The 53906-nt window shown below is 50.7% G+C and carries 66 protein-coding genes, 1 pseudogene and 1 CRISPR repeat array (1 of these 68 running past the window's edge); of the genes and pseudogenes, 24 read left to right on the forward strand and 43 right to left on the reverse strand.

The genetic code is table 11. The features are described 5' to 3' along the window. Positions 1-237: hypothetical protein (locus NDI52_RS25000; protein WP_206754907.1), on the forward strand; the 237-nt coding region annotated here is incomplete at its 5' end. A gap of 597 nt (positions 238-834) precedes the next feature. Here the strand turns inward: NDI52_RS25000 and NDI52_RS25005 are convergent. From NDI52_RS25005 to NDI52_RS25070, 14 genes are all read right to left on the reverse strand, one after another. Then, positions 835-1401 (reverse strand): hypothetical protein, encoded by a 567-nt coding sequence (locus NDI52_RS25005; protein WP_190789262.1) that lies wholly within the window; start codon positions 1399-1401, stop codon positions 835-837. A gap of 132 nt (positions 1402-1533) precedes the next feature. Then, on the reverse strand, positions 1534-2466 hold the full coding sequence (locus NDI52_RS25010; RefSeq protein ID WP_190789273.1) for a hypothetical protein: 933 nt from the start codon (positions 2464-2466) through the stop codon (positions 1534-1536). Between the two features lie 93 nt (positions 2467-2559). Beyond that, positions 2560-3072 (reverse strand): hypothetical protein, encoded by a 513-nt coding sequence (locus NDI52_RS25015; RefSeq protein ID WP_190789263.1) that lies wholly within the window; start codon positions 3070-3072, stop codon positions 2560-2562. 44 nt (positions 3073-3116) lie between these two features. Next, positions 3117-3647: a hypothetical protein gene (locus NDI52_RS25020; RefSeq protein ID WP_190789264.1), complete on the reverse strand. Its 531-nt coding sequence runs from the start codon at positions 3645-3647 to the stop codon at positions 3117-3119. Between the two features lie 24 nt (positions 3648-3671). Then, positions 3672-3920: a hypothetical protein gene (locus NDI52_RS25025; protein WP_190789265.1), complete on the reverse strand. Its 249-nt coding sequence runs from the start codon at positions 3918-3920 to the stop codon at positions 3672-3674. Next, entirely contained in the window at positions 3917-4105 is a 189-nt protein-coding gene (locus NDI52_RS25030; RefSeq protein WP_190789266.1) for a mechanosensitive ion channel domain-containing protein, read from the reverse strand. Before NDI52_RS25030 ends, NDI52_RS25025 begins: the two co-directional genes overlap by 4 nt. After that, complete coding sequence (locus NDI52_RS25035; protein WP_190789267.1) at positions 4102-4281, reverse strand: hypothetical protein; 180 nt, start codon at positions 4279-4281, stop codon at positions 4102-4104. The genes NDI52_RS25030 and NDI52_RS25035 overlap by 4 nt, the downstream gene beginning before the upstream one ends. Beyond that, a complete protein-coding gene (locus tag NDI52_RS25040) occupies positions 4278-7904 on the reverse strand; it encodes a plasmid replication protein, CyRepA1 family (protein WP_348256539.1) in 3627 nt (1208 codons plus the stop codon). Before NDI52_RS25040 ends, NDI52_RS25035 begins: the two co-directional genes overlap by 4 nt. After that, on the reverse strand, positions 7901-8071 hold the full coding sequence (locus NDI52_RS25045) for a hypothetical protein (RefSeq protein ID WP_190789269.1): 171 nt from the start codon (positions 8069-8071) through the stop codon (positions 7901-7903). The genes NDI52_RS25040 and NDI52_RS25045 overlap by 4 nt, the downstream gene beginning before the upstream one ends. Continuing rightward, positions 8071-8325: a hypothetical protein gene (locus NDI52_RS25050; RefSeq protein WP_190789270.1), complete on the reverse strand. Its 255-nt coding sequence runs from the start codon at positions 8323-8325 to the stop codon at positions 8071-8073. Before NDI52_RS25050 ends, NDI52_RS25045 begins: the two co-directional genes overlap by 1 nt. A gap of 276 nt (positions 8326-8601) precedes the next feature. Then, the gene (locus tag NDI52_RS25055) at positions 8602-9438 is read right to left on the reverse strand and encodes a hypothetical protein (protein WP_190789271.1); all 837 of its coding nucleotides are present in this window, start codon (positions 9436-9438) and stop codon (positions 8602-8604) included. 65 nt (positions 9439-9503) lie between these two features. Next, on the reverse strand, positions 9504-9851 hold the full coding sequence (locus tag NDI52_RS25060) for a hypothetical protein (RefSeq protein ID WP_190789272.1): 348 nt from the start codon (positions 9849-9851) through the stop codon (positions 9504-9506). 53 nt (positions 9852-9904) lie between these two features. Continuing rightward, positions 9905-10483, reverse strand: a complete 579-nt coding sequence (locus NDI52_RS25065) for a hypothetical protein (RefSeq protein ID WP_190789367.1) — start codon at positions 10481-10483, stop codon at positions 9905-9907. Between the two features lie 11 nt (positions 10484-10494). Further along, complete coding sequence (locus tag NDI52_RS25070) at positions 10495-10674, reverse strand: hypothetical protein (protein WP_206754931.1); 180 nt, start codon at positions 10672-10674, stop codon at positions 10495-10497. A 185-nt stretch (positions 10675-10859) separates the two neighbouring features. Between NDI52_RS25070 and NDI52_RS25075 the strand changes: the two genes are divergently transcribed. After that, a complete protein-coding gene (locus NDI52_RS25075) occupies positions 10860-11078 on the forward strand; it encodes a hypothetical protein (RefSeq protein WP_348256540.1) in 219 nt (72 codons plus the stop codon). 192 nt (positions 11079-11270) lie between these two features. Here the strand turns inward: NDI52_RS25075 and NDI52_RS25080 are convergent, their stop codons facing one another. The 7 genes from NDI52_RS25080 to NDI52_RS25110 form a co-directional block, all read right to left on the reverse strand. Continuing rightward, a complete protein-coding gene (locus NDI52_RS25080) occupies positions 11271-11618 on the reverse strand; it encodes a hypothetical protein (RefSeq protein WP_190789363.1) in 348 nt (115 codons plus the stop codon). A 524-nt stretch (positions 11619-12142) separates the two neighbouring features. Continuing rightward, positions 12143-12346 carry a hypothetical protein gene (locus NDI52_RS25085; protein WP_190789364.1) on the reverse strand — a complete coding sequence of 68 codons (204 nt, stop codon included), beginning with the start codon at positions 12344-12346 and terminating at the stop codon, positions 12143-12145. A 54-nt stretch (positions 12347-12400) separates the two neighbouring features. Continuing rightward, on the reverse strand, positions 12401-12637 hold the full coding sequence (locus NDI52_RS25090; protein WP_190789365.1) for a hypothetical protein: 237 nt from the start codon (positions 12635-12637) through the stop codon (positions 12401-12403). 12 nt (positions 12638-12649) lie between these two features. After that, positions 12650-13438, reverse strand: a complete 789-nt coding sequence (locus NDI52_RS25095; RefSeq protein WP_348256541.1) for a hypothetical protein — start codon at positions 13436-13438, stop codon at positions 12650-12652. 237 nt (positions 13439-13675) lie between these two features. Beyond that, a complete protein-coding gene (locus tag NDI52_RS25100; RefSeq protein WP_348256542.1) occupies positions 13676-14194 on the reverse strand; it encodes a ParA family protein in 519 nt (172 codons plus the stop codon). 296 nt (positions 14195-14490) lie between these two features. Next, a complete protein-coding gene (locus NDI52_RS25105; protein ID WP_190789361.1) occupies positions 14491-14712 on the reverse strand; it encodes a hypothetical protein in 222 nt (73 codons plus the stop codon). Between the two features lie 440 nt (positions 14713-15152). Further along, positions 15153-15317 carry a hypothetical protein gene (locus NDI52_RS25110; RefSeq protein WP_190789362.1) on the reverse strand — a complete coding sequence of 55 codons (165 nt, stop codon included), beginning with the start codon at positions 15315-15317 and terminating at the stop codon, positions 15153-15155. Between the two features lie 348 nt (positions 15318-15665). Here NDI52_RS25110 and NDI52_RS25115 point away from each other — a divergent pair, with 348 nt between their 5' ends. After that, the gene (locus NDI52_RS25115; protein ID WP_190789329.1) at positions 15666-16196 is read left to right on the forward strand and encodes a hypothetical protein; all 531 of its coding nucleotides are present in this window, start codon (positions 15666-15668) and stop codon (positions 16194-16196) included. 111 nt (positions 16197-16307) lie between these two features. Continuing rightward, positions 16308-18231: a CRISPR direct-repeat array (repeat unit 37 nt; unit sequence GCTTCAACAGGGCCACACCCAAATAGTGTGGTGCAAT). Between the two features lie 233 nt (positions 18232-18464). Here NDI52_RS25115 and csb2 read toward each other — a convergent pair. Genes csb2 through cas3 form a run of 4 tightly spaced genes read right to left on the reverse strand, consistent with a single transcriptional unit; the run spans position 18465 to position 25640 of the window. After that, positions 18465-20153, reverse strand: a complete 1689-nt coding sequence (csb2, locus tag NDI52_RS25120) for a type I-U CRISPR-associated protein Csb2 (protein ID WP_190789330.1) — start codon at positions 20151-20153, stop codon at positions 18465-18467. Next, entirely contained in the window at positions 20150-21112 is a 963-nt protein-coding gene (cas7u, locus tag NDI52_RS25125) for a type I-U CRISPR-associated RAMP protein Csb1/Cas7u (RefSeq protein ID WP_190789368.1), read from the reverse strand. The genes csb2 and cas7u overlap by 4 nt, the downstream gene beginning before the upstream one ends. A gap of 3 nt (positions 21113-21115) precedes the next feature. Beyond that, positions 21116-23263, reverse strand: coding sequence for a type I-U CRISPR-associated protein Csx17 (gene csx17 / locus NDI52_RS25130; protein ID WP_190789331.1), 2148 nt, complete (start codon positions 23261-23263; stop codon positions 21116-21118). Then, on the reverse strand, positions 23256-25640 hold the full coding sequence (gene cas3 / locus NDI52_RS25135) for a CRISPR-associated helicase Cas3' (protein WP_348256543.1): 2385 nt from the start codon (positions 25638-25640) through the stop codon (positions 23256-23258). Before cas3 ends, csx17 begins: the two co-directional genes overlap by 8 nt. Positions 25641-26436: 796 nt before the next feature. Here cas3 and NDI52_RS25140 point away from each other — a divergent pair. Beyond that, entirely contained in the window at positions 26437-26634 is a 198-nt protein-coding gene (locus tag NDI52_RS25140; RefSeq protein WP_190789333.1) for a hypothetical protein, read from the forward strand. 67 nt (positions 26635-26701) lie between these two features. Next, on the forward strand, positions 26702-26995 hold the full coding sequence (locus NDI52_RS25145) for a hypothetical protein (RefSeq protein ID WP_190789334.1): 294 nt from the start codon (positions 26702-26704) through the stop codon (positions 26993-26995). An 83-nt stretch (positions 26996-27078) separates the two neighbouring features. Here the strand turns inward: NDI52_RS25145 and NDI52_RS25150 are convergent, their stop codons facing one another. The 8 genes from NDI52_RS25150 to NDI52_RS25185 form a co-directional block, all read right to left on the reverse strand. After that, entirely contained in the window at positions 27079-28341 is a 1263-nt protein-coding gene (locus tag NDI52_RS25150) for a peptidoglycan DD-metalloendopeptidase family protein (protein ID WP_242035752.1), read from the reverse strand. Positions 28342-28429: 88 nt separating this feature from the next. Continuing rightward, positions 28430-28639 carry a hypothetical protein gene (locus tag NDI52_RS25155; RefSeq protein WP_348256544.1) on the reverse strand — a complete coding sequence of 70 codons (210 nt, stop codon included), beginning with the start codon at positions 28637-28639 and terminating at the stop codon, positions 28430-28432. Positions 28640-28737: 98 nt separating this feature from the next. Next, positions 28738-30135, reverse strand: coding sequence for a hypothetical protein (locus NDI52_RS25160; RefSeq protein WP_348256545.1), 1398 nt, complete (start codon positions 30133-30135; stop codon positions 28738-28740). Further along, positions 30101-30634 carry a hypothetical protein gene (locus NDI52_RS25165; RefSeq protein WP_190789337.1) on the reverse strand — a complete coding sequence of 178 codons (534 nt, stop codon included), beginning with the start codon at positions 30632-30634 and terminating at the stop codon, positions 30101-30103. The genes NDI52_RS25160 and NDI52_RS25165 overlap by 35 nt, the downstream gene beginning before the upstream one ends. Continuing rightward, a complete protein-coding gene (locus NDI52_RS25170; RefSeq protein ID WP_190789338.1) occupies positions 30624-30992 on the reverse strand; it encodes a hypothetical protein in 369 nt (122 codons plus the stop codon). The genes NDI52_RS25165 and NDI52_RS25170 overlap by 11 nt, the downstream gene beginning before the upstream one ends. A gap of 73 nt (positions 30993-31065) precedes the next feature. Further along, a complete protein-coding gene (locus NDI52_RS25175) occupies positions 31066-31356 on the reverse strand; it encodes a hypothetical protein (RefSeq protein WP_190789339.1) in 291 nt (96 codons plus the stop codon). A 10-nt stretch (positions 31357-31366) separates the two neighbouring features. Further along, positions 31367-31567 carry a hypothetical protein gene (locus NDI52_RS25180; RefSeq protein WP_190789340.1) on the reverse strand — a complete coding sequence of 67 codons (201 nt, stop codon included), beginning with the start codon at positions 31565-31567 and terminating at the stop codon, positions 31367-31369. A gap of 84 nt (positions 31568-31651) precedes the next feature. Next, positions 31652-32242 carry a hypothetical protein gene (locus tag NDI52_RS25185; RefSeq protein ID WP_190789341.1) on the reverse strand — a complete coding sequence of 197 codons (591 nt, stop codon included), beginning with the start codon at positions 32240-32242 and terminating at the stop codon, positions 31652-31654. Positions 32243-32414: 172 nt separating this feature from the next. On the opposite strand from NDI52_RS25185, the gene NDI52_RS25190 reads away from it, so the two are divergent. The 13 genes from NDI52_RS25190 to NDI52_RS25250 all read left to right on the forward strand — a co-directional run bounded on the left by NDI52_RS25190 (position 32415) and on the right by NDI52_RS25250 (position 40627). Next, complete coding sequence (locus NDI52_RS25190; RefSeq protein WP_206754930.1) at positions 32415-32726, forward strand: hypothetical protein; 312 nt, start codon at positions 32415-32417, stop codon at positions 32724-32726. A gap of 3 nt (positions 32727-32729) precedes the next feature. Then, positions 32730-33089: a hypothetical protein gene (locus NDI52_RS25195; RefSeq protein ID WP_190789343.1), complete on the forward strand. Its 360-nt coding sequence runs from the start codon at positions 32730-32732 to the stop codon at positions 33087-33089. A gap of 70 nt (positions 33090-33159) precedes the next feature. Then, a complete protein-coding gene (locus NDI52_RS25200; RefSeq protein WP_190789344.1) occupies positions 33160-33903 on the forward strand; it encodes a hypothetical protein in 744 nt (247 codons plus the stop codon). Positions 33904-34198: 295 nt separating this feature from the next. Beyond that, complete coding sequence (locus NDI52_RS25205; RefSeq protein WP_190789345.1) at positions 34199-34450, forward strand: hypothetical protein; 252 nt, start codon at positions 34199-34201, stop codon at positions 34448-34450. Continuing rightward, positions 34451-34660 carry a hypothetical protein gene (locus NDI52_RS25210; protein ID WP_190789346.1) on the forward strand — a complete coding sequence of 70 codons (210 nt, stop codon included), beginning with the start codon at positions 34451-34453 and terminating at the stop codon, positions 34658-34660. Further along, positions 34657-37728 carry a DUF3854 domain-containing protein gene (locus NDI52_RS25215; RefSeq protein ID WP_190789347.1) on the forward strand — a complete coding sequence of 1024 codons (3072 nt, stop codon included), beginning with the start codon at positions 34657-34659 and terminating at the stop codon, positions 37726-37728. Before NDI52_RS25210 ends, NDI52_RS25215 begins: the two co-directional genes overlap by 4 nt. Further along, positions 37725-37898 carry a hypothetical protein gene (locus NDI52_RS25220; RefSeq protein WP_190789348.1) on the forward strand — a complete coding sequence of 58 codons (174 nt, stop codon included), beginning with the start codon at positions 37725-37727 and terminating at the stop codon, positions 37896-37898. Before NDI52_RS25215 ends, NDI52_RS25220 begins: the two co-directional genes overlap by 4 nt. Continuing rightward, positions 37895-38083, forward strand: coding sequence for a mechanosensitive ion channel domain-containing protein (locus NDI52_RS25225; protein ID WP_190789349.1), 189 nt, complete (start codon positions 37895-37897; stop codon positions 38081-38083). The genes NDI52_RS25220 and NDI52_RS25225 overlap by 4 nt, the downstream gene beginning before the upstream one ends. Continuing rightward, complete coding sequence (locus tag NDI52_RS25230) at positions 38080-38328, forward strand: hypothetical protein (RefSeq protein ID WP_190789350.1); 249 nt, start codon at positions 38080-38082, stop codon at positions 38326-38328. Before NDI52_RS25225 ends, NDI52_RS25230 begins: the two co-directional genes overlap by 4 nt. 21 nt (positions 38329-38349) lie before the next feature. Next, positions 38350-38862, forward strand: a complete 513-nt coding sequence (locus NDI52_RS25235; protein ID WP_190789351.1) for a hypothetical protein — start codon at positions 38350-38352, stop codon at positions 38860-38862. A 58-nt stretch (positions 38863-38920) separates the two neighbouring features. After that, on the forward strand, positions 38921-39217 hold the full coding sequence (locus tag NDI52_RS25240) for a hypothetical protein (RefSeq protein ID WP_190789352.1): 297 nt from the start codon (positions 38921-38923) through the stop codon (positions 39215-39217). Positions 39218-39295: 78 nt separating this feature from the next. Continuing rightward, positions 39296-40228, forward strand: coding sequence for a hypothetical protein (locus NDI52_RS25245; RefSeq protein WP_190789353.1), 933 nt, complete (start codon positions 39296-39298; stop codon positions 40226-40228). Positions 40229-40243: 15 nt separating this feature from the next. After that, on the forward strand, positions 40244-40627 hold the full coding sequence (locus tag NDI52_RS25250; protein WP_190789354.1) for a hypothetical protein: 384 nt from the start codon (positions 40244-40246) through the stop codon (positions 40625-40627). Here the strand turns inward: NDI52_RS25250 and NDI52_RS25255 are convergent. Then, on the reverse strand, positions 40601-40819 hold the full coding sequence (locus NDI52_RS25255; protein WP_190789355.1) for a hypothetical protein: 219 nt from the start codon (positions 40817-40819) through the stop codon (positions 40601-40603). The two genes, NDI52_RS25250 and NDI52_RS25255, sit on opposite strands and share 27 nt — an antisense overlap. Positions 40820-40960: 141 nt before the next feature. Further along, a complete protein-coding gene (locus NDI52_RS25260) occupies positions 40961-41446 on the reverse strand; it encodes a hypothetical protein (protein ID WP_190789356.1) in 486 nt (161 codons plus the stop codon). Positions 41447-41890: 444 nt separating this feature from the next. Here NDI52_RS25260 and NDI52_RS25265 point away from each other — a divergent pair, with 444 nt between their 5' ends. Together NDI52_RS25265 and NDI52_RS25270 are read left to right on the forward strand one after the other, a co-directional pair. After that, the gene (locus NDI52_RS25265) at positions 41891-42325 is read left to right on the forward strand and encodes a hypothetical protein (protein ID WP_190789357.1); all 435 of its coding nucleotides are present in this window, start codon (positions 41891-41893) and stop codon (positions 42323-42325) included. 252 nt (positions 42326-42577) lie between these two features. Further along, positions 42578-42832: a hypothetical protein gene (locus tag NDI52_RS25270; protein WP_190789358.1), complete on the forward strand. Its 255-nt coding sequence runs from the start codon at positions 42578-42580 to the stop codon at positions 42830-42832. Between the two features lie 151 nt (positions 42833-42983). Here the strand turns inward: NDI52_RS25270 and NDI52_RS25275 are convergent, their stop codons facing one another. Continuing rightward, entirely contained in the window at positions 42984-43139 is a 156-nt protein-coding gene (locus NDI52_RS25275) for a hypothetical protein (RefSeq protein WP_348256546.1), read from the reverse strand. Between the two features lie 1169 nt (positions 43140-44308). Here NDI52_RS25275 and NDI52_RS25280 point away from each other — a divergent pair. Continuing rightward, positions 44309-44575 (forward strand): hypothetical protein, encoded by a 267-nt coding sequence (locus tag NDI52_RS25280; protein ID WP_190772086.1) that lies wholly within the window; start codon positions 44309-44311, stop codon positions 44573-44575. Here NDI52_RS25280 and NDI52_RS25285 read toward each other — a convergent pair. Further along, entirely contained in the window at positions 44572-44718 is a 147-nt protein-coding gene (locus tag NDI52_RS25285) for a hypothetical protein (RefSeq protein WP_190772087.1), read from the reverse strand. The genes NDI52_RS25280 and NDI52_RS25285 overlap by 4 nt on opposite strands. An 8-nt stretch (positions 44719-44726) precedes the next feature. Here NDI52_RS25285 and NDI52_RS25290 point away from each other — a divergent pair, with 8 nt between their 5' ends. Next, positions 44727-44957 (forward strand): hypothetical protein, encoded by a 231-nt coding sequence (locus NDI52_RS25290; protein WP_190772088.1) that lies wholly within the window; start codon positions 44727-44729, stop codon positions 44955-44957. A gap of 57 nt (positions 44958-45014) precedes the next feature. Continuing rightward, positions 45015-45272 carry a hypothetical protein gene (locus NDI52_RS25295; RefSeq protein ID WP_190772089.1) on the forward strand — a complete coding sequence of 86 codons (258 nt, stop codon included), beginning with the start codon at positions 45015-45017 and terminating at the stop codon, positions 45270-45272. A gap of 599 nt (positions 45273-45871) precedes the next feature. Here the strand turns inward: NDI52_RS25295 and NDI52_RS25300 are convergent. The 3 genes from NDI52_RS25300 to NDI52_RS25310 form a co-directional block, all read right to left on the reverse strand. Then, a complete protein-coding gene (locus NDI52_RS25300) occupies positions 45872-46147 on the reverse strand; it encodes a hypothetical protein (protein WP_190772090.1) in 276 nt (91 codons plus the stop codon). A 1357-nt stretch (positions 46148-47504) separates the two neighbouring features. Continuing rightward, a complete protein-coding gene (locus tag NDI52_RS25305) occupies positions 47505-47663 on the reverse strand; it encodes a hypothetical protein (protein ID WP_190772091.1) in 159 nt (52 codons plus the stop codon). Between the two features lie 45 nt (positions 47664-47708). Continuing rightward, positions 47709-47876, reverse strand: a complete 168-nt coding sequence (locus tag NDI52_RS25310) for a hypothetical protein (RefSeq protein ID WP_190772092.1) — start codon at positions 47874-47876, stop codon at positions 47709-47711. 3070 nt (positions 47877-50946) lie between these two features. Here NDI52_RS25310 and NDI52_RS25315 point away from each other — a divergent pair. After that, on the forward strand, positions 50947-51093 hold the full coding sequence (locus NDI52_RS25315) for a hypothetical protein (protein ID WP_190772093.1): 147 nt from the start codon (positions 50947-50949) through the stop codon (positions 51091-51093). A 515-nt stretch (positions 51094-51608) separates the two neighbouring features. Here NDI52_RS25315 and NDI52_RS25320 read toward each other — a convergent pair. The 3 genes and pseudogenes from NDI52_RS25320 to NDI52_RS25330 all read right to left on the reverse strand — a co-directional run. Then, positions 51609-51989: an SLOG family protein gene (locus tag NDI52_RS25320; protein WP_190789168.1), complete on the reverse strand. Its 381-nt coding sequence runs from the start codon at positions 51987-51989 to the stop codon at positions 51609-51611. Positions 51990-52373: 384 nt separating this feature from the next. After that, positions 52374-53027 (reverse strand): DNA N-6-adenine-methyltransferase, encoded by a 654-nt coding sequence (locus tag NDI52_RS25325; protein WP_190789167.1) that lies wholly within the window; start codon positions 53025-53027, stop codon positions 52374-52376. Positions 53028-53255: 228 nt separating this feature from the next. Continuing rightward, positions 53256-53906: pseudogene (locus NDI52_RS25330) on the reverse strand (DUF389 domain-containing protein); its annotated part runs 390 nt beyond the window's last position; the annotation flags it as partial.

The following is a 53906-nucleotide window of genomic DNA, read 5'->3' on the forward strand; positions in this document are numbered from 1 at the left end:
GGCTTTGATACGATTGGGTCATTGTTGTTTCCTCCTACGGAGTTGGCTCATCAAGCCACCGTAGGAGTTACTTTACTGCCGCAACGCTCAAAACTCTTCGAGTCACACTGGTCGAACCAGTGGCTTACCTCAGTTGTTCAGTTACCAATCGAGATGAAGCTGACTCGGTCACGCACGGTGTTTTCGTTAGCAACAGCTTTTAGAAGCACGTGGTACCGGGGTCGGCTGAAAACTTGATAATCAGTCGCTCAGCAACTTTTATAGCGTTTGTTGCAGTACTAATTTCCAGCACTTGGTGAGAGCATTCGGCTATGTATTGGCTAAGTGACTCCCTTAACGGATCTACTAAAGCTTGGCATTCCTCTAATGCCTGTCGGGCTGCAACATCGTCTGAGTTCTCCCTCAATTTATCTACGGCAGTAGAGGTGCGTTCTTTGGTAGCGTGGGCGGTCCTGCCAATCTCTTCAATGCGAACAAGGGTATCTAAAAAAAGCGTACAATGCCACTTTAGAAGGGATTTTGACTCATCTACAGTTCTCTTTAAGCTTTCCAAGTCCTTGTTTAGATTAACGTCTTCCATACTCTTAACGGACGGTAGCAATCTTGTATTAATTCCGTAGCAAAAAAATAGCTTTTGTGGGAAATTATATAAGAACGTATAAAACTTATCGCCTGCCTTCTGGGGCAGGTTTTTGTTGGTTTAGTTCCAAGCTTAGCATTGTGAGAGTTGGCGATCGCAATCTAGCCTCTGAACTTGGCAACCTCCAACTCTCATCACAAACCTTATCTTGCTTGCGATCGCAGTTTTGTAACCTTGCTTTAGTGGCAACCAAATCAATCACTTTTGCTATCCTCCATACTCTTTTGCAATACCCTTTGCAAACCAGGAAGCGCTGCCGCTGCATGAGCGAACAGCTGTCTCAACACTGCTTGATGCGCTTCATCCAGTTCTTTAATGTGCCGCGCGTAGGTGGCTTTGCGCATTCCCTTTGGGCGTGGGGGCATAGCAAACCACGGGACCGTCCCCGGGGGATTGACCCGAATGGGCGATCGCATTGTTCGGTAGAAATTGGGTAACGTCACCTCAAAAAAGTATTTCCGCAGTTGCCCGCTGACCTGCTCGGAGTGGTAACCCAGGTCAGCACACTTGCGACACTCGATCACACCACCAACCCGGTAAAGCTTCCGCACCTTGCGATCGCACTGTTGGCAGATCCACCACGGACGCATTCCCCCATAATTGCAAGCGGTCCATGTGAGAGGCTGCCCACAATACTCACTCATGCCTGGGGTGATGAGCCCACCATGGGCAAGCGTTGCCACGTCCAACGATGGCACCTCGTCAACGGTCTGCCGTCGGTCAAATCGTGCGCTGTAGTTGCCAGAGAGGAGGCTACCCATGAGGTTTTGATTTTGCCTAAATCAATAGAGTTTCTGGGACTTTTTCCGAAAAATAGCTTTTGAAAATGGCCTTAAGTGTTTGCGTTGTGAGGGTTTCAGCTTTCTACATTCTTGCGGGGCACTGTGACAACCCTAGTTTTGACCAAACGAACCCATGGAACCCGCTCTGCGCCGTTCTTGAAGCATTGCTAAACGGTCGATCGCGGCCTCCATTGAGCGCATAATGTTGCGCTCATAGCGGGCCAATCGATCGGCATCCTGTGGGATAGCTTGAACTGCGATCGCGGCCTGTTGCCGTTCCTGTTCAATGCGGGCCAGGTCATCAAGTTGGGCTTGGACTTCCGCACGCCGCTCGTTCACCTCGGGCTCTATATCTCGGATTAAGTAGCGCAGGTTAGCACCTGGCTTGATAGCTTCAGATTCCGCTGTTGACTGCCAGGATATGAGTCTCATCCAAATATGGCTGTGCTCCATTCCCCGATCCACATCACGCGCCCTGGGGATGAACTCACGGGGATATTTTCTGATGGCTTCCCCAAGTAGCTCATGCAGCCTTGCCAGCAGTGCGATCGCTTCCTCACTGTCGTTCCACTTCCGTAAACCGCGCTTTGGTATCTCCCATTGAATCTGGTCGTCGATACCGTTAATCAATGAGGTGAGCACAATCAGCTCTACTTTTAGGATCACCTCTGGGCTATCGTCTCCACCCCCAAGTAGTTCTTCGTGTGTCCTGAGTTCTGGGGTTTTGGCCTCCTTCTCAAGCTTCAGTTGTTCCAACCGCGCGATCGCCGCTTCCGCACCCCACAACCGATGTAAGCGGAGGTGAGCCATTGCCAACTGTTGAACGAGCAGGAATTCAGTCGGGCCTTGCGGTTGGTGCTCGTCTACCAGGGATTGCACCACACCTCGAAACGTCTCCAGATCCTCACCCACAATCAGTGGGGGTGATGCTGCCAGTAGCCCATGCTTTGTGGCATTGAGACTGGCGATCGCCTTCCCTCGGGCCGTGCGGGGGCCAGTGGAGTGCTGTGCATTCTGCCGGTTTGCTTGAGGGTTGGCAACCATCGTTTTTTTATAGGTAAAACGTTGTAACACTTGGGGCGATCGCAGGTTTTTTTAGGGTGACAAATGCCGCCATCTGCCACCCATTGGACCTGTCTATGTTCCGGCAATCTTCCGTTTGGTAATTTGCGGTAAGACTTCCACCACTTCTGGGTATTGCCGCCTGTAGGTGTCAGCATCTTTCATCTGCACTTCTGAGATCGGAACCATCAAAATTCCATCCATGCCTTCTTTGAAAAGGGCAACGGGTAGTTTGTGAAGATGGTTCTCAAACTCATTCCAAACCTTTACCTTGGGCAAGTGCTGATAGGAGTCACGCAAGTTCTGGTAATGAGTGATGAGCATAGCAACACCGGCATTCAGTTGGGCTGCAATCTCACGGGTTGCCTTTAACTCTGCGCTGATCTTTTCCTCGCGGGCTTTAGCATCAGCATCTTCCTGGGCCTGTTGCAACTCCAAACGCGCGCGGGTTAATTCCGTTCTGGTGGTGCTCAACTTGGCTTTAAGGGCTTCGGCCTCTGTCTGGGTGTCGAGGGCTTCGGCTTCCAGCTTCTCTACCGTTGCCTGTAGCTGTGCGATCGGGTCTACTTGGGTATTTTTTGTGGGCATTTCAGGAGTCTCCAAAAGTGTTGGGTAAGTGCGATCGGACGGGCTTAGGCGGGAACGTTTTGAGGTTGGTTTTGGGGATGCAGAAATTTTTTGTGCTGCAGTTCCAGTTGGCTTGGTAAGTTGTAGGCCTGCTTCCAAATTTGAGACCCACATTGCCCGACATAAGCGGATCGAGTCTCACCCAACCCATTGCCCCACCGCTCTGGGAATTTTGCGACTACTAGACGGGCAATCTGTAGTGCAATTTCCTCTTGCAACAGTTCGCTCTCTTCCGTCTGTTGCATCGATCGCAGCACAGACAGATCCCACGTTCCGCGCACCCAATGAACGCGATCGGATTCCTGACTCAGGTCTGCTACTCGCAGGGCCCCGGCTTCAATGCGGGGGCGTACCACTGGGTGTGTTTGCATTTCTTTCCAAACAGAGTCAGGAATTTCGTTGCCGCCTGGAAAAATCGTGAACTTTCCACAAAAACCGAAAGAATTAAATTCTTCCGGTCCAAGAACGTGAGGCAGGAACAAAACTTGAACGGTATCGGGGGTCTGATTGGTGACGGTCTTTGATTTACTAACCATTTTCAGGAATCTCCATTAAGTAGGTCATTCGCGTAACAGATCTGTAACGGTGACGATCGGGGGAGGCTCCCCACGTTTGATAGGCGATCGTCTGTTGGGGGCACATGGAGGTTTGTAACCGTTGATTGTCCTCAAAGCATCCAACGCCGCTTTCAGTAACTTGAGGTTCAACCTTTTGCGCCGCATTACCTCAATAATTCCGTGCGCCTGGGCTACAAGGAGATCGGCTTCTTCCTGCTGCCGGGTCGTAGTGGGGTCGCGGTCGTGCTTCATGCTGCCACCTCCAATACTGTGATCAGTCGATTTGCGGCTCCTAACTCTGCGCCGTCGGGGTATCTGATGAGGCAGCGAGGGATGCCGACTTCCAGCACGGTGCCCAACTGCCAGGGCAAAGCCACAACATCACCAACCCTAATCGGGGTACCGTTGCGATCGCGGGCAATTTCGGGATGGGTCATGCAGCCGCCTCCTGTTCCAGCAGTTGCACTTCATCGGGGTGAAACGTGCCGTAGAACGTGAAAGAGTCCTCGTCGCCGTCGCCACGCACCACAGGTTCACTGTAGGGATTGATCCGCTGGATGGTGCCAGGTCCACAACGGGTGAGGACGCGATCGCCAACCTGGAAAGCGGTCATGATGCCACCTCCCGCAATGAATTGAGCACATCCAACAAAGCAAGCCGTCGATGGTCTGTGTCGCATTGCAGCCATGCAGCCCGGTACATTTCCACCTCATCCGGTGGCAACCCTGCCCAATCTGGCTCACCCCTTGTTCCAACCTCTATGGATACTGCACACGGCTGCACACATTGCACATCAAAAGCCTTAGATAGATCTATATGGCTTTTCGTGTGCAGCACTGGGGCTGAAACGCTTGATTCTTCGATCGCGGGCAATGCCTCGACGGGGGCCAAGGCGATCGCTGTACTCACACCCACTAGCACGGGGGCAGGGGCAGGCTGCACCTGAAGTTCATGCTGTACCCCTTCCTGCTTTGCCTTGTCCCGTGCAAGCCATGCGTCCATGACCTGTTGCCGCCCGTCGAATGGATGCCAGTATGGGGCATCTTCACCTGCTTTCTGGATCAACTCTGCTGTGGGATAGCGATAGATCCAAATCCGCTGCTTCATCGGCTTGCCTTTGTCATCAAACACTGGCCCACCATCTTTGCTAATCAGATAAACCGTGCGTTGTCCCGTGCGCATGAGACGGAAGCCTAGAATCTGACTGAAATACTCCTGCACCGTGGCGATCGCTGTGGGCTGCACCTCAACCCTTGTAAGTTGTTTGATACTTTGTCGGATGCCTTGCCGCCGCTTCTCTTCATCGGATGGCGACAGCTTTGGAAGGGGGCGATCGTCGCCCTTTAGATTGGCATTACCCAAAACTCGCTGAAAGAATAGCTGCACATCTAGATCGAGATCTGTCAGTTCATCGCCCGCCATCACCCGATGTAATAGATCCTTGAAGCCAATCCTCTCAAGGGCTTCCATCTTCCCGCTTAAGCAATGCTTGTTGATGTCTGGAACCCATGCAACACCATCAACCGCGATCGCCTGGAAACGTTCTCTGTCTCGGTTCTTCAGATGCTGTGCCCCATCCGTCAGGTAGTAATGATTTTTGAAGAAGCTGTGAGCACCTTCTGAGTCCCTTTTGACCAGATCAGCGGTGATGTCTACCAGATACTTTTGATTCAACTCCCAATGGCGACAAGACAGCCGTTCTGCTGCTGTTTTGCTCCGCTTCAGGTTGATGGCCTCATACTCTTCCTTGTTGGCTGGAATGGGTTGTTTAGGTACTGCCTCGCAGTAGGCTTGATGGCTTGCGTTCCTTACCTCTGCCATTTTCTGGGAAATGACCTTAGCATCTGCTTTGCTGAGCATTTCAACTTGGGAAACAGAGTGCCCTTCCATCTCCAGTCCTGCATGAATTGCTGCTTGGTATTGGTGCATTCCCTGGTTAATGCGAGCACCCATCTTTCCCCACGTCTCTAGAGCCGCTGGGTTACTAGATACATTCCCGTCCACGTCAATTGAGAAGGACGCATCCTTGATCAGATTTAAGTTGACGCTGCCGACCTTGTGAGTTGTCTCTAATAGCGCTTTAGGCCCATGCTCGCCACTGGCAACAAAAGCAAAGTTGCAGCCTCGCTCAGCCGCATATAGATGCCGTGGCACATCGTTATCACGTAGCCGCGCCATAAACTGGCGGACGCTATTTTCCGGAATTACTCCGGGGGCAATAGTCCAAACATTTTGGAAATATCCAAATAACTCAATAGAAACGCCGCTTTCCAGTACAGGGGTACAAATGACAATTTCGTATTGGGCTAGGGTTGCATTGATGTGGTCCACACACCCATAAGCGGGATGCTCTGGATCTGCGACCGTATCAGAATCAATCCGCAAGATGGAAGCACAGGGAAACAAGTCTTTTAGGTGCCTTTCAATGTTCTGGGATGACCACTTACTATCTGTTTTCTGGGCACAAGTCTCTATTAGCTGCCGCCCCCCTGTTGCGATCGCCTCTTCCATCGCAAGTACAAGAGCTTCCACTTGGGGGTAGCTGAGCACAGTCCAGCCCTTCCCCTCGCGCCATTCATTGCAGACGATATAAGGCTTCAAGTGAGGTTGCTCTGCCATCTTTAGAACAAAGTCTATCGACAGGTTTGACAAGTCAGCGTCAGCCAGTACAATCTGCCCTGATGAATGAGGGGATAGCGCACCCTTCATTAATCCTTGGATCTGTTGAAGAATTGCCCCGCGCCCGCCTTTTCCTTTCTGCTTCTTCTCGCTACAGGTTGAAGCATCTAGAACGTGCCAGCAGCCAGACTCAGATTCATCAATGATAATCAGGGCATTTGTCCAGTCAGCCCAATTGAACCGTGCTTCAGAGTCAGGGTGTGCAGAGTCAAAACAGATAACTAGACCCAGTTCGCGATCGCCCTCACTACTCTGAAGGCTCAATTCGTCTTTGTATGCAAGGCCGAAGCGGTTAGCTAATTGATGCCCTAGCTGCCGCCGGTGGGTTAGCACTAGCACCTGCTGACCTTTGGCCAGAGCATTTTCTACCATACGTTCTAGGAGCCAGGTTTTGCCGCACCCCTTGCGACCTTTGAGCCCAATAAGCTTTTGATCTCGGGGAATGGCAACGTCACCTAAATATTGGGAGTTCAGCAGGACTGCGATCGGATAGGTCAACTCATAAGTCGGCAATGGGATCGGATGTTGCCGCCCCTTGCCGCAGCGCTTGCCCTCCGGGAACTGATGACCCGCAGCCTTAGCTACAGCCAGAGCTGCATGATAAACAGCTTTGTCGCTGCACTCCGCATGGCATTTGAATGCGCCGGTTTCTAGATTGATATGCAGGGAGTTATCAGATTCCCCATTGTGAGCGGGACACTTACAAGTTGCCCACCCACGCTTACGCCCGTTCGGATTAAAGCCTTCCAGGTGATGAGCAAAGTTCCGAATATCCCACTGATCATCCCCTGCATTAGTGGGAATGCGATCGCCCCCCTGGTGGCTTTTCTTGCCCCATCGCTCGCTGTCCCATTCAGGCAGAACGAGATCGAACTGGGCCAGGGTAAAAACTGAATCAGTTGCCTGCGCGATTGTAACGGGGGTTGATACCAGTTCGGATGCTTCCTTATCCCACTTCCAATGGAGAAACCCTGGAAGTCGCATAAGCCGGGAAGGGTTCCAGATTGACGGGTCGCTATCCTGGCACTGGATCAGACGTTGCTGCATCCTCGTCCATTCTCCAGGAGCCAGAGGTGCTTCTAACGTGAAATAGCAATGCAGCGATTTAGCTGTGTCGGTAACATCGCTCGCCGGTTTCCCAAGTATTGTTTCCAGCCGTCGCAGCCGTGCCCACTGCTCATCCTTGCTGCAATCGTCGCACTCATAGAACAGGACTCGTCCGCTCGTAACCTGCTCGTCATATCGTCCGCCAGGGTTCACTACGTTGTAAATCCCGTATCCCTTGCGATTTTGACTGGACAGATACGATAAGCCGTCAGGATAGTGCTTTTCCCTGCCATCCCCATAGATGCGGGTGAAGGAAAAACTGCCGTCTATTAGCGTTAGATACCCGTCAATGGGGAGCCGTGCAATCTCCCCAGGCTTTGGCTCAAACGCCATTCTCTTCCGTAGTGCTACATCAAGGGGAATGTTTTTAGGCAGGAGCAACCGAGCATAGACACGATCGCCCGCCTGGTAGCCCAACAGACTCAACTGTTGAAGTGTGGGGTGGATCATCGCACCAGCCCCCCACGCTCAAAAATCCCCCAGGCTAATTCCTCAAAGGTCTTAGTCTGGAGTTCTTCCCAAAGTTTTGCCTTAGCCGGATCAGCAGCGATCGCCCGCTTGATAGATTCAGGGGCATCCACCACCGACCCGACGGTTTGCCGGGTGGTGGTCGTCATTATGCTGCTGCCTTTTGCTGTTCAGGGGTGGACTGTTGTTGCTGCTGCCGTTGGGCTGCTTCCCAGGCTTTGAACTTGGCAATCAATCTGCGCTCGCGCCGGTCTGGATGTCCGCCTCGCTTTGCCTTCTGAAGTGCCCGTTGTGCCTGCTTCTTCCAGCGGATTTGATAGCTAGCGTTCCGCGATCGAATGGGTGCTGTAGACCCACTATTTTTGGGGGGAGTGACGGATTGATCCTGTTTCGCTAAACTCATAGGTAAGTAGGTCACCCCTCTGGGGTGAGTGAAATGCTTGTTAGTTGATTCGCTGTCGGCTAACTAATGACCAAAATTCAAAAGCGATTCGATCCGGGGTGAGAGCTGGTGTCGAGTCGCTTTTTGATTTGTAAGGGTGGATCTTTCATGGTGCTCCTTTCTTTTTTTGGGGCAACCGCAGACTGCCGGGTTGTGAGAGCAGGTCAGTCCGCGGTTGCCTTAACTTAAGGCTATGAAAAATGTTCAGAGAAATCTAGAGCGTTTTTCGGCACAAACTTAATACCTTGTTTTTCGCCTACCTCCTTCTAAAACAACCAAATATTCGCCTTCAGAGTACTCACACTTCAGATCCTCTGGCGAATCATTTCGTAGATAAGACCCCCACCATCTAATGGCCTGACGGTATGCCTCAAAAGCGTCCCGGACCGCCTTTCTTTTACCCTTTATCAGTTGAGTTTCTTTCTCTGGGGTACGGCCCATGTCTCGGACCAAAATTAGCCAGCGATATTCTTTTTCTGAAAAGTCACTAGGGTCTATCCCGGAAGTAAAAAGCGTTTTGAGGTCTTTTGCTTTTTTGCATATCTCATCAGCAAGCTTCCTTTTCCCTGATTCTCTCCGAATATTTTGCATTGCTTCTGTCATACCTTCCTGGAATAGTGCAGCCCAGTGATAAATAAGTTTTTCGTATGGCAAGCAATCTGTTTCGTCTAATTTCTCGGCAAGCTCATAAAGCTTTTTAGTTAATTCGTAGGCAGTGTGCATAATCTCCCCTGGCCTCTCAAGCGCTTTAACGTCAAGCCTTTTGAAGAACGGTGTCTTGCTATAGCCGCTATTTAAACAGCCTTGCATTCCTAAAAACCAAAGGGCGATGTAGGTGAAATTTTGAGACTGACTGCTGATCTTTAAAGCATCACCTTTTGGTATTTCTATCAAGTACGGAGGCACGTTGGTTAAAGCATTAGAGTACTGCCGCTGTATCAATCCCAGTAAGGTTTCGATTAATTTCACTTTATCCAGATCTTTTGTCTCAACCGGAATACTGACGGTGAGATCATCGCCAGTAACAACATTTATTCCAACGAGGTTTGGCTTACTTGGCGCGATCGCTCCCATCCTTACATCACCTCCTGAATCCTGCCTCTACAGTAAACTTGTTCTAATTGGATTTGAAAGACTAGCTAAGCATCACCCCCTTCTTCCTCGCTTAGGAGGGCATGCATCTCAATGCCGTGTTCCTGGAGGAGTCTCTTCAAATCGTCATTTTCGCGAAATAACTCGTTATTTATGCGCTGCAGGTCTGCGATCATGCGAAACAGGTCTTTCATCTCCCCCTGCAATTTTTTCAAGCCAGGACCCAGCAGGTGTATTTCTGCAATTGTGTAGACAATGAACCAGGATGCGATAACCGCGCTAGTTACGCGTATATAAAGGGCTATTGCATCTGCAGCAGGGGCAAATAGCATTAGTCCTGCAAGGACGATGCCTAGCGTTAATGAAAAGAGTTTTACAGCTTTTTCGTAGTACATAGCGATCGCCATCACTCCACAAAGTTAACTGTGGGTAAACGTGGCCCACAAGACTAGTTATTCTCACCTCCTTCCTCTGTAGGCAGTTCGTATGGGCTGTACCCAGTTTCCTGAAACCACCGCTCATACTGTTCCAGCCGCCTCAAAAGCTCATCCTCCATCGCCATTCCCTCGCCGAGGTAGCGCAGCGCCCGCTCTAATTCAGCATTGCGCTCACTCAATCTCTGGTTTCGTTCATCCTCACTACGAGTAACGCCAAAGGCAGCGTCGAAGCGCCGTTCCAGAGTTTCACGCATAAGGGCCATGCATAAACTGCGGGCTTGCTGGTTTCCTCTAAAAGTCTGCTGCAACCAGAATGTGCTGACTATTTCTAGCGGCAATCCTCTGATCCGCCCCTGCCCTCGTCCCTGCTCTGGGTCACGCTCAATCTCAAAAGTGTCGGGCGTATAACCATCACCCAGCAAGGCTTTGATGGCCTTTGACTCTAAAAAGCGTCGGGCGTTAATTTCGTTCTCACCTATCAGGTGCGCTGCCTGAGTTTGGCTCATGACATAGGAGCCATCGGGCAACATAAACCCCTCAATGGTGACGCTACCAAGCGGAATTTCGGCGCGTTGGGCCTTATCACTCATGGCGATCGCCCTCACTTGCCCTTGTTCTTTTCAAGCCAGAGCTTAAGCGCCTCTTCCAGTGCTTCAGACTGACTTGTTTCGAGCATCGTGCATTGCGCTTTAAATTGCAGTGCGATCTCTTTGGCGACGTATCCACTGACCTGGGCAAAACCAGGATCAGCCCTTCGACTAGCGGCCATTGCATCTCTCATACGGGTTGCTCCCAATATTGGCACATTCATTCATGAGTGGATCCTTTTCAAGAATTCCATCTTTCCAGAATTCATGAATTCATGCTAGCATGACCGCAACTGACAAGGAACGGCAAAAGCTGCCAGATTCCTAAAAAGCTTTCAAAAATTCGCAAACCTAGAACTGACAAGGAGTTAAGCCCGATATGCCTACTCAAACCCCACAAGCTGCAACCCCTCGCACCCGGCAACGACTGACAGAGGATGCCACCCCTAACCAATCCCTACCAATCGGTTATGACATCGGCAACGGTGCCTCTAAGCTCTACTGCGGCTTGGGTATGGTGCTGCAAGAAAGCTATGTGCTCTATCTCCCAGAGCCCGCAACATTCGCCAATCAGGGCTATGTGGAATACCTGGCCTGATTGAAGCGACGCTGTCACCAAATGCAATTAGCCCTAATTCGGAGCCTGAAACAACATAAATTCGTTACTTGGCCGAGGCTAATGTGGAAAATGACGGCATTTTTTAGTACAAAACAACTGTGATGTAACCCTTATAGGATAAAGGTTACAGCCTAATTGCACTTTATGACAGCGTCGCTTCAATCAGGCCAGTTACTGCACCAAAAACTGAATCAGTGCGATCGCCCCATCTGAGTCAATGCCCTCAAGCAGTTCCAGCGCGGTCGCCATATCATCCGAGGTTTGATCCTCATCCTCGGAGATGGCCTGCTCTGCGGCTTCCCAGATGTCGATAGGCTTCTGGATGTGGTCGTGGTAAATCAACCGGGAAAGGATGAGGACCAGAGCTGTTTGGTCAGTGGGCGAAAGTTTGCCCAAGTCGCGGTCACCAAACTTCTCAGCCAGGGCCAAAGCCTGCCGTGAGTCGGTGAAATTGGCAATGGGCAGGAAATGACTGTTATCTGTGAGCGTTTCAGTCGGGACGGCATTTTGAGCCATCATGGGGGAGCTCCTTAAGCTGTGACGGTTTAAGGGGTGGACAGGGGGCGATCGTTTGCGGGCGGGAATCCGGGCGATCGCTCTCCTTATTGGTTACAAAACTTTCGATTCAAAGGTTCGAGTAACTTTCGCCGGATAACCAACGGTTTGCACTGGACAACAGCGGTTAGCTTGGCCAATGGTGCTAGGGCAGTACAGGCAAATTTGGGCATCATAGAAACAACCTGTAAAGCGGGAAACAAACAGGGTGCGATCGCTCGCCCCTCATCATCGAGCGGTCGCTTTTTTTACAAATACTGCGGGCAAACTTGGGCATCATAGAGAAGTCCTTCTAGACAAGGGACAGGGGGCGATCGCAGTACAACCACACACCACGCGGTCGCTCTTCCTCACTACACAGTTAGTAATTTTTGCGACCAACAACAAATGGATTAATCAGTGGAAACGCTGCATACTGGTAGAGTCCTTGCGAGCAAGAAAGGGCAATAGGAGACGGTTGCTGGGGGCAAACTAAGCGGTCGTCTCCCTCACAAAATTGCAGTAGGGTTTACGGTGTGGGCGTCTCCAGCCTCGGTGTAGCTAACGACCTTCGTGATCTCGATGTGCCACTGGCCCCCAACCTTTACGAGGCGATCGCCAAACTGTGGGCAGTAGTTCATTCCCTCGGGTGTGCTCCATCCATGCGGGGCATCAGGGTTATGAACTGCGGGGTAATAACGTGGGTGAGACATCTGCTGAAATCCTTATGAGGTAAAGGGTTGAACTGTAGACGACACTTTATTAGGTCAATCCCAGGAAGCCAGAGCTTCGATATCTAAGTCACTATCAGGGGATGGGGCGATCGCTACTGCTTCGACATCGGCGGGAGTTGCAGGAGGAACGACTACGGGCTGTGAATGGTAAGGACTGATCCAGCAATTGAGGACATGCTCAAGGGCATCCTTTGGATCGTCGGAACGTAGCTGGGCAGCAATCTCTAGCAACAATTGACGGTGCTGAGGCTTGGTAATTGAAAGACGCATCAGTCAAACCTCCTACACGCGGCTGGTGAGACGGAGGGCAATTTCATACAACCCTTTGGCGTTCTGCCAGCGGGGTTGGGTAGGGACGGCTATGTTCTTCTTGGCCAGCAGCGACCCGATACCCGGCAGGCAAGCGCCACCACCAACCGCGATGATTGCGGTGGCAGCAGGGACACGGGTTTCTGCTGCTTTGACAAAAGGCTTCAGCCCTTGTGCAAACCACTCGGGTAACGCCTTCACGTAGGCTTCCTTGAAATTCCAATCAGGGTGCTGGGTGCCATAAACGAAGTCACCCTTCTCAATGCCAGAGCGGATCAGGTGGAGGTCAGCCGGACGCTTGAGATATGCCCGCACTGTGTCGGAGGTGGCGATCGCATCGATCAACCGCTCCACACCTGCGGTAGGCGCATAATCCCGAGAGGTGATTTGGAGATTGTTGAAGCTGGAACAAATCGTGGTGCCGTTACCGATGTCGAAGAGTAGAGCGCTGGTGAGGTCGTACTCCGCTCGCATTGCATAGGCGGCTCCTGCTCCCTCTTCCAGCACTTTTTCAACCCGGATGGTGATGGTGGATTCATGCCCCATCAGCCGTACTTTGTGGGTACCGGTGAGTGCCTGGGCGATCGCACGTCCGAACACCTTGCCATCATGTACACTGGCCACCACCGACAGTTCCCAATCCCCCCGCACATTGATCGAAGTCAGGGAGCTGAGAAGCAGTTGCAGCGAGAGATCTACTTTCCCGTCGGTCGAGTCAGTTACACGGTAGATGCCAGAGGGAGAGCTGTAGTAAGCGTTCAACCCACCGATCCATTGCTTACCAATGAGGTCAGCGCGATCGCCTTCCAGGTAGGCCTGATTGAAGCGACGCTGTCATAAAGTGCAATTAGGCTGTAACCTTTATCCTATAAGGGTTACATCACAGTTGTTTTGTACTAAAAAATGCCGTCATTTTCCACATTAGCCTCGGCCAAGTAACGAATTTATGTTGTTTCAGGCTCCGAATTAGGGCTAATTGCATTTGGTGACAGCGTCGCTTCAATCAGGCCTATCAGAAGCGCGGACATAAGCCTTAAGTCTGCGGATTGGTTTAGAGAACGTATGGATGCCAGCTCGTTGAAGCGCGGCGATCGCCTCGATGCCGTCCTTCTGTGGTGCAGGTGGGGATAGCGTGATCAGTGCCCTATACTCAGTCCCTTCTGGTAGCGTCGAAACAATTTGAGCCAAGGCATTGAGTGACAGCGGCTCTGGGTTGGATGGGAGGATCAGCAGATCACACCCTTTCGCTAAGCTCACAATCTCGTCTTGTGCTGGCCTTGCGGGTGTGTCGATCACCACGTTGCGGTAGGTGCCCCTAGTGAGTAGCTTGGGCGCTTCGGTGTCAGTGCAAACGGTAAAGGGTAGGGTGCCCTTCCTGGCCCATAGCGAGGCGCTACGGTTGGGATCTGAATCAATGAGCAGGGTATCACCCAACTCATGCAGCAGATCGGCCAAACAGATGGCACAGGTAGTTTTTCCCACCCCTCCCTTGAATTGGGTAAGAGTGATAATGGACATAAGACATATTGAATCTATGAGGGGGATTCTACGCCCCCTCATTTCATTGGTGCAATGATTACTCAATCACTCACTCAATTGAGTAACTTATCACTCAAGCCTCACCGGATTAGCGTCCTTAAAGCCTGCCGCCCTTCCTCCACTGAATCAAGGCGGCGCTCGATCGCCACCAGGCGGGCAGTGATACTTTCCTAGCTCACGTCTCCCAGGTAGACGGTGATCGCCCCAATTTAAAAGCCCTCAGCTTTTACTAAAACTGGGGGCTATCTACTCTCAGGTAATTGCAAGACGAGAGATTAACAGGCTACTTTTTCTGCTGAACAGAGGGCTCTCTGAACTACAGCAGCTCTCTCCTCAGCTAAGTTTGGTTCCCAGAATACCATCTCCAATTTTTCTCTTTGAATAACGCTTATTCCCTCTTCTACTGTGGAAGCTGTTAGCACCCTGTAGCTTTGCTGTAAAACAGCCTCAACATTAGGAGAGTCATTAAAACCTTCTTCAATAATTAAAACTTTCATCACAGGACTCCAAACAATCTCGGTACTCTAGCCAAAAAGTGAATGAAACTTAGCCTGAGAGACTGCAAGTTATCTCAAACCGGTGAGGAATGTCGGCTAACTTGTAAGCAACAATAGTTCCCTTGCCAAACCGCCGGAGAGAAATAATTTCTTGAGTGATTTCAAGAATTTCATAACAAACACCTTCATTAGAAACTAGACAGGGACACGACAACATAAGGCATTTCCACTTGAAGAGTAAGTAGATGCAATGCCCTGAGAGTAGTTATTGATACAAAAAGTGTACGACTACCGGCCTGAAGATTAAGCCAAAATTAAGGAATGTGTTTAAAGATTGTTTAATGTTTGCTTTTGAGAAAACTTGTTTTTAATGGCATGGATACTTCTAATTCAGTAGCTTATTCCAGTCTGGTAGCTTGCCTTCAATGGCATCCAAGCGTTCAAGGATTAGGGCGGCATCGGTGGGAGCGAGCGATCGCCAGTCCCTTTTGAAGCAGGGCAATGATCACCTCACTCCGGTTCTTTCCATCCACACCTACTCGAGTATCGATCGCCATGAGGAGCGGGTCTGGAATTCTAACGGCAACGCTGCGGGATTCTGGCATACTTCACCTGTCGGGCAACTGTCAAACAATTTCGCCTAATAACTGGCACATCACCAAGGGGGTACGGGCGATCGTCTGACACTTCTATTTTGGCTGTTTAGTCCACGATTAGTCCAAGCAAGTTTTACAGTAGTGCAAGCCTTTTACTATCAGAGCTTTTAAGTGTTTGAATAGTTGCTCTCACAGCAACTATTCATTTCGAAACCTAGATTTATCAATGCTTTCGGCGTTTGTGCCAGTTTTTGACTAGTCCAAGGGGCGATCGCACTATTCGTTCCGGTCAGATTCTTTCTGGGCAGTATAAAGCAGGTGTCTGACACCCCCTACCATTGCCCCAGGAATTTAATCATGCAGCAAGAGACTGTCCGGCTTGCGAAACAGGGCGACCCTAGCGCGATCGCTGCATTGATAAATCAGAGCCTTAGACCAAAGGGCATTGTTGCTAAGGTCGTCAGAAAAAATGATTGCCTACGAATTTTGTTAGATGCTTCCCCACCCCCTGATCAAGTCGCTTCAGTCCGTTTTGTAGAGAGTGGGATTACTAAGCTTGAGATTCCAGGGATTACAACCCTTCAAATTTTGGGGCGGCAAATGGGACAGAGCTTGCCTGCCTGGAACCAGATAATTTTGCTAGGGGATGAGAGCGAGGCTAATCCTTTTCATGAAGAGCATCCATTGGTAGTGGCAATACAGGAAGCTAAGCCAAATTTTACAATCCCAAACTACACCCCTCCGGGCAACAAGGCTTTTGGAGTAGTGTTTGGCATTTTTGGGTTAATTGGAGGCATTGTATTTTTGGCAATTCCCATTATTGGCCTGATTGAAGCGACGCTGTCACCAGATGCAATTAGCCCTAATTCGGAGCCTGAAACAACATAAATTCGTTACTTGGCCGAGGCTAATGTGGAAAATGACGGCATTTTTTAGTACAAAATAACTGTGATGTAACCCTTATAGGATAAAGGTTACAGCCTAATTGCACTTTATGACAGCGTCGCTTCAATCAGGCCAAATAGTGTGGTGCAATGCTGGAGTGGATACCGAGCTAGGGGTGAGCACATTTGCTTCAACAGGGCCACACCCAAATAGTGTGGTGCAATTTTCGTTTCTGGCTTCCGTTTGGGTATTCCTGTAGCTTCAACAGGGCCACACCCAAATAGTGTGGTGCAATATCGCCGCTAATAATTCCTGCTTTTCAGAGCCACTCGCTTCAACAGGGCCACACCCAAATAGTGTGGTGCAATGGTTGGGCGACGGCAGCCGTAACCGCTGTTTCCAGCTTCAACAGGGCCACACCCAAATAGTGTGGTGCAATAGTAATTTTCGTATTGACTATCCACAGTTTGTGGATGCTTCAACAGGGCCACACCCAAATAGTGTGGTGCAATGCTATGGGAAAAGCTGTTGGCAAGGCAATTCTAAGGGGCTTCAACAGGGCCACACCCAAATAGTGTGGTGCAATGTTACGGCGATCGCCTTCCCTACTGGCGGCACTGCTTCAACAGGGCCACACCCAAATAGTGTGGTGCAATGCCAGCTTCCGCCTCTACTGCTGTGGCTACCCAGAGGCTTCAACAGGGCCACACCCAAATAGTGTGGTGCAATGTCGAGAGATGCAGCATCAAAGAGCGTCTCAGGTGGGCTTCAACAGGGCCACACCCAAATAGTGTGGTGCAATGCAGCCACTACAGCAAGCCGCGGCGCAAACATAGCTTCAACAGGGCCACACCCAAATAGTGTGGTGCAATAAAAATGCTGATGGTACTCCCAGTGATTTTTTGAGGCTTCAACAGGGCCACACCCAAATAGTGTGGTGCAATGCTAACACTTCGTTGGCCTTGTCGCAAATGTCTTGGCTTCAACAGGGCCACACCCAAATAGTGTGGTGCAATACAGGGGGGAATGCCGCGATCGCTCGAAAAGTTTCAGCTTCAACAGGGCCACACCCAAATAGTGTGGTGCAATATCGCGCAACTCCTCAAGGCTGACCCCAAGATTTCTAAGCTTCAACAGGGCCACACCCAAATAGTGTGGTGCAATGCTGCACCAATGCCCACCGTGAGAACCGTCTGCCTTGCTTCAACAGGGCCACACCCAAATAGTGTGGTGCAATGATGTCGTACTGCACCCCATTGATCCAAGCTGTATAGCTTCAACAGGGCCACACCCAAATAGTGTGGTGCAATCTCATCTGTGAAGCAGCCCTATCTAAAAACCTCTGGCTTCAACAGGGCCACACCCAAATAGTGTGGTGCAATCAGTTTGCTAAGGGCTTGGCCGTTGCTCAGATGATGGCTTCAACAGGGCCACACCCAAATAGTGTGGTGCAATCGGGAAAGACGCGATTGCTCGGTAATGACCACTAAGCTTCAACAGGGCCACACCCAAATAGTGTGGTGCAATCGCCGATATCATCCCCTCACAATTGATGAGGTGATCGCTTCAACAGGGCCACACCCAAATAGTGTGGTGCAATGAACAGCTTTTGATGGTTTGGAATGAGTTTAAGCCAGCTTCAACAGGGCCACACCCAAATAGTGTGGTGCAATGCTGGTGCGGCTCAGGATCTGCCTGCTTCCTTCCATGCTTCAACAGGGCCACACCCAAATAGTGTGGTGCAATACTTAATTGTTGAGCCCCAAGATGAGGCCGCATATGCTTCAACAGGGCCACACCCAAATAGTGTGGTGCAATGAAGGCGATCGCCTTGCTACGTGGGAGGAGTACATGGCTTCAACAGGGCTACACCCAAATAGTGTGGTGCAATGCTCGCCTAGCAAGAAATCAAGAAATGAGAAGTTAAATGCTTCAACAGGGCCACACCCAAATAGTGTGGTGCAATACCGCTTACGCCTTATCCGCTGCTCACATTAAAATGCTTCAACAGGGCCACACCCAAATAGTGTGGTGCAATGGTGGGTTGCTGAAAAGCTTACTATATGCAATTTTCAAGGTTCGATTGCGCGGATAGCTATCGTTAGCTAATTCTAGCTTTTCTACATGTATGAATTTAACTTCAGAAAAAACATCTAAAGCTTTTGAGCGCAAAGGTTTTAGCCCTTGCGCGAATAGAATTTTTCTAAAATTTCTCAGATTACCCATACTGCAAGGTTTGTGGCTTAGAGAAAAATGGTTTCGTTATTACACCTACTGATTCGCGCCGTAATTAGCAGGTGCAAACACGCCTAAACCAAAATGCGCTGCGTAGCCTAGAGCGATTGGGCCTGTTTGAGGTTCAGCGAATTCTAATTCCAGCCAGTAGCCGCGATCCGACTCCTTTTTCCCTTTGCCGTGATAACGCCGACGCTGAAACGCTTGCCAGCGATGACCACTGAAGCGCTTTCCTGCATCTTCGTTCAAACATCTGACTTTTACCAGTAATTCGCCGTCTTCGCTCTGATACCCTAACCAATTGCCGTAGTCGTCACCTGAATGTTGAACTTCAATGCATCTGTCCAGCGGTAGTTGATGTTTCAGATGGGCGAATAATTGCCGTAGCAGCCGTAGTGCTTGATGCTCCGGTCCATCAATTTGGAATAAGGTGCCAGCAATGTATTTGATGTTGCCCCGGCGATCGCACTTTGGATGACGTGGTAGAACCATTGGCGTGAGAGTTTGCCAACGACAGCTTTTGCTAAGTAATAAAGAAGTTCCTGGCTGTTGGGTTTCACTGCTGTAGTTCTCGGTTTGCCCCAGCGAGACTAAGACAGTTTGTACGTCGAACCCCTCTGTTCCCCAAACCTTCGAAAGTTTATCAAGTGCTCGTATAGCTTGCTCCTCAAAGCCTCCAGCCGCATAAACGATGATGTGACTGATCTCCCCTCTGGAGTTCACTTCAGGCAAGTACCAGGCGTGCTGATGGCCCTCCGCAGGTTTGGGGTTGCCTTCCTCATCTATGTCGTTTGTTTTGCGTCCAACAAAGACAGGATCGGGTTGTCCTGCTAAATCTTTACTCCGTGCCATCAATGCCTGACGGAACCGTTCTCCTAGCGAAACTGCCTCTGTTAGCTTGGGCAGCACGTTTGAGGAAAGCGCGAACCGAGCAAAGTTTGGTTTATCTAAATCATTCGATGGCGATCGCGTAGGCTGGTATTTCGCCTGTTCCAATGTATATGTAACCCAACGGGTTCCCGGAATACCGTTCCAGTTCTGCCCATGTAAATTAGCGACGTCAAGTTCCAACGCTTCCAGGACATCAGCCGGAGCTTTCCATTTTGCTTTGCCCTTCTTCGGTTGGGGGAGAATCGCTAGAGCCGCTTGAAATCCCTCTAATCCCTTTTCGGTCAACGGTGCCAGCACACTCACCCGCTCTGCCCCAGTACTCGCATCTTCATCCTGAAATGGTTTTGCATTACAAGGTTTGTGGGCTTCAGCTATTTGCATTTCAACCCAGGATTCTGCCCTTCCCAGGTAGCTAACCTGGTGGCAAAGCTGCTGAAGTAATTGCTGCTCAGATAGGGTTAAATCTACATCGGCCCACACCACTTGGATAGCTGCATCTTCAGATAATGCCCCGCCTGGTAAAGCGTAGAAGGTGTCAAACACTTTCGTTGTTGTTGCCTTACCCTCCTTTCGGATTGGCATATAGTGCCGGGTATGGGCAGCGGTATGTTGGGGTAACGCGTAGCTAGGTGGATGATTAGCGAGTTTGTTGAGCAACTGGAGCATTAGGGTGCGATCCGGTTGCTCTGGCATCCGGTAGTAGGCCGATACTAGCGCTCGTAGAATGCGCCAGGGTGATGGGGGCCATTCCACCACACCCTCGTTAACCTGATGCTTCCAAGGGGTTGCATGATAGCGGCCTGTGAGAAATTGAATGGAAAGTCCTACGCTCATTTCTTCTTCCCGCTTTCCTCAGCCTGATATTGAACAATGGTGACAGGTGGATCGGCAAAGGCGGATGATGCTGCCGATACCAGACCAGGGAGAGCTTTGGTAAGCTCTGAGGTACTGGGCAGTTCAAACCCTTCGGGGCGTTTGACAGTTATCTTCACTGCCTCCAAATCACAAGCCGTCCGCAGGCGTAGTCCACGGTCGAGGAACCGTTGGATTTTGTAGAGGGCGATCGCAATCAGCAGGTTCTCCAAGTCAATTCCCAGGCGATAGCCACGAATTTGGGCCAAATCCAGGCTGAAGTAAGCGGTGATTTTCTCGGCGGTGTATTCTTCACGGTGATAGGGGATATTTCCGCCGCCCTTCTTAGCGTCAGCCTGGGGATTCACACGGTCATTTTTCACACCGCCAGAGCTAACTATGGCAACGTTGTAGGCTTCAATAAAGCCCGACAGTGCCCGTGCCAGCTTGAACCGTCCTCCGGCAATCTCCTTTTTCGCTAGAAAGATGCCATGCAGAAGGGAGTTGAGGTCGTATCGGGCAAGAACCTGAGCTAGTTTGCGGAAGTCTACGGCTCCTTCTGCTGGGGCATCCAATTCCATGCGTAGTTGGTCGAAAAAGCTCTTGTCTTTGCCTTCCAGAATGTAGAAGGAGTTGAGCCGATGCGCCTCTAGCAGGGAGTTGGTCAGCACCTTGTCATCTTGCTTCACCACTACATAGGGAATACCCTTCAACGGCGCAACGACATCCTCATTCGCGTCGTCCCAAATGCTGCTTTCTAATCGATTGGCAACGCTTTGCGCCGATTCTAGTAGCAACATTTGTGTGTTACTGCTAGGCAGTTGATAGGCTGCGGCTCCCAAGTCTGGAAAGCCTGTGGGTTGAAAGCGAGTGCCTTGTAATGGTGTAAGGCTGGCTTCAATTAACAATCGAGGGTGGTCTTTCAATACAGTAAAGTCCATCATTTACTCCTTGGGGTCATGTTTACGGATCTGTTTCAGTAATCGTGCTAGGTCCAGGTTTGAAATCGGAAAGGCTAACGCAGAGGCAATGCGGAGGGTGCGATCGCGCGGTTCGTACACTCCCTCGCTAAGGGCTGGCTCAAGGCCGCTGGCATACAGCCGTCGAATTGCCAGTTGCGTTGCGGTGTAGCAATCTCCTGCCGCCAACTTTGTCAGTAGGGCTGGCACTCTGGGTAGAGTCAGGTCTTGACCCAGAATGTAGTGCCCAAAGACCTTTTGACACGCTTCCCTTAAAAGATGACGGTGATGGGTGATGGTTGTGAGCGCATAGGCGGCGGGAATAGGTAATTCAGGCGGTTCTGATAGTCGAAATGACTTGGATAGATCGACCAGACTTAAGCCACGGGCGATCGCCTCTACTCGCTCATCATTAACGTCGCGGTTAATCCAGCGCACTATGTCATCCAGATCTGTAAACGGCTTATAGAGACTGATGTGTTCAGTAAATTGATTTTCTCGCTCATCTTTCTTTTCCCGCAGTTGCGATTCAATCTCCTCCCTTTTCAGCACAGCGATCAGGTTGCTAGCCAGATCCCCGTTTTCCCAAGTCGTGATGCCGTCCTCGTTATCAGCCCAATCCCAGTAGTAAGGTTGTGTTGGTCGCGCCCGTACCAGGCGTGGACGTAGGTTGTTGCTTGCTAAAGCCAGCCCCAAACGGAACTCGGTTGAGTCGTTTTTACACGCATCAACCCAGCCATGTTTTAGCAGAGGGAGAGGACGCAAGAACTTTTCTTGGGCGAATTTAAGAGAACGATCCAACGCTGCTTCCGCTTCCCCTAGTGCAATCAGTACATTCAGTAGAGTTGCCTTTTTCCGGCTCAGGTCGATAATCGCTGTTTCTAGCTGTCGTTGTGTCCGTTTTATGGAGGCGGGGGCATTGGAGTCCTGAGCAGCCCGTCTAAAACGATCAAGCCAGGGGTCGATTTCGGTGAGCCAATCAACCTGGGGATTGGGCTTGGGTTGAAAGCGATCGAGGGGAATGGCGAAGTAAGATAGCCCGTTACGAACCTGAAAGCTATAACGAACAAATTCATCAATGCCTCGATCTCGCCCAAGGTTGGATACGGCTCTGTAGAAATCTATGCCATAGCGGGCTGTGCGATCACCCACCTTGGCCCGTCCCTCACTGAACAGCAGTTGTAGCTCTTTCAACCCCGTCGGTGCTGACCATAACGGTGTCCACAGTTCTGCCCTGGCTTCGTCTCCTTCAGCGGCGCTGCCGTACCCCACGTTAGAGGGGCGTACGGTGAAGGGGTAAGCAAAACCACCCTGGTCTGACTGCTCATAGCGGCGGGTGGCTCCAGCCGTGAACAACATAATCCCTTCCAGCATCAGCACGAAATCCCAGGGGTTGACTCTGGAATCGGCGTCGTAGCCTGGTGCAGCGTTAGCTCCCCCAGCGGCGATCGGGTTGAATTGCCCAATCTTGCCACTGAAGGGTAGTGCTGGCAGGGTAGCACCAAAAACAGCGGCTTGTAGCAATGCTGCAGCGGTATCATTAGGTTCCCCGGTCGCAAAGTCAATCAACTCCTGCAACTGCTGCATGAATGTGCGGCTAAATTCAAAGTTGCCATCGTTGCCGCCTGTTCCTGTTAATGGAGGAAACTTCAGGTCATCGGATGTCACTAAGGCACAGGTATCTAACCACTTCACCGCTTCATCGGGCAGGGTATTTCGCAACCGCTCCAGCAGTCGCCGTTTTTCGTCTTTCTCTTTGGGTTGAACGGTCAGTCTTAGTGCATTAACCTGCTCTTGAGCCGTGGCAATTGTCTCACCGTAAACTTGGAATCGATCGGTTTTTGCCCTCTGGATAGCGCTGAGTAAGCGTTTTTGAGCCGTATCTTTCGGGTAAAAACCCGTGCTGCCGTTCCACGGAGCAACCAGGGGTGTTGGCTTGTAACGATGCAGAAAGAACGTTTCCAGGTCATCCTGAGTCAGGTTTGTGACCAGAATAAAGGCATCGTTGTGCCAATAACCTTTTGCTTGAGGGTCTTGCTTCTGTTCAACGACGAGACGCAAAACACCCAATGCCTTAAGGTAGTTGGACAACGGTTCTGGGGTGCAGCCTTTCAGAGTAATGGTTTCAGGCATCCGTCTTCTCCAAAATGTGAGGAGCATATCGGGCAGAGCCGCGCCAATCTGCAATCCGGATCAACGTTTCCAGAAATGCCAGTTTGAAGGGGCCGTATTCCTCCAGAAGGGCGATCGCCTGAGCCGCCCATGATTCCCCATGCTCCCCATCTCCCATGCCTATACAGTCCAGAGAAAGCTCCTGGCTCTTGATGCTTAAACCTCCTCCCAGGTCGATTTCGGGAAGTTGCTCGTGAACGCGGTCGCCATGATGCACGCCCAAGGCAAACCGTTCGACCCCAATTACCTTTTCTGTAGGACGGGGTTGAATGGTCATGCGAACTTTTCCGTGGTGACAAGCCACCAGGTAGCACAGCAGAAAATCTTGCTGCTCTTGCAATGCCAGCAGCGCACTGACTAATTCATGGCGGAATCCGCGCCGCTCGTGAGGTAAGTTGCAGCGATCGTCTGGGTTCTTGAAGTCGTGGTCTGACTTTGCCCACAATGTCTCGCCCACCTGTTCAGGGCGGTTATGTGTTAGCACTTTTTGAAAGATTGGGTGCGCTTTCCCGGCATCATGCCAGTGTCCTGCTCGAATCAAAATCTCAGCGGGCAGATCGAGAACTGAAAACTCCTTACAGAGGGTTTCCACTTCCTCTGCAACATCCTGGGAATGTACCGACAGTTGGACAAACTTCGTCGCTCCCTGACTTAAATTGTCTCGTTCGTCCTGGTCGGGGGCTATCCACTCATCGAGCGGAACGGCTGGAGTTTGGGGTGTGGTGCCTGTGAAGCCTAAAACAGGGTCATAGCCACCAGCAGAACAGTGCAGCAGCAGCGTCATGCCAGGATAAAGGGTTGTGGCTTCCTGCCAACCACGTAAGCCATCTCGCACCCAGGCTTTCTGGTTTTTGAGTTTGCTAAAAAACTCTCTGGCTCTGCCAATGCTGACGCGGCAAAGTTCCTGCTGCTGAATAGCACTCATATCTGCAGGTGGTTTATCATCAGTCCACTCCCGCCATGCGATCGCCACATTCGTTTCATCGGCTTCTCGAATGAAAGATGAGATGTCGATGTCATGCCCTGCCAAGTCGGTTGAGGTATCAAACAGTTGCAACAAATCATGTTGGCGTGGAATTAGTCCCTCAATCTCTTCCTTCGGTGCTGGAATATTTTTCAGAGCCTCCGGTCCAACCTGTTCCAGGTTTTCTAGGAGCGATCGCGCTGTTTCAAGCTGTTCAGGGTTATAGGGACTTGCACCCTTCTTCAAGTCAGGAATATCAATCCAGTAAACCGTTGCGGTATCAGAACATTCCCCGTAACGATTGCAGCGCCCAAACCGCTGCACCAGCGATGACCAGGGAGCTAGTTCTGTGAATAGTGTTTGAGCAGAAATATCAACCCCGGCTTCGATCGCCTGAGTCGCTATCAGTATGCCTGAAAGCTTTCCTTCTCTTAGCTTCTGGTTGAGAGCCAGTCGTTCTGCCGCTCGAAAGCGTGAATGAATTAGCGTTAATTCTTCGCTGGTTTGCTTTTGCAACACCTTGTAGAGTTCTTGGGCACGACTGACCCGATTGCAAATTACCAGCGTCATAGTACCCGGTTGGTGAGCAGCAACTGTCTCTTTTGCCAATGCCTTTGTATAGTCAGTCTCTTTTCCCGCGCACTCCGTTTCTGCCTTCACCAGCCGTTTCTGTGACTGCATCCGATCATTCAGCTTCTTGTTCTGATAATCGGCATCGGTAAGTGCGTGGGCCTGACTCAGAGCAGGCTTGTAGTTAACTGTTCGTAGGAGTTCTGGGTCAAGAGTTGCGCTCATCCAGAGCGAACGGGTGCTTCCGTAGGTTCCAAATAATTCCCGAAACCCTTGCAGTTGGGCCGTTGTTCGGAGTCCAGCACCCATCAACTGCACCTCATCCATCACCCACTGGCAGTCGTTATTCAGTAGGGCAAAGTGAATTGGCCACTTGTAGCGACTCATGCCGTATCCCCGGTTCAATACGCGACTGAGCAGCTGATCCTGCGTGCCGATGAGCACACAATCCTTCTCTGGGTGGGCTTCCCAACGGGGGCTCACCACCCCACCCATCAACTTATGCAGTCCAATTTCGTCGCTCAATCCTGCTCGTTCTAGCCAACCTTCTACTTCGGCATAGGTTTGTTCAACCAGTGTTCGCATGGGCAGGCAGTAGACCAGGCGGCGAGGTGTTCGCTGACGCGTTCCTTCATCAACATAGCGTCTACGCCAGAGCCAGCTAAGGACGGCAGCGGCAGTCTTGCCTGCTCCGGTTGGTACGTTTAGCAGTATTGGTAATTCTGGTACTGTTGCCAATCGCTCTTGGTATGGGAACGGCGGCTTTTGCGTGATCGCAGCGAACCATTCAGCGAAGTTTTGCATGACAAAGTAGCCGCGATACAGCGGTTTTATAATTCGTCAGGAGTTGTGAGTAATTCCAGACAATAAAGGTAAACGTATCTGCTAGCCGTTTTGAAATCGGCTTATTTACAGCAGTAGTAGAATTGTTCTTATCAAGATACTCTGTGATAAATTGAGCGTCAATAAGTTTTCGCTAAACGTTCAAAACGTTTTATATTACTTAAACCTATAAGTATGAATGATGTAATTTTGCTGTAATGTTTTCACTCTTTCCCTGTTTTTTCACGTATAGCGACAGAGTTATTTGTAGTTGGAGTGATTGAAGCGTAGCTGTTATAGAACGTAATTAGGCTAAAACCCTTCGTCAGGGCCAGTAATTTTAGCTTGTTCTATTACCTGTACTGCCCTAACAGGCTCCCATGTGCATCAACCTAACGCAGGTAAGTTTTACAAGAGCAGGTATTTTGCTTAAGCAATTAATCGATTAACTAGCTAATTGCTTAATTGGCCTGATTGAAGCGACGCTGTCACCAGATGCAATTAGCCCTAATTCGGAGCCTGAAACAACATAAATTCGTTACTTGGCCGAGGCTAATGTGGAAAATGACGGCATTTTTTAGTACAAAATAACTGTGATGTAACCCTTATAGGATAAAGGTTACAGCCTAATTGCACTTTATGACAGCGTCGCTTCAATCAGGCCATCAAGGCAGAGTTAGAAGACATCGGCGGGGAAGCATACCGGGATTGCTGGTTAGACTCCACACCCGGCCGCACGGGCAAAAAGCACTACACGCGGCTGCGGTGGTTCATTGACGTGGCAACCAAGAAAAAGGGCTGTAGGACGCTGCGAGGGGATGAAGTGGGCAGAGCAACGAGGGCGATCGCACTCTGGTCAGAGCTGACCCAGTTGGAAGTTGACCTGGCTCGCGTCGGTGAGGAGCTGGGGAAAGTTGCGGTAATGGCAGCAAGGTTAGGTCTGGAGGTGGCATTAAGTCAGAATTACCTGAGATAGGTGACAAATTGCTGATTTGATGGCAATTGTAGAGCTAGCTCTTTCTTTAATAGAGTGATAAGCCATAATGCACACGGAATCAGAACTCAAGCTAAAAGCGAAATTGCTAACAATTCGCTCGTCTCTCAGGCAAGACGATGCCGAACACCTGGTTCGCCTGGCGAAAGGAAGTGATGTCTTATTGAATGAGTGCCTGGAGCTAGAAAAAAGCGGTGTAGGTTTTTCATACATTAGCGAATGGCTGGAGGCAAAGACAGGGCAAAAAGAGACAGGCTCCCAAGCTTATTCCTTCTGCGAGGCGGTTCTGAATCTAGCACTGGTTGGCAACCGTAATGCTAATAAAAAACCTCGCGCCATCTGAGGGGGACGCGAGGCATCGTTGTTATCTGCAGAATTTTTACATGAGGGTCAAGGGAAACAACTCTACCCGAAGTGCGATCGCCCTCACAGTGCCCTCCCCCTACACTCCGTCTGCGTCGCCTGCGGGTCAATCTTTCCGAATGTTTGATTCCCAGATATGCCGGGGATATGGGGGCGAGGGTCTACCTTTCCTTGCCCCAAGTCCATCTCGAAGTGAATGTGTGGGCCGGTGCTGTTGCCCGTGCTACCCATGAGCGCAATAACATCGCCCTGGCTTACCCGTTGCCCCGCTGACACCTTCAGTTCGCTGTTATGGGCGTAGAGCGTCTGTGAGCCGTCATCGTGTTTCAGGATGACCAGATTTCCAAACCCGCCATTGTTCCACCCAGCTTCCTCCACTAAGCCCCCCTTAGCGGCCAGGATGGGCGTCCCTGTTGGCCCTGCTAAATCAATTCCGTAATGGCAGGAACGGTATTGCTTCAATGGGTGGACACGGTAGCCAAACCCACTGGTGAAGGTGGCACCGGGAGCCGGGTTGATCCATCCCTCGTTGCTGGTCGATGTGTGGGCGATCGCCTGATACTTCTGCAATGCCTCGTTGTACTTCGCAACCAGAGCAGATGCGGCTTTTTGCGGTTGCCCGTAGTCATTGCAAGGCATGGATGCCCACACAGGGCCAATCTTGCAGAAGGCATCCTCAATCCGGCCTTCTGCCAGCATTGCGGGAATGCCGTTTTGCTTGAGGATTTCAGCAGCAGCTCTGTCCTGCGATTCGGGAGAGAAGTCTTTCAGCCCTAACCGTTGTGCGTACCCATCCCATGTGGTGCTGAGAAACTGATAGCGGCCTGCTGCATCACTGCAAAGCCTGCCAGAGCAGAGGATTTGCCGGGGGTGGTCACCGAAGTTGGAGAACTGTGCTCCGGTGAATTGAATCTTGTAGCCTGCCTCGCTACTCGTTCCTTCTGCCCAGGCGATCGCATCCAAAAACGCTTTCAGCTTCACATCTTCAGTGGGAGTTGCGGCCTGGGCTGCATTGCTGTCTGCCTTGCCACCATTCCCGCAGAAGTTGAAGGGTACAGCGTGCTTTGCCCATCCTGGTAATTCAGGGCAAAGATCCTGCTTCACAACATCGGCAGACTTTGCCCCAAAAGCCAGTACAAGGCAGACCCCACAAAGAATGGCGTCATTGATAAGGGTCTGCCAGGAAACGGCATCCTCGACATTCCTTACAGTTTGTTCGGTGCGCTTGGTGGTGCGCTCGATCTTGTCGAGTCTCCGGTTGATGGTGGCGAGGCCACTGGAGAGCTCGGCGCGGATCTCTGCAAGTTGGGAATCGAGGTCTGCCATTTCTCAACCCTGTCTGGAATTGCTACTCGGGCGATCGCAAATGCGGTGAGGCCGATCATGATCAGCCTCATGCTGTTAATCAATGGCGTCATACGCCCCCCTTAGGCTGCTGGGGAGGTTGAGCGGCTGGAGGGGTGGGGTTTTGCCAGTTAGCGGGCTCACGAGTGATGATTTCCGTGACTGTCTCGAACAGGTTCACCAGCAGTCCATTAACGTCGATACTCCGGTCTGCAATTGACTTTGAGAACCAGGGGAACAGGATAATCAGGATTGCGAGGGAACCGAGTAATGATTTCATGGGATGTCTCCTAAGGGACTAAGGTTTACTGCGCGATTTGTAATGCAGTGATACAGTCGCCGCGAGGTGCAGTAAATTTGGGGCGATCGCCCAAAGCTTTACGCCTCCGACACCTCAAGCGACGGGTCTAGATCAGAACACTGCGTACCGCCCTGATCTTGGGGGTCTGATTTTTCGGGTTGTAGTTTCGTGGCGAGCGCTTCACAGCGGCGGCGGAAGATCATGTAACGCGGGTTAGTCGTACGCTGGTCACGTTGTTGTTGTCCCGCCATCGCCCAAAACTCAGTGGGCACTACGGGCCGTTGTCCCTGACTCACCCGCTCGGCCATGCGGAGGGCAATCTTGCCCTCCAATTCAGGCGTCCAGATTTCATCCACCCATTGCTCATCGGGGTCGATGGGTTCACCCGTCGCCACATACTCAACTGGGTTGAGTTCAAGCTGAGGAATTGCCTTCACCGTCAGTTGCTTATCGCTGTAGGTGATACAGGGACGTAGGCCGCGAATTGTTTTGGGCAGTGCCCCGATCCGGTTGATAACCTCTTGCACCTGGCGCGGCTGCGGGTCGATGTTGTCGTAATTGCGCGGGGATTGGGATGCCCGGAACAATAGAACGACTTCCATCTTTCGTAGCAGGGCACGGGGTAAACCTGTCATGCCCACCGATAGGTCATGCAGACCCAGCACGAACACCACCTCACCTTGCTTGATGCCGCGATCGCAGATATTCCGCAACGCCTTAATGATGTGCTCCTGCTGATCCTCGTCGAGGGTATCCCAGTAGGAACACCACTCATCGATCGCCAGTAGGATCGGCTTGTATTTGGGTCGGGGGGCACCAGTCTTAACTGCTTGCGCGGTAGACTTTGCCCGCTGGTCTACCGTGTCACTCACATAGAAAATGGCGTTGGTAATTTCGGCGGGTTCAATCAGCACCACGTTCCCAACGGGTAAGCCTCCCCAGGTGTTCGGCTCTGTCCCTTCGTGAGAACTGCCGTAGTCGATGTCACCTATTAGCACTTCACCGTCGGGGTGGGTTTCTAAGAAGCGCTGCACTCTCCAATTGAGTAGGAAGCTTTTACCATCGCGGCTTTCCCCACAGATGACGGCAGAACGCTTTTCAAATCCCTGGAACCAATCAGTAGTAAGCCCTTGGGCTGCAATGAAAGATTCTGCAAGGCGATCGCCCATCGGCAGTTGCTTCAGGGCAGAGATCACGATTTGGTTCTTTTGGGTTTCAACGTATCGGGTAGCAGGGGAGGCGATCGCCCCCATCTCACCGATGGCATCCTGGCCCCAATCAAACGAACCCTTTACGACCTGGTCATAGGTCAGTGACTTAGATTTGCGGAGGGCTTCACCGGCACACCATGCACCGATGCCCCCAATCCAACCCCAGGCACTACTAGCCTGGATGCAAAGCGCCATGGAGCCACCGAACATAGCGCTAATAATCAAACACTCAGCCTTCGGCAGAGTCTTGCTGCTGCTGTCCATTGCTGGGGTAAACCTCGTTGTATTTCTGCAAAATTTGGGCGGGATTCACGCCGGGGGTAGCATCGACCGCGATACCCCCACTAACGAGCCAATGCTGAGCCAGAGCGCAGGCTGCGAGCTCGGCTGAGCGATTTAGGAACTGGCTGTACTGGTCTGCCTCACCCGTCAGCGTCCCAAAGGTGTTCTTGAGATATGCCACATCACCCGCGACCGCTCGGCAATGCTTCTCTATCCAGGCGATCGCCTCTGTCTGTTCCTGCGCTCTGCGGAACAACTCCACAGCCCGAGCGTTGACCGCTTGCCGGGTGCCATCATCGAACGTGGTACGAGCCAGGTCGAGGTAAGGCGTGGAAGGTGCATTTAGGGCAGGGGCGGGCGTATCCATCGGAGCGGTAGCCTGGGCTTGGTTCTCGTTGGAGGGTGGAGCCGATAGGCCACGCACCAACAGCACAGTGATGAAGGCCAGAGCAGGGGCAGCACTCAACCATTTAAGATTCATGGCGCTCTGCCTCCTGAAGAATCGCAGACCACTGTTGCAACTCGGATTCTGTCAGCACCTCTTGGGAAAGTTTGCGGCGGGCAAGGGCTGCAAGGGTGCGGCGTTCGTTGCGAGGGGGTTCTGGGGAAAGGATGATCCCGATCGCGGTGAATACCGCGACGGTAAGGGCCAGGTGGGGGAGAAGGGTGAAGACTTCCCCTGTGTACTTGTTCCACTCGGCACTCTCAACCCGATAGGCGCGGTTGAGTTGGGTGAACCGGGAATGCAGAGCGTAGTTAAGGCCCGCGATCGCCCCCACCACAGAAGCGGTGATAATTACAGCCGATGCGGGTTGTATCAATCGTTGAAATCGTTTCATATTGGAGGAGTCTCCTTTCATGGGGGACAGGGGGGCGATCAGCAGGTGTGGTAATTTGACTGATCGCTTCCTTTCACTTGTTGCCAAGCTTTTGATTCAGTTGGAGCAACTTGATCAGTGATTTGTCAGTGGTGAGAACCTGCCGCAGCTTTGGGTTCTGCTCTGTGTTCATCGCCAGAACAATGGCGGAAGCCAGATCGGAGTGATTGCGGAACGTGTAACCGTGGGCAGCCTCCAACCGAATAGCAATGCAGTCGTTGCAATGGTTTAAGTCTCGGTTTCGTCCACCCCCACCGATGCCGCTAACAAAAAAGGTTTGATTGGGTGGAGTGCCAGTTACGGCGCGGATCAAGCGGTCTAACATCGTGAGTTCCTTACAGGATTGCGGTAACGGGTAACGGGTCTGTGCGCTCGGCACCGTAGCAAAAAACTTTAGTTACAACGATGAAAGTCTTACCGTCTCTCTCTTCCAGGCGATCGCCAAAGTCAGGGCGATAAAACATTCCTTCCAGCGACACCCACCCATGCGGGGCGGCAGTATCGGGGCGGGCTTCATAGTGCGTTGGGTGACTCATTGCTGTGTTGCTCCTGTTGGATAACGGGTTGTTGTTGCGGTGATGCACCCATGCCATTGAGGGCGATCGCGGCCCCCACTCCGATCAGGATTGCGACGAGGATTGCTCCTGCGGTGTTGGTGTTGGCGCGGGTTGAGTGAACTGTTGCAACTTTCCCAGTTCGCTTTGCAGACCCAAAGTTTCGGCACTTAGGGAAGAATCAAGGTTTTGTGTTTGGAGTTGATAGAGACGCGCTTCCAGTTCCAACTTCTGACGCTTGGCTTCAATTGCAGCCTTAGCTTGCTTTGTGGCTTCCAACCGGGCGGCTCGAGCTTCCAGGTCTTGCTGCATCGCCACTTGCAGAACATCGGCATCCTGAAGGAACGCGGCAGCCACAGCCAACGGATCATCAAACTGGATGGCCTCACCCGTGCGGAGTCCTTCTAGGCTGTAGCGTTGGGGCAGTTGGGGGGCACTTAAAACAATCTTGTGATTCCCGGAATCCACAACAGTTGTGGGTGAGAGCGGGGTTTCTTCTTGCTGCTTCGACTGCAAATCAAATTCATGGCGCAACTGCTCCACCATGGAGGGCGTGAGCCCATCAGAAACATCAAAATTCAATTCTTGGCAGCGCACATATACAGAAGACTTGGGGAGGCTGTTGTCTTTGCAAAACTTGCTTAGTGAAGTGTTCATAGGTCAATCCTTGAAATCTTTGCCAGAACTATGTGAACAACTGTGAACGGGCTGTGAACGTGATTCCGCCGTGAAACCCTAGTTCTTATGCTGTCTATGACCCGTTCATGACTGGTCATGATCTAGATAATGAACTATCATTAATGAGAAGTCAAGGATGGGATAATGATCGATGCATGATACTGAAGTAAGATCAGGGCAACAGTTGGATCTGGAGCCTATGGACTGGTCGAAGGTGAAATTGCCCACACCAAAGAACTCCCGCCCGCAGGTGGGGGAGCTGGGGACGTTGGATTATTGGAAGTTGGTTATTGCTTCCAAGTTGGTGAAAAAATCTCTTGCTGCCATGCTCCAGTCAGCGGCTTACAACTACCTAGCTAGTAATTGGGAAGAGCACGAACGGCGCTTAATGGTTGAAGCTCAAAGCCAGGGGAAAAGCCCCGAAAAGCTATTCATGGAAATGATTGAGGAGGATACAAAGTAGCTTATGGCTTCAGTTACAAGAGAAGAATTTGAAACGGTCAAAGAGCTGCTGGGTAGTGCAGCCCGGTACGCTGAATCAGCCAATCGCGGGGTTGAGCGGCTGCAAATGGCGCAGGAAAACACCCAAATGCAGATCAGCTTACTGGCCCAATCTCAACGGCTAACAGATCAACGACTGGAAGCCCTCGCAGCTCAGGCGCAGAAAACCGAGCAACGGTTGGAATCCTTTATCAGTGAAACCCAACGGTTGCTCACAGGGCAGGCTGAAAGGCTGGCTCAACTGGAAGTTATTGCTGATCGGTTAGCGGGCGTTCTGGCTTACCTTACTCGCAAAGATGACCAGGGGCAGGGCGGCAGTAATTAGATTTAGCTAGTCTTCCAAATCCAACTAGAACAGGTTTACTCTAAAAGCAGATTTAGGAGGTGATGCAAGGATGGGAGCGATCGCGGTACCACAGGGTGAACATGAACCTGAATGGTTTTCAGTTTTCTCTGAGTTATCAGAAGTTTCGGCGGCAGAGTCAAGTGTGTGTATTGGAGGGGAAGAAAGAATTGTTTCTATTCCTAATCTGCGCTTCCGAGAAATGGTAAACCGCTTTTGGGGAATAAGCATTGATATGCCGAAAATGAGCAGGGATCTCAAAAAAGAGGTTGAACACGGGGGAGCTTTATTGTCTAGCCTTGCTTCCCTAGTAGGGGCAGTATGGCAGAAAGAGCTAAGTCTTCCTTATTTGCATCCAGCATTCTGGTTCAGGGATATTTACCTAGAAGCTGAAGCGATTGCCCCTCTCCGTTTTGTGGATTGGAACGCCTCGACATTAAAAGAATCTGTTGAGTTAAAGAAAGACAAGCTTTTCAAGCAGTCAAGGAAGGCAACCACAGCGCTAGAAAACTATAAAAACCCTTTTGAGCGCCCTGCGACAAAAAAGCTCTTTGATAGAGCGATCACTTACGCAGAGCAATCAGTTCAAAGAAAAGGGCAGATTGGGGCCTCCACTAGTTTTGACAGAAACAGCTATCAGCCTTACATCAAAACTCGCGCTGCTATTTTGCAGTGGTGGGATAGATCTGGAGCTTTATTTGCATACCAAGGAGGAACAGCATATGTCTCCATCCCCAGAAGAGGATGGGTCCCTATTAATCCCGAAAAAGACGCTCGGGGATTATTTGGTTTCTGAAACCCTTTCAGCGGAGGGGTTTAGCACACCTTCACCCGTTTCACGATTTCAAAGGAGTTCTAGCCTAATCTTAAAAGTAAGACGATCGCAAGCGCCATCCGGATTCCGACCCCCTATGGTCTGCGATCGTCCCCCCTCAAAAAACTGAATAGAGATAGTCCTAAAAATCAAAAAGCGACTGACTCCGGATCCGACCCCCTCGTCAATCGCCTTTGAAGTTTTTCAAGGATTAGCCGACAGCGAATCAACTAATCACCCAATCGCCCACCCCTGCGGGGTGGCCTATTCACCTTTGATGATAACCAAGTTTGCCAAAGTTGTAACTCCCCCCGCCAATAGTGGATCCACGACCCCCATTCGATCGCGGAACACTAGCTATCAAATCCGTTGGCGGAAGCAGGCCCAACGAGCGCTTGAGAAAGCCAAGCGTGGTGGGCATCCCGATCGCCGTGAGCGTCGCCTCATTGCCCGCTACAAGCAATGGGAGCAGGCCCAACGGAAGCAAGCACAACAGCCAACCTCTGAGCAACAGAAGGCAGCAGCATAAATGAACGCCACTACCCTGAATGGGTCAGTGGTGAATTCGCCTGTATCTCCTCAGCGGGCGAACGCTGCTGACTTGATTGATACGTTGACCCTACTCCCCTATACCCATGAGCGATCGCTGGCAGTAGACCTTCTGCTGTGGCATGAGGAGTTGACCTGGCAGGAGCGCACTTGGTATGTGCTCAACGAATGGAAGGGGGTCGAGCAATGACTCCTACACTTACCCCTATAAAGATCAGTTCGTTTGCTGATCGCTTCTACCGGGAATGTGTCGAGGGGTCTGGTATTGATCCAGACCTCTACGCTGAAGCTGTCGGAATTGTTGAGGATACTGGGTACTGGGAACCCAACCTAGCATTAGGGCAACACGTTTCAAAGTTCTGGCAAACGAAGCCCCCCCACTCATACGGAGCGATCGCCGGGTTCTACCAGGAAACTGGTGAGCTATGGCAATCCAAGGCAGAGAACCCGCGTCCTGACAAAAAAGGGAACCCTGCAAAGTATGAGTGCATTGTTGGGGCACCGTTGCGGGCGTTTCTACCACCAGTAAACCGGGAAACGCGGCGGAAAATTGCGAAGCGCTACGGCTGCGAGATGCCACCCGCAGGGCAAGCATTCTGGGATTGGCTAGAGCAGCACCCAGAGATTCCAGCAATCATTACTGAAGGGGGTAAAAAAGCCTTATCCCTGCTATCTCAGGGGTACGTTGCGATCGCCCTTATTGGCGTGAATGGCGGCGTTCTAAAGAATGAAACCATCGGCGGGGTAAAGCTTCCTCGCATTAGACCCGAACTCATTCCCGACCTGGCACGGTTTGCAGTAGAGGGGAGGGAGATCACTTTAGCTTTTGACCAGGACACTAAGCCTCACACCCGGCACCGGGTAGAGTGCGGGTTGAATGACCTGGCTTTTCATCTGGAACAGGCGGGCGCTTCCGTGCGGATCGCTGCATGGGATGGGCAGGGAGGGCGCTGTAAAGGTGTCGATGACCTGATTGTTAATGCGGGCGCGGCTGCATGGCAGGAAGCTTATGAGAGTGCGACGATTGCCCCAGTGTGGAGAATCAAGCGCGACTTGGCGCGACGGGTGAAGCGGAAGCCAGATCTGCATTTGGGCGATCGTCCTTTCAAGGAAGCTCTTGACCGGATTCCTGAAAGCGGCATCATCGGGCTATACGGCCCAAAAGGGAGCGAGAAAAGCACCCTAATTAAACTGATTCTGCAATCCCAGGCTAAGCCCTGGTTTTCCCTTACGTTCCTACAATCGCTGGCCCGAGATCAAGCAGGAGATAGATTCCGTGGGCATAAGGGATGGGGAGGGGTTTTTATCAATGACGGCGATCGCTACGGGGAGAAGTTATTAGATTCCCGTGGCATCCCCGTATTAGGCGGCTCTGGGTGCTGGCCTTCATTCCTTGGGGTATCAGCGGTAGAAGTCAAAATCCTTATTCTGGATGAGACTACCCCATCCCTTAGGTTCCTCCATTGCAGCCCTCTTGCCAATCAGAACGGCATTCGGCCATTACTGGAAGCTGAGTTAATCAGACGCATACAGGAAGCCGATCTAGTAATCTTGGCGGATGCTGACCTCACCGAAGAGGCGATCGCCTACATCGAAGCTATCAGAGGAGAGCGGGCTTACCTTGTGCGTTCCGACAGGAAGCCTATGGGTTACGCAGTGAGGCTTTTAGATGGCAGTAGAGATCAGGCTGTTGCAGACTTCTATCAAGCGGCGTTGAACGTGCCTGATGGAAAAATCTTGATGTTCCACAGTGACGCTAAGGCACTTGTTGATTCCCTTGCAGATGACCTGGAAAAGCGGGGCATTAAGACAATGCGAATCCATCAGGAAACTAGCGGAGGGGAAATCGAAGGAGAGTTTTTAAGAGGCAAAGGAAAGCTATTACCTTGGTTATCACAACAGGGTATCAAAGTAATTTTGTGCAGCCCTTCAGTAACTCAAGGGTTCTCTATTGAGAACAATGCTGACCTGATTCACGAGGTTTGGGGAGTTTTCAAGGGCTGTAGCATTTCGGCTGAATCTATTGCGCAAGCGCTTGATCGGACGCGATCGCTGGCTCCTCGCACAGTCTGGTTGCCGTTGAAGGGCAACGCTATCAGCAAGCTATCGACGGGTACCAGTGCCCAGGCGGTACTCAAAGACCTTGAGACTAGCAGTAAAGCATCTTTACGATTGGCGCGTCTATCCTTAAAGCCAGACACCCTATCGACGGCTGATTCAATCGATTATCACAGGGAAAACCTCAAGCTAGTTGCGGGGTTTGAAGCGAGGCACAACCGGGGAATGATGGCGTTGCGCCATACCGTTTGGGCGTTGTTGGAGCATGAGGGGAAGCAGGTATCCTTTACCCCGTGTCAGTCCACAAAAGCAGACGCGGCGGCTCTATCAGAGGCATTGCAGGAAGCCAGAAGGCAACAGGAAGTAGAGCGGGCGGCGCGAATTGCGGCGGGCATCCCGTTGACACAAGAGCAGGTAGACGAACTCGAAAAGCGGCGCAAAAAAGAGCCTGAAACCGTAACTCAAAAAGAGCTGGAAGAGTTAGAGCGCTTTTATATCTCGCAGTTTTACCGCGCCAATGATGTTGATACTGATTTAGTGCTGTGGGACAAGGGCGGGCAAAAGCGGAAGCAGATCCGCAGGCTGGAAACTGTACTCAACCCCGACCAGGCGATCGCCACCACAGCGGCATCTATCGACCGCAACGCCAACACTCCCCAGGATTGGGATAAGTCAGCAGTCCGTTCCTGGTTGTTGCAACAGACCGGAGCTGCGGAATTCATACAAAGGTGTTGGGATGGCAGCATCACCCAGATGGACGCGGCCACCATCGCCCCCATTGCCAAAGCCTTGCAGCAGCATCCTGAAGAATTTCGGATTGCTTTTGGAATGCGAAATATTCAGAAGCTATCCCCCATGCAGGTAATAGCTTGGGTCTTAGATTGGTGTGGCATTACGCGCACATCCGACAAGCAACGGCGCGGCAAAGATCTTGTCTGGGTTTACTATGTTGAACCCGAAAACTTAGCGCGTCTCAAGACGGTTGTGGAGCGGAGATTGCAAGATGTTCCACCCCCCCTAGTTAATGAAGAGAATCAGGGGGGTGGAACACTCCCCATTCATGACCAGGCAGAGGATTTAGCGGCTTTCCGGTATTGGTGGGAATCTACTACAGACCCCAAAGAACGTGAAGCAATCATTGAAGAGGCGATCGCCCTCAACCTTCCCCCCAATCCAGACCTATGGAGGGCAGCATCATGACTGCTTTCCAGGTTGGCGATCGCGTCAGCACTTTTCTGGGCGTCGGCACCATCGAGCGCATCAACGCCCACGGTGAGTTGCTGATCTGTGGTGATGGCGAAGACCCTTTGTTCTACGGCAGTTTTCACCCCGATGAAGTGCAAATGTTGGATTTGGAGGTGGCAACATGACCCATCCCGAAATTGCCCGCGATCGCAACGGCAGCCCAATCCGTGTTGGGGATGCTGTGGCCCTGCCCTGGCAAGTGGGAGAGGTGCTAGAGGTCGGCATTCCTCGCTCTACCATTCGTTACCCCGATGGTGCAGTCCTGGGGGCGGCTAATCGGCTGATCACAGTGCTGGAGGTAGCAGCATGAGTCACATCAACGACACCGATCCGCAAAAAAGGCCAGAGCAATACGACGCTGACATTCTCGCAGCCCAATGCCACGCAATCATTGAAACCTTGCGACGAAAGCGGCTCGCCGGGAAATTGCTGATAGCAGCCCTCGACGGGTTGCGGCTGGTTGCGGCTTACAAAGATCCAGTAGAAGCCCCCAGTCGGAAACCAAACCAACGAGGGCAACCGCCGATTGTTGTTGGTGATCTGTTACGTGAATAAAACCAAAGGAGTTCCAAAACCATGGTGACCAAACCCAAACCCAAGAGCGCACTTGAAAGCCTTCGTGAAACTGTTGAAAGGCTCGAAGCTGATAACCTCCAGGCTATGGAGCAAATTAAGAGCAGTCAGGAACGGCTGAATGCTAACCAAGTAGAGTTGGAGCGCACAAAACTAGAGCTCCAACGGGCGGAAGGTGAAGCGGCCCGCCAAACGGAAGCCGATCGCATTCGTCAGATTGGCGAAAACTTTGAGGCGGCTCAGGTAGTTGCAGCCGAATTGAATGAGCATTTGCTCGGTTTCCTTAGCTGCTGGGCGCGGTTACGGGAGTTAAATTCAACTTCTCCTGAATTGAGAAAGCGGATCACAATTCACGGTGAGTTTCAGCCATTGCTTTTGAAACTGCCAGTTGCTTTACATCAAGAGAACTCGGACAAAATCACGACAATTTCCCTCAGTTCATTGCAACAGGAAATTAATGTCTATCAACAAACGCACCCAAATATTGCTGCACTATTACCTCGGGTCAGAATGTAAGGTGTTTGCCCAAAAGCATTGTTACGCTTGAACCATAATCAATCTATAGGTTCCTGAAATGAGCAACCAATATCACTTAGACAGTGCTACTCAACAATTTCCCGAAGACGCACTAATTGAGGCAGGAGAAAAAGGAATTTGCCATCGACTCGATCATCAAGATGTCATCGTTAATGTTCCTCTCAGTGCTGGTCATGTTGATCTGGCTCGGGATATTCCTCAGCTCTACCTGCGCTCATTAATGAAAACAGTTTCCGAAAACAGTTTTACTGGCCTCAAGATTGTTGATTGCGTTGGACAACCCCTTGCCTCTTTCAGCCCAGAAGAGTGTGGACGAATCGCTTATCTGCCGTAGTTTTCGCTGATTTCCCGGCTTCCTTAAGGACTCCCAGGAAGCCTTTCCTGCTTCAATGTTTTCCCACCCAGAAAAGCGATGGTCGCTACACCCGAAATCAACCGCCAAAACTCTCTGAAAAGCACTGGCCCCCGTAGTGCCAGAGGGAAGGCGATCGCCTCCATCAACGCCACCAAACACGGACTGCTGGCAGCATCGCCCCCACTAGTCCAAGGCGAGGATCTAACGACCTTTCAGAACGTAGTGCAAGGTCTGGTAGATGAGCACCAACCGCAAGGCCCAACAGAGTTCCTATTAGTTCAACAGTTGGCAATGGCCCATTTGAGGCTTCATCGGTTGTGGGGTGCGGAAGCTGCGATCGCACGGCTGGAGCAACTGAACGTAGAGCGCAGGGCGAAGACTCCCAAGTTTAGAACGCCGGAGGAACTGCTTGGAGGTGGGGAGGATAGCCCAGAGGTGATCCTCAAAGTAGAACTGCTCGTGCTCACTTCTCTGGTCAACGGTATCACCGACCAAATCCAATGGGAGATCCCAAAACGCGGGGTGCGGAAGTGGGACGACAGTGAAGAAGCGATCGCCCTGCTGGCAAAGCTGCGTGAACTACTTGAGGAAGCTATCAAGAAATATCCCCGTGAGTCTATCCCTAGAATTCGCGATGTGAATAGGGGGATGAATCACTATCACGTCTGGATGCGGCTTATTTCCTGGCAATCAACGGCAGAATCAGAAGCCATCAACCCGGGGGTAAACCTGCGTTACCTGCTTAAAGCCATAGAACCCGAAGTGAACGAACGACGGGAGGAAGTTCAAGCCCAGCTTGATGACCTGGCCCGCATTGAGCAGGAACGGCAACAGGCAGCGATCGCTGTTGCTGCTATCCCCCAGGATGCTGACCGATTGGCCCGCTACGAGGCCAGAATCATGCGCTCAATGGAGGCGGCACTTGACCGTTTAGCCATGCTTCAGGAACGGCGTAGAGCCACTTCCATGGGTTCGTTTGAACGGAATTAGGTTTTAGGTAAGAGTATGGCAAGCCCAAATTTTGACCCAAGCCGAGCGGCAATAATCCTGCTTGATGCTGCAACTATGGGCGATCGCGCCACTGTGGAAAAATACGACATCAGTTCTAGAACCTTGCAGCGCTATCGATCTAGGTTTGCTAGTGATCAGGAGCTGTCGGCACTTGTCGCACTTAAAAAAGCGGAACAGGATCGGGCATGGGCTAACGAGATACCAGGGGCGATCGCTGCCTGCATTAAATTCATTGGCAATGCAGCCCAGAACCTGAAGCCGGATGATCCTGAAGCCGTTCATGCGATCGCAGGAGCAATGAAGATCTTGAGCGAAATTGTCATGACCCGAGAGGTTATTGAAGCGCGTCTTTCAACAAAGGAGTATCCCACCCCGTGATGGATCTTGATGTGACCAGAGCCAGGATTGAGCAGTGCGAAAGCCGGATCGATCGCCTTGCTGAAGCTGTTTCCCGTAGGGTCGATGAAATGGATCGATTGATTGAGCAGAGGGCAGAGCTGTGGGGTCAGGCGCGAGAGTTGCACCGGTATCTGAAGGAGGAACCGGGCGATCGCTATTGGTATTGTTCATACGCGAAGTGCATGAACAATTAAGGCTTCTGGAGTTGGGTTTTGAAAAGGTACAAGATAGTAGTGAGAATGGTCATTTTCTTTAAGATAAAAAGAGCGGGGTAGCGCGTTGTGCAGCCCCGCTCTTTTCATTGTTGAGGGATTAAGAGATTACTTCAAATGACACGACATCATGACTACTACCGCGCAAAATAGATTCAATCTGTTTTCCGCGTAAGCGCTTTCCTAAAGCTTGCTCAAGAGCACCTTGAAGAGCACCTAAAGTATAGGTTAGAGTTCGAGATGATCCGGCAGATTCCCCTGAAGAACAAATAGTCTCACGACAATACACCAGGATTGTATTGTTAACATCAACAATCTTATCCACAATACACAGGCGAGTTCCCTCCACACCCAGTGCATTTTGAAGAACTTCAGTAAGTTCCTCCAAAGCAATTGGATTTTCAGACAATTCTAATTCCTGGATTAATTGCTTACCCCGAATGCGCCCTGCTGCAATCAGTGCAATTGCGGCTGCCTTTGCTCCTAATGCTTCTTCTGTTCCTGTGACTAATGCCTTGAAACAAACAATGCTGCTAAAATCGCCAAGTTCGGGCCGGGTTGCACATGTTGCAGTAACTGTCGCCATGATTATTAGTTCTCCTGAAGGTCTATAGGGCTGTTGACTGTAGTCTGCCCACACCCATGCAGGTATCACCATCAGTTGGTGTGTGACAGCGATCGCCCCAGTAATGCCAGCTTCATCTGGACCGGTAGCTACAGGGAGGGAAAGGCCCAATAATTGGGCTACCCCCCCCTTGTTTGGCGGCACAGGAAATTCTCAATAGGGCTGATCAGAAAAACCTGATCAGCAAGAGATGATCAGTTTGATCACCTACCTGTAATCCTTAAAGGTCAAGGCTTTGGAAGAAACCTGATCAGAGAAACCTGATCAGTTTTTTTGATCAGGTGCCGTCCCTGCACAAAGCAGCCCTAGCAAAAAAGCTACGTTTCGTCAGCGATTAAATGGCTAAATCGTGGTCACTTCAGACACAGCCAGTATTACAGAGGCGATCGCAAATCGATCTCAGCATTGGTCGATGCTTTAATTAATCAAGTAGAACACTTACTGCTGTGGGTAAGCGTGATGGAAGAAGCCAGTCTGAACGGTGGATTGGAAAGCTTAAAGAGAACTGTAGATGAGACAAAGTCTCTTTTGGAGCAAAGCCGTGCACTTCTTTTAGACACCTTCTCTCGGATTGAAGAGGTCAGCAGAATAGCCAGGGAAGCTAGCGAGCACATCTCTGCTGCTTTAGAGCAGTTGGGGGAGGACCCAGAGGATGCTGCTGCCCAACAGACGTTGGAGGGGTATCAAGCTTTAATAGAGCCATTAAGGGAATCCCTTCGTCAGTACATGGCTGAACGCGATCTTTATACGTCCGAAATTTGCGCTACAACAAATGCCCTAAAAGTTGCTGAACGAATGGTTATAGAGTTTTCCATAGAGCCCGGTACTACCCACTTCTAAAAGCTGCCGCTAACGAAAACACCCTCCATTGATGACGAGGGTGCTGATGTTATAGGAAGCGCAACGATTTTCAAGGAAACTGCAGGCTCAATCATACTGATCTCAATAGCAGAAGGAGAGAGGGCGACCGCCCTCTCTGTGATGTTGAGTAGAAAGATAGAGCAGGCTCGGCAAAAATCGCACCTTCAGAATGACGGTAGATTTTTACAAAGCTTTTAGGATGATGCTTGTTGAATAAAAACGGTTGTTTCTATGTCTCCAGCAGAAGATTCTAAACTCGAAGTGATTGCTGAAGCAGCTGCACAATTACGTGAACAACTCGATGAATCTGCTTCTACCCTAGTTGTACAGCTGCCCCCTAACTGGCAATCAGAGCCGCTGGTAAAGGAGTTACGGGCAGATGGTATTGAGCTTAGGTTTACTGGTCAACCTGCGATTGGCACTGAAAGAGCATTAGCTTCGAATATGAATACATACCCAACTGAAGTAATTGAACTTGAAGGCTAACAGTGATGCTGTAACTGAAAGCTTCTGCTTTACCGTTTCTACACCTATTCTGTCCTGCTTAGCTTTGTCTCCATGTGTTCCTACCTCCCAACACAAGCGCTGTGGATGCAAGCTTTTCCCTGGCGCTTTTTTATTGGATTCCCTTAGACAACTAAATTCGATCGCCCCCTTTGATGCGTGCAAGATTCTCGCCACTCCACCAAATTTCTACACGCATCACTCCCAACAAAAAGCCACCGGACCCAGGCATGGGCAACGGCGGCAGTGTGTTCCCTGTTATTTGGCCTGATTGAAGCGACGCTGTCATAAAGTGCAATTAGGCTGTAACCTTTATCCTATAAGGGTTACATCACAGTTGTTTTGTACTAAAAAATGCCGTCATTTTCCACATTAGCCTCGGCCAAGTAACGAATTTATGTTGTTTCAGGCTCCGAATTAGGGCTAATTGCATTTGGTGACAGCGTCGCTTCAATCAGGCCATCCATGCAACAATTCCAAAAGACGAAGATCTTGATTTCCGCCCGCATTGCCTCACAGAATGCGGGCTTTTGCTTTGATGGGTGCGATCGCTACCTAAGACCTCATCCACTGCCAATTTGTTGTGGAGGGGGACCTTGCTGGAACTGCTTGAGGGCATTGACTCAGATGGGGCGATCGCACTGATTCAGTTTTTGGTGCAGTAACTGGCCTGATTGAAGCGACGCTGTCATAAAGTGCAATTAGGCTGTAACCTTTATCCTATAAGGGTTACATCACAGTTGTTTTGTACTAAAAAATGCCGTCATTTTCCACATTAGCCTCGGCCAAGTAACGAATTTATGTTGTTTCAGGCTCCGAATTAGGGCTAATTGCATTTGGTGACAGCGTCGCTTCAATCAGGCCATCCATGCAACAATTCCAAAAGACGAAGATCTTGATTTCCGCCCGCATTGCCTCACAGAATGCGGGCTTTTGCTTTGATGGGTGCGATCGCTACCTAAGACCTCATCCACTGCCAATTTGTTGTGGAGGGGGACCTTCATCGGTGGAATAATGAGGACGGATACAATTTTGATACAAACAACCGCCCGCCCTCCTAGGGGCGGGTTTTTTATTGGGAGCGTTGGCGATCGCCCTGCCGCTGCATTCTCTATCCCAGTTCTTCATGGGACAATATTCTAATAATGACCTTACTATCCGCGTTGCCCTCGCAGTCAGTGCGGGTTTTTGTTGCGATCGCCATTGTCATCAGCCTTGTGAGCTACGAAACAGCTATTTTCCATAAACTAAAATTGTCGATGACCAATTCACAAAAGCGTCAGCCGTCAATCTTATTTGGCGGCTTTCTTGCTTGTAGAGGTCGGCAGCGAGCTCTGCAAACTTTACTGTATTCATAAGGAGAATGTGCTCGGTTCTAGCAATGCTGGCGTTCGCCCTCACGAGATCCTCACAAAGATAATTTTCAATGGATCTACAATGTTTCATTGATTCCTGTTGATGCATCTTCCCGCGCTGGATTTTACAAAAAGAGCAATACTCAGTCTTGCTCTGTCGGACGCCCATAAAGCTTTGTTGTTAAAGTGCCAACTGACCGATATTGAAGCGGTCTTGATGATTGATGCGCCTAACAAGGAAGTTGCTAAAATGTTGCTCAGCTTGAGCCAGGAGTGGATAAGAGCCGGTTCGCCTTACCAAATTTTCTACATCTACGTTGATGGAACGCTAACAGGTGAAGTTAGTTTGTCGAGAGTGAATCAATTTTAAGATTGGTGCCCTCCAGGGCGATCGCCCACCACCCCAACCACTGCCGACACCACAGCCCCATCTAACGCCCTCAACCACTGTCCCCGCATTGCTGGTGGATCTGCTGTAGAGCCGCGCCAGAGGGAGTGGGAGGATAGAGGCAAATGAAGAAATGACTCGCGCTCCGGCCCTTGCTGCCGGAGCGCTTTTGTTGGGTCGTTGGCGATCGCCCTCATCCCAGTTCTTCATGGGACAATGGCTTGATAATGACCTTACTACCCGCATTGCCCCCGCAGTCAGTGCGGGATTTTGTTTGGGGTTTCCCGTCGCCTACAAAGAAGCCAGCGCAGGTCAGGTGCTCGTCACACAAGATTCTTATGTCTTCCTGATTAAATTGGATTAGCTGCCCTTAAAGGTATACATGAGCAGCAAGTGCTCCCCCTGTTGTTGTTTCAGCAAGATGCCAAGCTTCGCTCTGTCTGACGTTCACCTAGCTTTGTTGATGCGCTGCCACCTGCGTAAAATTGGAGCTACTTTGACGATTGATGCTCCTAGCCAAGAAATTGTAGACGCCTTAATGGAACTACGACATGAGTGGATAGCCGCAGACTCTCCCTGCCATCTTTTCTACCTGTATGTAAATGGAAAGTTGTTGAATGGCTTTAGCGTAAGGGGAACGACAGTGAGAATTCTATCTATTGGCACTGCTGACCCGTAGATAGCGGGCGATCGCTACTCAGGACACGCTGCCATTGTTCTGAGTTCTCCCCCACTATAGGGAGGTACGGTTTTTCCCTTGCGCCAGTGCGATTGCCCTTTGGGTAGACCTATCGTCCCTGCTCTCCATGGCACAATTTAGCAGATTACAGTCATAGCCCGCGTGACCTCAGATAGCATGGGTTTTTTTATGGTAGGTTGCGCTGAGTTCTAAACGAGAGATTGAGCACCGCTTCACAGAATTTATACGTCTGAGATCTTCCCTTAATGAGCCCTATCTTTTCATGGAGCCATTCGTTGACGGAAGCAATGCCTATCCCTTCGCTTAAGAGCGCTAGACACTCGTCCAACAATGCGTCGTCCCCGTTTGTAGCTCGGAGCAGGTATTCAGCCTCATCTGCCCTTAGGGAGCGGCGAATTGCTAGCATTCTTGCTTTTAACTTGATCTCGGCCTCGTTACCGTGCATCGCGATCGCCTGTTTTGGGGTGCACTTCCGCCTAACCTGCCGGTGGTTATCCCCCCAGTTGTACACCTGTTCCTAGTTTCGCACCCATGGTTCCTAGCTTGGTGTCAACTTAGACAGTGAGGGCATCGGTCTATTAGCGCTGCCCCTGTTTTGCAACGAGGTTTAGAACTGCCTCACAGAAGGTATAAGCCTGAGAGCCAGGTTCAACTCGTCCTATCTTGCCTTCAATCCATTGAGTTATGGAGGCAAAGCTTACACTCCTTTTTGCCAGTTCCTCGCATTGGTCCAGTAGCTTTGTATCTCCGTCGATGAGACGGATGAGGGCCTCGGCTTCATCCACTGATAGGGGGGAGCGGGCTGCTATCATTCGAGCTTGCAATTTGATCTCTGCCTCACTGGGAAGCATCATAACTGCCTCACTTTTTCAACTTCTCCAAGGGTATCCGCTTCTTAACTAGTGCTAGGAAAGTGTTTCCCCCTTCATTGACTGGCCCGAAGGATGGGTGATGGAATGGCCTCATTCTGGCACAATCCCATTAATCCTATTACCCAAGCCACCCCCACTCATGTTTGTTATGGTGGAGCGTTTCTTTTAGGAGGTTTCTGCATAAGAATTTACCCAGAATGTTGGTGCTTTGCCCGCGTCGCGGGCAAAGCACCAACATTCTGGGGGTAATTTCATTACTGGAAATCTCCTTAGCATCCCCACCTATTCCCCGGCCACTGCTGTCGCTCTGCTAGTTAATCTGTTGTGCGTGTTCAGCGCAGGTGTACGATTCAGATCTCAAACATCAATCTACTTTCGCCCTGCCTTCTGTGGTCGGGGCATTTTTGTTTAAGGCATAGGCGGTCGCCGTTCTATTACACCTGTTGTCCAATCCCTATGGGACAATTCTTAATAATGACCTTAGTGCCCGCATTGCCTCACAGGATGTGAGTTTTTCATTTGTACTGATCACTAGGAGCATCTACCTTTGCTCCGCATTCACCGCAAAAAAGGGGGGTGGTGGTACAAAACAGGAGTAGAAACACGCTAAGTGTTCTCACTTAAAAAGAAGTAATTTAGAATACATCCCTGATAGATGACGTTGAGATGAGTGACTTTAGTTGGCTAGCTGATCTTCCTCCTCGGAGCCGCAAATCAGCAGGTTTTGTAGATCATTGCCTGAATTCTTTCGCATCCCCGCGATTGCCCCATGATGAAGTCTATATGAGTGGGTGGAATGAGGCCCAAGGAATGGGCTTTAGAACTCAGCACACACAAATTACTACCCATCAACCTTGCATCCGCTCTTGACAGCTGGGCTCGGGCGATCGCTGTGAAGTCTAAGCAAAGACCTGTGAAGAGGTTGCCGCTGTCGGTTTGATGTCGGGTTTCTTTTGAGGGGTGGGCGATCGCCCATGAAACCGAATCAATACATGAGTTGCGAGTGGGGAATCTTAAGCCAGTACCTACTGAGTTTTGCTGTCGTCAAGATGGGTGATATTGAGATGAGTAACTTGGGTTGGCCAACTGGCCTTCCTCCTCACAGTCGCAAGTTGGCTGGCTTTATGGATCGTTGCCTTGATTCCTTTGCACCCCCTCGGTTCCCCGACGATAGATTCTATATGCGTGGATGGGAGGATGCTGACAGAATAGGGGTTAAATCTAAAAATAGAGAGCTGCCCTCGTTAAACTTGCCGTCGCTCAACTAACTCGTATTCTCCACACCCTCACTTAGGGTCCTTAACCATTTCTGCCGCTCTATTAGTGCTTCTGCTGTCGGTTAATGCCCAGTGGGGGTGGCAGGATAGAGCAATAAAGCATCCTGATAAGCCTTGGCCTTTGTTGTCAGGGCTTTTTGTTGGGCTACTGTGAGAGTATTTGCGATCGCCTGTTCTATGGCACAATCCCAATAGTCTTGATTTCTATCCGCATCACTCACAAGATGTGGGCTTTTACTGCTGATACCGCACCCGCACCTACTCCCTCAATCACTACTCTCCGCATTGCTGGTGGGTCTGCTGTAGAGCCGCGCCGGGTGGGACGGGAGAATCAAGACAGGTGAAGATGACTTACGCCCTAGCATGACTGCTAGGCGTTTTTGTTGAGGACGTTGGCGATCGCCATCCGTGGCACAATACAAATATCTATACATGTCTTTCCCACATCTCCTCACAAGATGTGGGATTTTTGTTGGCGATCGCCCCCTATGCCACATCCCAATAGTCTTGATTCCCGCCCGTATTGCCTGATAGGATGCGGGTTTTTGTTTTTGCTCCTACCACCCCCATCAAGGTAAACCCGTAAGCGACACAGACGGAGTGTAGGGGTAGAGCGCTGTGAGGGCGCTCGCCTCCCCATGTGACAATCCCAAAAGCAAAGGTCTTGTTTCTGCCCGCTCCCACTCACAGGATGCGGGTTTTTTGTTTGCGCTCCTAGCAGTATTAGCAAGATCGACTCACAAGCTATAGAGATACAGTGCAAAGGTAAAGTGCTGTGAGGCGATTGCTTAAGTTGCTACTTTGCTTGTTCTGCCTGATTTCCAAAAATCCAATAACGCCTTCTAAATATTTACAGGTAAGTTCTGGAGAGACGTTGTGAGGTGGGTATAGCAACACTGTTGAATCAGAGAAATGTAAAGATCGGGTAATTTATAAAGGAATGTAACGAGGGCAACTTTCCCTTGCAGATTCACAAGAATAAGATCCATTAGTAGCCCACTACTGCAAGTAGTAAATAGGAAACGCGTTCTGATTCACAACCTTCCAATAACGTTACTGTTCCAGCAACATTATTGGAAGCTTCGAGGTGCTAGCCATGAATTACGCAGATCAGTTCAGTGTTGTGAATAGGTCTGCTAAAGGAGCAATGCAACCGCGTAGTACTGGCGAATAGGGTGTGCCAGAGCCTCTAAATCCTTACTACTAATACGAACAGGTTAATGTCAAAGCCAAGCCATGCAGTTTCAGCAGCAATAACCACGCTGGAGCTAGTTCCTAGCGTAGTTACAGAACAACAAATCACCCTGCTCAAATTCTATTGGGTGCATGCTGTTCGCGATGGAATGGTGTATAGAAACGAGCTTTATGGGCTAGCAAAAGAGTTTGACGGCAGTAATCGACTAGAGGCTTATCGGTTCGGCTGTGAGTTGATTGAGCAGGGGGCGCCAACAATCATCAGTGTCTCGAAACAACAGTATAGGGTGTGGGTTAGCCTAAGGAATCCTTTAGCTACGATATTTATCGCTTCATAGCTCTCTACTCTTAAGGGCAGATAGCGCCTCTTGAGTAATCCTATCCGCCTCCAGATTTCTCCAGCCCATTACCTCACGTAAAGGCAGCAAATCCACGAAGGGGTAGGGAGGGCAGCGATCGCGGAATCCTTTAAGTACCTATAGGGTGTGCTGCTGTCGATTGATGGCGGTTTTCTTTGTCTATGCTCCAATCCCAATAGGCTTGATTCCCCCCACCCCGCATCAGCTCACAGGATGTGGGCTTTTTACTACCGACACCGCACCACCACCTAACGCCTCAACCACTGCCGCTGGTTGTTGTGGAGAGCGACATTCATCGGTGGAATAATGAGGACGGATACAATCTGATACAAACAACCGCCCGCCCTCCTAGGGGCGGTTTTTTTATTGGGAGCGTTGGCGATCGCCGCCATTCGACAATGCCAGCAGCATAGGCCAAATATCCACGCACCCCTCGATGGTGAGCTTTCTTTTGGCGATCGCCTAGCTGGTGGCTCTGTTTACTTGTTCTTGCCTAACCTCTAAATAGCTAACAACCCCGTCTAACGACTTGAAAGCCATTGATTGCCAGGTTTTTGCATTGGTTAAAGTGTAATGCTGACCGTGCTTCATTTGCCCCACAGAAAAATAATAGCCAAGCGTAAGGGCTACACTTGCTGCACTGCACGTTGAATTGTTCATTGAAGTAGATGCTATCAACAGGGCACATTTTTAAGTGTGGCAAGCAGGAGTTCCTTTTCCCATCCGCTAAGAATGCACCGTCTGATGCACAGATGGCGGATGCTTTGATTACAACTGGAGAAGGCGAATTGTTTCTCTCCGCACCACTACTTAATGCTCTTCGTCTGCCGCTCCGATGTGCTGGTGAATCTGCTGTAGAGCCGCATGGGTGAAATGGGAGGATGAATTTAGGTGAAGATAATTCACGCCCTGGCATTACTGCAGGGCGTTTTTTTGTTGGCGATCGCCATCCATGCAACAATTCCAAAAGACGAAGATCTTGATTTCCGCCCGCATTGCCTCACAGGATGCGGGCTTTTGCTTGCTATTGTCGCACATGAGAAGGTTCCAAGCAGTTTTCACTCTTGAACTGTTATGGGTATCCGTGTCCTCAACGGCCACCCATATTTTTGGAAGCCCTATACAGCAAAGCTTACAGCTCTTACATGCTGGGGATTTCCCCACATCTTCCCCCAATCCCTGTATTCGCCCATCGTGTTCATCGCAAGCTGAGCACGATGGCTTTAGGTTAGCGTAAGAATAGAGGCGGGCTAAGCCCGCCTCACTTGCAAGAATGTCTAGGCAGTTATCTGTCCAATTTGGACACATGCGATCGCCGGAGAAACTAAGCCAGTGCCTGTTGAGGTTGTTTCCCTATCAACGGCGTTTTTTTGATGAGCTATTTTTCTCTGTTTTTTGGAAGAGTGCCTTAGCCGTAATCCCTGTAAGACTGCTTAGAACTCGTCACAACTGACGAAGCAAGGAGTTGTAACCATGCCGCCGATGTCAACGGCGGCTTTTTGCTGCACCCTACCCCCATGCCACAATCCGAATAATCTTGATTCCGCCCGCATTGCCTCACAGGGTACGGGCTTTTGCTTGATACTGCATCACTATCTATCCCCTCGACCACTCCCGCTAATGTGCGGGTGACTCGGCTGTGGTTGGTTGCCAGTGGAGGTAGCAGGATCGAATAAAGGTATACACGACCCTGGCTCTGGCTACGCGGTCAGGGCTTCTTGTTGAGGTTGTTCTTATTTAAGGGTGAAGCTTTTAGGCCGTAGCAGCCTCTTTTATAGATAGGAGGAAACTTCTAAAGCTGCTACCCCGCATCAACGACAAGTGAAGCGGGTTTTTGTTTGCTGGTTACTGTGCACGCTGAGGTGGACTGCTGGGGGCGATCGCTTAGGTGGCTTGATCTATTTCTTCTCCCTTCCGGGTTCTGCAGCCCTTCTGCTTGTTTGCGACGTTGATGAACCACCGCCCTCTGAGCCCGGGTAAAGGCGGTGCATTGATCATCAGCTTCTGCTCTCTCAGCTCCTATGACCGGGGGCAAGCAGCTGCTCGTGGTAGCGACGACACTACCTTGCTGGAAGATTTCTACTATTCAAGTCTCTAACCTATCTAAAACAACAAATTCCTCGGGGTTTGAGACCTAAATTTCCTCAGTTTCTCAAGCGGAAGCGATTGCTGAGTTTACTGCTGTAGCAGAAATCAAAATATTCTCCAGAGAAGCATTCTCACTTGTACCGATGTTAGACAAATGAGTCTAGATTCTCAGAACTTTTGTCAACTACTCCTAGAGCTTTTGCTAAGAGCCTTGTTAGAAAACCTTTAAGGTGAAAAGTTTATAAAAATGGAATTTTGAGATTGATTTTTGCAAACCCGCTCAACCCCTTGAAAAATGGGAAAAGTTGCCTCGAAAACGCTCGCTAGAACTACAATTAATTTCTGATTTTGTAAGGACGATCGCTACCCTTATTTCCCCTAGAACCTATCTGTTAATTTCGGGCAGGTAAGTTCTATCTAGCCAGATCGAACAGATAGCGTTACCTGGAAAAATGGATGGTACTTTGGCTCTTGCCAAAGGATACCAAGAAAAAATGGGGTGGAAAGCTATGGATGGGTTAAGCGTCAGGCTTCGGGGCGATCGCTCTCACACCTAATGAGCCTAATTTCCAACCCTTTGATTGTTGCTGTTCTGAGCATATCCTCTGCATTTCGTGATTTTCCATCCCAGAGCAGCACGCAGGCATCCGCGTTATCCGCCATTAGTTCGTTTTGCTTTGTTCGAGCAACCTTGCCGTAGCGTATCCATTCACCAGGGTAGCGATGTACCTCTAAACTCATTTCGGCTGCGTACCGTTCCCCTAGCTTGTCAGCATTAGATGCGCAACCAGAAACGATTGCCACGTCCGGTAGTCGATTGGATAGAAGATGATTGAGGCGATTGCGTAATAGCTCATAGTCCTTGAAGGCACGAGTGCCAGCAATAATTACGCGATAAGGGGGCATTAGTGATCTCCTCTCTTCTTCTTCTGCTTACCCCAACTAATCCCCGCTCTAGCAAAAGCCATCAAAACTTTCCCATCTGCCGCTACTGCGCCCCATAGAGATCCTTTCTATTTAGGCATCGCTTACCTGTGGCTGCCCGTAGGTTGTCCCAGTCTCGGAGTTCCTGATCCTCTCGGTTAATTGGCATGGCGATCGCCTTCCCCTGGCTAAACTCAGCATTAGTTTAGCGAGTGTAATATAAGGGAAGTTATATTCCCAGTAATACTGGTTTGGCATAAAACTTGGCTTACAGTAACGATAATTGTGGTTATCTGTTCCTTAAGATTTTCCTGTAATCCTTTCAGCGCTTAGATTTGTGTAAAAATTGTGCGCTGCATTTAGGTTTTACACAAACTGTTGGCGATCGCCATCATTCCCAGTGACGGCTAGGTTCATAAACTCATGATGGAAAGCGTCTGAATTAGGGCCAAGATAGTAAACCACCGTGTCATGTCCTACGCCCTTCTGTGGCTTCCCATTAGCACCTGCTGGGGCATGGTTAACCCGTCCTAGTACCACCCGAGGGAATCTCTTCGCTTCCAGTGCCTGAATACCACTGTTACCGGATGCTCTCAGCCACAATACCGCCTGGTGAACATTGCCAGCTTTGTACTCGGCGATCGCCCGCTCGATCCACGCGGATGCTCCGTAAACTTTCACTGGCTTGCTCTTGCGCTGGCCGTAGGGAGGGTTCAGCCACATTCGTCCCTTCCAGGGCTGCACCATGCCGTCCTGTTCCTGGGTGTAGTAAGTAGCGGCCTGAATCCAGCCCTGCGCCTCTGGGTTGCTCGCTGGGTCGAGGTCGATGCCACCCATGACGCGCCTGGCTCGCTCTACCCATTCAGCCAGTGTGTACCACTCGTTTGAGTCGCTGGAGTGCTGGATGTTGGGCAGTTGCAGTCCTAGCCGTTTGGCAGTGGAGGCGATCGCATCTGCTTTCTTTATCAGGGCTACAATACGCTTCTGCAACCGATGGATCTCCTTGCCCCGTTGCTGCATTTCCCGCAGCTCCCCCCAGACTTCCTTACTAGGCCTGATTGAAGCGACGCTGTCACCAGATGCAATTAGCCCTAATTCGGAGCCTGAAACAACATAAATTCGTTACTTGGCCGAGGCTAATGTGGAAAATGACGGCATTTTTTAGTACAAAATAACTGTGATGTAACCCTTATAGGATAAAGGTTACAGCCTAATTGCACTTTATGACAGCGTCGCTTCAATCAGGCCTATCTGCTGCACTTCAGCATTTGCCCGTTGAGCGCGGCTAGAGCGCTGTAGGTTCGGTGCGTCGGAGAACTGCCAGAGCATTAGCCCCGCTAGCACGATCGCACTCACCCCCACTGAAAGGGGAAACACACCGCGTTTGCCTCGTTGGTACCGGGATCCCTGCGTTGATAAACCAAACAGGCGAAACAGCAGAGCGGCTGATAGATTAATTCCACCCAATTGCAACAACAGTAGAAAGAGTCCGTTGGTGACCAGATCCCAACGCCCGATCGCACCCGCCATACCAACAATGCCTGCGGGGGGAGCCAGAGAAGCAGCAACGAGCATTCCAGTTGCGGCTCCAGAGACTAAACTACTGCGATCAGATTGAATGAGGGTCAGTGCGCCCGCCGCGCCTGCTGCCAGAGGAATCAAGACAGACACGGTTGAAATCTGACTGCTATCAATCATGAGATTAGTTGGAGTCTGTTGACCCAGAAGCCAACTAAGTAAGGCAGTTGTGGCGATCGTGACGCTCAATGCCGCAAAGTATCGTATAAGGCTGCGCCAAAGAAGTTGGCGATCGCCCCTGGCTGTTGCCAAGGCAGTGTTCATGGCTGGTCCAGCAAAAGGAGCCAACAGCATTGCGGCAACTAGTAGGTAGCTGGTGCT

It is taken from the genome of Leptolyngbya sp. PL-A3 (genome assembly GCF_039962325.1).
Classification (GTDB): Bacteria; Cyanobacteriota; Cyanobacteriia; order Elainellales; family Elainellaceae; genus Vacuolonema.

Excerpts from the sequence above, each read along its gene's own strand:
- NDI52_RS25005 (WP_190789262.1), bottom strand. The coding sequence starts at position 1,401 with ATGGGTAGCCTCCTCTCTGGCAACTACAGCGCACGATTTGACCGACGG.
- NDI52_RS25010 (WP_190789273.1), bottom strand. The coding sequence starts at position 2,466 with ATGGTTGCCAACCCTCAAGCAAACCGGCAGAATGCACAGCACTCCACT.
- NDI52_RS25015 (WP_190789263.1), bottom strand. The coding sequence starts at position 3,072 with ATGCCCACAAAAAATACCCAAGTAGACCCGATCGCACAGCTACAGGCA.
- NDI52_RS25020 (WP_190789264.1), bottom strand. The coding sequence starts at position 3,647 with ATGGTTAGTAAATCAAAGACCGTCACCAATCAGACCCCCGATACCGTT.
- NDI52_RS25025 (WP_190789265.1), bottom strand. The coding sequence starts at position 3,920 with ATGAAGCACGACCGCGACCCCACTACGACCCGGCAGCAGGAAGAAGCC.
- NDI52_RS25030 (WP_190789266.1), bottom strand. The coding sequence starts at position 4,105 with ATGACCCATCCCGAAATTGCCCGCGATCGCAACGGTACCCCGATTAGG.
- NDI52_RS25035 (WP_190789267.1), bottom strand. The coding sequence starts at position 4,281 with ATGACCGCTTTCCAGGTTGGCGATCGCGTCCTCACCCGTTGTGGACCT.
- NDI52_RS25040 (WP_348256539.1), bottom strand. The coding sequence starts at position 7,904 with ATGATCCACCCCACACTTCAACAGTTGAGTCTGTTGGGCTACCAGGCG.
- NDI52_RS25045 (WP_190789269.1), bottom strand. The coding sequence starts at position 8,071 with ATGACGACCACCACCCGGCAAACCGTCGGGTCGGTGGTGGATGCCCCT.
- NDI52_RS25050 (WP_190789270.1), bottom strand. The coding sequence starts at position 8,325 with ATGAGTTTAGCGAAACAGGATCAATCCGTCACTCCCCCCAAAAATAGT.
- NDI52_RS25055 (WP_190789271.1), bottom strand. The coding sequence starts at position 9,438 with ATGGGAGCGATCGCGCCAAGTAAGCCAAACCTCGTTGGAATAAATGTT.
- NDI52_RS25060 (WP_190789272.1), bottom strand. The coding sequence starts at position 9,851 with ATGTACTACGAAAAAGCTGTAAAACTCTTTTCATTAACGCTAGGCATC.
- NDI52_RS25065 (WP_190789367.1), bottom strand. The coding sequence starts at position 10,483 with ATGAGTGATAAGGCCCAACGCGCCGAAATTCCGCTTGGTAGCGTCACC.
- NDI52_RS25070 (WP_206754931.1), bottom strand. The coding sequence starts at position 10,674 with ATGAGAGATGCAATGGCCGCTAGTCGAAGGGCTGATCCTGGTTTTGCC.
- NDI52_RS25075 (WP_348256540.1), top strand. The coding sequence starts at position 10,860 with ATGCCTACTCAAACCCCACAAGCTGCAACCCCTCGCACCCGGCAACGA.
- NDI52_RS25080 (WP_190789363.1), bottom strand. The coding sequence starts at position 11,618 with ATGATGGCTCAAAATGCCGTCCCGACTGAAACGCTCACAGATAACAGT.
- NDI52_RS25085 (WP_190789364.1), bottom strand. The coding sequence starts at position 12,346 with ATGTCTCACCCACGTTATTACCCCGCAGTTCATAACCCTGATGCCCCG.
- NDI52_RS25090 (WP_190789365.1), bottom strand. The coding sequence starts at position 12,637 with ATGCGTCTTTCAATTACCAAGCCTCAGCACCGTCAATTGTTGCTAGAG.
- NDI52_RS25100 (WP_348256542.1), bottom strand. The coding sequence starts at position 14,194 with ATGTCCATTATCACTCTTACCCAATTCAAGGGAGGGGTGGGAAAAACT.
- NDI52_RS25105 (WP_190789361.1), bottom strand. The coding sequence starts at position 14,712 with ATGAAAGTTTTAATTATTGAAGAAGGTTTTAATGACTCTCCTAATGTT.
- NDI52_RS25110 (WP_190789362.1), bottom strand. The coding sequence starts at position 15,317 with ATGCCAGAATCCCGCAGCGTTGCCGTTAGAATTCCAGACCCGCTCCTC.
- NDI52_RS25115 (WP_190789329.1), top strand. The coding sequence starts at position 15,666 with ATGCAGCAAGAGACTGTCCGGCTTGCGAAACAGGGCGACCCTAGCGCG.
- csb2 (WP_190789330.1), bottom strand. The coding sequence starts at position 20,153 with ATGAGCGTAGGACTTTCCATTCAATTTCTCACAGGCCGCTATCATGCA.
- cas7u (WP_190789368.1), bottom strand. The coding sequence starts at position 21,112 with ATGGACTTTACTGTATTGAAAGACCACCCTCGATTGTTAATTGAAGCC.
- csx17 (WP_190789331.1), bottom strand. The coding sequence starts at position 23,263 with ATGCCTGAAACCATTACTCTGAAAGGCTGCACCCCAGAACCGTTGTCC.
- cas3 (WP_348256543.1), bottom strand. The coding sequence starts at position 25,640 with ATGCAAAACTTCGCTGAATGGTTCGCTGCGATCACGCAAAAGCCGCCG.
- NDI52_RS25145 (WP_190789334.1), top strand. The coding sequence starts at position 26,702 with ATGCACACGGAATCAGAACTCAAGCTAAAAGCGAAATTGCTAACAATT.
- NDI52_RS25150 (WP_242035752.1), bottom strand. The coding sequence starts at position 28,341 with ATGGCAGACCTCGATTCCCAACTTGCAGAGATCCGCGCCGAGCTCTCC.
- NDI52_RS25155 (WP_348256544.1), bottom strand. The coding sequence starts at position 28,639 with ATGAAATCATTACTCGGTTCCCTCGCAATCCTGATTATCCTGTTCCCC.
- NDI52_RS25160 (WP_348256545.1), bottom strand. The coding sequence starts at position 30,135 with ATGGACAGCAGCAGCAAGACTCTGCCGAAGGCTGAGTGTTTGATTATT.
- NDI52_RS25165 (WP_190789337.1), bottom strand. The coding sequence starts at position 30,634 with ATGAATCTTAAATGGTTGAGTGCTGCCCCTGCTCTGGCCTTCATCACT.
- NDI52_RS25170 (WP_190789338.1), bottom strand. The coding sequence starts at position 30,992 with ATGAAACGATTTCAACGATTGATACAACCCGCATCGGCTGTAATTATC.
- NDI52_RS25175 (WP_190789339.1), bottom strand. The coding sequence starts at position 31,356 with ATGTTAGACCGCTTGATCCGCGCCGTAACTGGCACTCCACCCAATCAA.
- NDI52_RS25180 (WP_190789340.1), bottom strand. The coding sequence starts at position 31,567 with ATGAGTCACCCAACGCACTATGAAGCCCGCCCCGATACTGCCGCCCCG.
- NDI52_RS25185 (WP_190789341.1), bottom strand. The coding sequence starts at position 32,242 with ATGAACACTTCACTAAGCAAGTTTTGCAAAGACAACAGCCTCCCCAAG.
- NDI52_RS25190 (WP_206754930.1), top strand. The coding sequence starts at position 32,415 with ATGCATGATACTGAAGTAAGATCAGGGCAACAGTTGGATCTGGAGCCT.
- NDI52_RS25195 (WP_190789343.1), top strand. The coding sequence starts at position 32,730 with ATGGCTTCAGTTACAAGAGAAGAATTTGAAACGGTCAAAGAGCTGCTG.
- NDI52_RS25200 (WP_190789344.1), top strand. The coding sequence starts at position 33,160 with ATGGGAGCGATCGCGGTACCACAGGGTGAACATGAACCTGAATGGTTT.
- NDI52_RS25205 (WP_190789345.1), top strand. The coding sequence starts at position 34,199 with ATGATAACCAAGTTTGCCAAAGTTGTAACTCCCCCCGCCAATAGTGGA.
- NDI52_RS25210 (WP_190789346.1), top strand. The coding sequence starts at position 34,451 with ATGAACGCCACTACCCTGAATGGGTCAGTGGTGAATTCGCCTGTATCT.
- NDI52_RS25215 (WP_190789347.1), top strand. The coding sequence starts at position 34,657 with ATGACTCCTACACTTACCCCTATAAAGATCAGTTCGTTTGCTGATCGC.
- NDI52_RS25220 (WP_190789348.1), top strand. The coding sequence starts at position 37,725 with ATGACTGCTTTCCAGGTTGGCGATCGCGTCAGCACTTTTCTGGGCGTC.
- NDI52_RS25225 (WP_190789349.1), top strand. The coding sequence starts at position 37,895 with ATGACCCATCCCGAAATTGCCCGCGATCGCAACGGCAGCCCAATCCGT.
- NDI52_RS25230 (WP_190789350.1), top strand. The coding sequence starts at position 38,080 with ATGAGTCACATCAACGACACCGATCCGCAAAAAAGGCCAGAGCAATAC.
- NDI52_RS25235 (WP_190789351.1), top strand. The coding sequence starts at position 38,350 with ATGGTGACCAAACCCAAACCCAAGAGCGCACTTGAAAGCCTTCGTGAA.
- NDI52_RS25240 (WP_190789352.1), top strand. The coding sequence starts at position 38,921 with ATGAGCAACCAATATCACTTAGACAGTGCTACTCAACAATTTCCCGAA.
- NDI52_RS25245 (WP_190789353.1), top strand. The coding sequence starts at position 39,296 with ATGGTCGCTACACCCGAAATCAACCGCCAAAACTCTCTGAAAAGCACT.
- NDI52_RS25250 (WP_190789354.1), top strand. The coding sequence starts at position 40,244 with ATGGCAAGCCCAAATTTTGACCCAAGCCGAGCGGCAATAATCCTGCTT.
- NDI52_RS25255 (WP_190789355.1), bottom strand. The coding sequence starts at position 40,819 with ATGAACAATACCAATAGCGATCGCCCGGTTCCTCCTTCAGATACCGGT.
- NDI52_RS25260 (WP_190789356.1), bottom strand. The coding sequence starts at position 41,446 with ATGGCGACAGTTACTGCAACATGTGCAACCCGGCCCGAACTTGGCGAT.
- NDI52_RS25270 (WP_190789358.1), top strand. The coding sequence starts at position 42,578 with ATGTCTCCAGCAGAAGATTCTAAACTCGAAGTGATTGCTGAAGCAGCT.
- NDI52_RS25275 (WP_348256546.1), bottom strand. The coding sequence starts at position 43,139 with ATGACAGCGTCGCTTCAATCAGGCCAAATAACAGGGAACACACTGCCG.
- NDI52_RS25280 (WP_190772086.1), top strand. The coding sequence starts at position 44,309 with ATGCATCTTCCCGCGCTGGATTTTACAAAAAGAGCAATACTCAGTCTT.
- NDI52_RS25290 (WP_190772088.1), top strand. The coding sequence starts at position 44,727 with ATGACTCGCGCTCCGGCCCTTGCTGCCGGAGCGCTTTTGTTGGGTCGT.
- NDI52_RS25295 (WP_190772089.1), top strand. The coding sequence starts at position 45,015 with ATGCCAAGCTTCGCTCTGTCTGACGTTCACCTAGCTTTGTTGATGCGC.
- NDI52_RS25300 (WP_190772090.1), bottom strand. The coding sequence starts at position 46,147 with ATGATGCTTCCCAGTGAGGCAGAGATCAAATTGCAAGCTCGAATGATA.
- NDI52_RS25310 (WP_190772092.1), bottom strand. The coding sequence starts at position 47,876 with ATGTATAGATATTTGTATTGTGCCACGGATGGCGATCGCCAACGTCCT.
- NDI52_RS25315 (WP_190772093.1), top strand. The coding sequence starts at position 50,947 with ATGAACCACCGCCCTCTGAGCCCGGGTAAAGGCGGTGCATTGATCATC.
- NDI52_RS25320 (WP_190789168.1), bottom strand. The coding sequence starts at position 51,989 with ATGCCCCCTTATCGCGTAATTATTGCTGGCACTCGTGCCTTCAAGGAC.
- NDI52_RS25325 (WP_190789167.1), bottom strand. The coding sequence starts at position 53,027 with ATGCAGCAACGGGGCAAGGAGATCCATCGGTTGCAGAAGCGTATTGTA.